Raw genomic sequence first — 57,671 nt, 5'->3', positions numbered from 1 at the left:
CATGTGCGCAATGTGCCCGATGATGTGCTGCCCCTGGTGAAGGCCAATGGCGGGGTGATCATGGTCACCTATGTGCCCGGCTTCATCAACGCGGCGCACCAGGCCTGGGAAGCGGCGCGCAGCGGTGAGCGGCAGCGGTTGCAGGCGCTTTATATTGCCGATCCGGCACGGCAGGGCGCGGCGATGGCGGAATGGAACGCAAAGAACCCACCGCCGCCGGTCGGCATCAACGATGTTGCCGATCATGTCGCGCATCTGGTGAAGGCCATGGGCATCGATCATGTCGGCATCGGCGGCGATCTGGACGGCATCGATTCGACCCCGACCGGCCTGGAGGGCGTGGAGACCTATCCGGCGCTGATCGCCGAACTGCTGCGGCGTGGGTATAGCGAGGCCGATTGCGAGAAGATCGCCGGCGGCAATCTGCTGCGCGCGATGGAGGCTGCGGAGAAAGTGGCGGCCGGCATGGCGGGTGAAGTGCCGCCGGATGTGAAGCCCTGAACGATGCCCCTCCCGTAGAGGGAAGGGGTTGGGGGCGGGGCCGTGCCGCAAAGCCAATTGCGTTCGTGCGGGCGGAGCCGCCGAGCCCGCTTGGGGTATCAAGGACGGAAGCAAGAAAGAGCGTGGCATAGCCACGCCGTCGAAGCTGTTCGGCGCGCAGGAGCGCGCGCCGCTGCGCAGCAAAATGGCCGCTGGTGTCACCACCAGCAGCCACGCTGTCGCGCCGTTCTGTCTGTCCGGTCCGTGGCGCTCGCCTGGCCGGGCCTGGGCAGGCTCGACAGGGGCAGCCACGGTGGTCACTCGACCGTCCCGGCGCTTTCGCAATGGGTGGCGGGGCGGCTCGGCGGAGCCGTCTCGTCACCCTTGCCGGACCGTCCCGCGCCGCCGCTGGTGCCATCGCCGAAGCGTTGGCCCTGATGGCGGGCGGTGAGGCCCAGACTGCGTGCCCGTCCCGCGCCTGGGGCGAACCTTGCGCGCATGGTTGGCGTTGCAGCCTGTTGGCTGTCTGCGGTCCCGGGGTTGTGATCCGTCGGGCGAACCCGCTGATCTTGGCCACCTGGCCCGGCTTTCAGCCCTGAACTGCCCGGCCTTTCCGGCGGCCTGCCCCCTGATCTGCATCAGGGCGAATTGCCACCGTTCCAGTCGGCCAGTTCGACCTGCCAACGGCTCGAAAATCCTGCCTCAACGGCTGGATCGCGCCTGATGATTGGCCATAACCGCTTCATCTCCTTTGGCGTTTCCGCCGCCGTCAATTCCCGGCTACAGATGAATGGTCTCACCAACCCCAGAGTCGTCAAAATGAAATATTTGCCCCAGCCCCTGTGGATAACGGGGATATCGGGGATAACTCAAGCCGCCGTCCAGCCGCCATCCATGCTGATGTTGGCCCCGGTGATCTGCGCGGCGGCATCGCTGCACAGGAACATCGCGGCCGCCGCCACCTGTTCCACGGTCACGAACTGCTTGGTTGGCTGCGCCGTCAGCAGCACATCATTGATCACCTGATCGCGCGTCAGCCCGCGCGCCGCCATCGTGTCGGGAATCTGGCGTTCGACCAGCGGCGTCCACACATAGCCCGGTGAGATGCAATTGGCGGTGACGCCGTGCGTCGCCAGTTCCAGTGCGATCGATTTGGTGAAGCCGGCCAGGCCATGCTTGGCGGCGACATAGGCCGATTTGAACGGCGAAGCGACCAGGCTGTGCGCCGATGCCGTGTTGATGATCCGCCCCCAGCCGCTCGCCTTCATGCCCGGCACCGCCAGCCGGCTGGTGTGAAAGGCGCTGCTGAGGTTGATGGCCAGGATGGCGTCCCATTTCTCCGCTGGGAAATCCTCCACCGGCGCGACAAACTGGATGCCGGCGTTGTTGACCAGGATGTCAATGCCGCCCAGCGCAGTGTGCGCCGCTGCCATCATGTCGGCGATGTCGGCCGGCTTCGACATGTCCGCCCCGTGATAATGGGCATCGCCGGCCGCCGCCCGTGCCGCCGCAATCTGCGCATCGTCGCCAAAGCCATTGATCATGATGCGTGCACCGGCCTTTGCCAGTGAAGTGGCGATGGCCAGGCCGATGCCGCTGGTCGCGCCGGTCACCAGCGCGCGCTTGCCGTTCAATTCATTCATCAGATCCGCTCCACCGCAATGGCCGTGGCTTCGCCGCCACCGATGCAAAGGGCCGCCACGCCGCGCGTGCCGCCCGTGCGTTCCAGCGCGCTGAGCAATGTGGCGATGATGCGCGCGCCTGACGCGCCGATCGGGTGGCCGAGCGCGCAGGCGCCGCCGTGAATGTTCAGCTTTTCATGGGGGATGTTCAGATCCTGCATGGCGATCATCGCCACGGCGGCAAAGGCCTCGTTCACTTCGAACAGATCGACATCGGCGACGCTCCAGCCCGCCTTGGCCAGCAGCTTGCGGATCGCCGGCACCGGCGCGGTGGTGAACTTGCCCGGCTCATGGGCGTGGGCGGCGTGGGCGACAATGCGCGCCTGCACGGCCATCCCTCGCGCGGCGGCGACACTGGCTCGCGTGATCACCAACGCGGCGGCGCCGTCGCTGATCGAGGAGGCATTGGCCGCGGTGATCGTGCCGTCCCTGGCAAAGGCGGGTTTCAGGGTGGGGATCTTGTCCGGCCGGGCCTTGCCGGGCTGCTCGTCGGTGTCGATGGTGCCGGCCTTGGTGGCCACGGCCACGATCTCGCCGACAAAGGCGCCGCTGGCGATGGCGGCCTGCGCCCGCGCCAGGCTGGCGAGCGCGAACTCATCCTGCGCTTCGCGGGTGAACTGATATTCGCGCGCGGATTCTTCGGCAAAGCTGCCCATCAACCGGCCCGGATCATAGGCATCTTCCAGCCCATCGAGGTACATGGAATCCTTGATCGCATCATGGCCGATGCGCGCGCCGCCGCGATGCTTGGTCAGCAGATAGGGCGCATTGGTCATGCTCTCCATGCCGCCCGCCACGATGATGTCGGCGCTGCCGGCGGCAATCGCATCATGCGCCATGATCGCCGCCTGCATGCCGCTGCCGCACATCTTGTTGACCGTGGTCGCCTCGATGCCGAGCGGCAATCCTGCCCCCAGCGCCGCCTGCCGCGCCGGCGCCTGGCCCAGCCCGGCGGGCAGCACACAACCCATGATGATCTGCGCGATGGTCTCGGGGTTTGCCCCCGACCGCTCCACCGCCGCCCGCACCGCCGCTGCGCCAAGCTCGGTGGCCTTCATGCCGGAAAGCGCGCCCTGAAAGCCGCCCATCGGCGTGCGGGCAAAAGCGGAAATGACGATAGGATCGTTGGGGGAATCAGCGGACATGATGACGACTCCGGCTGGCTTGCTGCACTGCACATAGGCTGCGCCCACCAGCGCGGGAAGCGGAAACAGCGGCCAGCGACCGCACAACAGGCTTGAGGCCGCGCGCAGGGACGCGTTAAGCCATCGGTCTGACAGACGGAGCCTGACATGATCGAGCGGCGCGAATTCCTGGCCGGTACAGCACTGCTCGCGATGAGCGGTGCGGGGCCGGCCTTCGCCGCAGACGCACCAGACGCCGCACTGGCGGCCATGCTGCAGCGTCATGCCGAAGCCTATCTGACCCGCATGCCGGAGGAGGCGACCGGCGGCCGGCGCGCGGACAGCGCCTCGCCGGCCCTGCGGTCAAGGCTCGATGATCGTTCCCTGGCGGCGCGCGCCGGCGACCGCGCGGCGGTCAAACTGGCGCTCATCGAATTGTCGGGCATTGATCGCGCGGCGCTCTCGCCCGCAGCCGCGCTCGATCTTGATGTGGCGCGCTTTGTTTATACCGCGCTCGATGATCTGCTCGGCCGCTATGGCTTCGTCGATCTCAATCTGCGGCCCAGCCCCTATGTCGTGCAGCAGATGGGCGGCGCCTGGTACTGGCTGCCGGGCGCGCTTGGCGAGCGGCAACCGCTGGCGGCGCCGGCCGATGTCGACATCTGGCTGGCGCGGCTGGATGGCTTTGCCACGGCGCTCGATCAGGAAACCGATTGGATTCGCCACGATGCCGCGGCCGGCGTGGCGCCGCCGGGCTTCGTCATCGATCGCACCGTGCCGCAGTTGCAGGCGCTGCGCGGTGAACCCCTGGCGCAGAGCCGGCTGATCGCGCCGATGCTGGCGCGCATCGCCGCCAGGGGTTTTCCCGATGCATCGGCGCGCGCCGGGGCCATACTGCGCACCCGCATCGTGCCGGCGCTCGACCGCCAGATCGCCGCGCTGAACGCGCTGCGGTCGCAAGCGTCCGATATCGGCGGCGTGTGGCGGCTGCCCGATGGCGCGGCCTATTACGCTGCGGCCCTGCGCGCCAACACCACCACCGATGTGGCGCCTGGCGATCTGCACCGCGAAGGCCTGGCGCAATGCCGCGCGCTCGCCGCCGAAATCGACCGCCTGCTGATCTCGCAAGGCCTCAGCAAGGGCAGCGTCGGCGCCCGCCTCGCGGCGCTGGATGCCGATCCGCGCCTGCTGGCCACAGGGGACCAGGGCCGTGCCCGGCTGCTGGCGATGGCCGAGCGCCAGATCGCCGCCACCACCGCCAAGCTCGGCAAAGGGTTCCACACGGTCGATATCCACCCGGTCGAGGTCCGCCGCATGGAGCCCGGCGTGGAGCCGGGATCGCCCGGCGCGATGTATTACGGCCTGGGCGGCAACGGCAAAGGCCTGATCGCCGTCAACCTGCTGCATCCGGAAGAAAACGGCGCGTGGCGCATGCCGACCCTGATCCACCACGAAGGCGTGCCGGGGCACCATTATCAGGCCAGCATCATGCGCGGCACGCCGGCTCTGCCGCTGTTCCGGCAGCTCGTGCGTTTCTCCGCCTACAGCGAGGGCTGGGCCCTCTACGCCGAACAGGTCGCCGACGAACTCGGCGTGTATGCAGACAATCCCTTCGGCCGCATCGGATCGCTGCAATCGCAATTGTTCCGCGCCGCCCGCATCGTCGTCGATACCGGCCTGCACCACGAACGCTGGACGCCGCAGCAGGCCGCAAGCTGGATGGTCGAAAACGCCGGCGAACCGCCCCTGTCCACCGACCGCGAGATTGCGCGCTATTGCGTGATCCCCGGCCAGGCCTGCGCCTTCAAGGTGGGCGCCAACCGCATCATGGCCGCCCGCGAAGCCGCCCGCGCCCGGATGGGCGCCCGTTTCGACGTGCGCGATTTCCATGATCTGGTGCTGAAGGCCGGCCCGGTGCCGATGGGCGTGCTTGAAGCGATGGTGGCAGCCTGGGCGTCGACCTAGTTGTGTTTTCTTGGGCCACTGGCATGCTGCACCGATATTCTTGCCAGAGGACAACAACATGTCGCTGCTGCCGGTGATCCGCGCCTTTTGTGTCGCCCTGATGTTCGGCCTCACCGTCGCCAGCGCGGCACTGACCAGCGCGGCGCCGCGCGAGGAGGCCTACCAGTCCCTGCGCTGGCGGCTGGTCGGCCCGTTTCGCGCCGGGCGCACCGTGGGGGCGGTCGGGATTCCCACGCAGCCCAATGTCTTCTTCGTCGGTGTCAACAATGGCGGCGTGTGGAAAACCGATGATTATGGCCGCACCTGGCGGCCGATCTTCGATGCGGAATCCACTGGATCGGTGGGGGACATCGCGGTGTCGCCTTCGCATCCGGACGTGATCTATGTCGGCAGCGGCGAGGGGCTGCACCGCCCCGATCTCAGCACCGGCGATGGCATCTTCAAATCCGTGGATGGCGGCAAGAGCTGGGCGCACATCGGCCTGAAGGACGTCAGCCAGGTCGGCCGCATCATCGTGCATCCCACCGATCCGAACATCGTCCTGGTCGCCGGCATGGGCCGCCCCTATGGCCCCAACAGCGAGCGCGGCGTGTTCCGCAGCCGGGATGGCGGCAAGAGCTGGGAAAAGACGCTGTACATCAACGCCAACACCGGCGCGAACCGCATCGAGTTCGACCCCAACGACCCCAATATAATCTACGCCAATCTGTGGGAGCATCGCGAAGGCCCCTGGGAAAATGCGCGTTTTTCGGGGCCGAACAGCGGGATGTACAAATCGACCGACGGCGGCGCCACCTGGCGCAAGCTGACCGCCGGGCTGCCGGGCGCGGCGCAGGGCCTGGGCCTGACCGGCGTGGGCGTCGCGTCCAGCAATTCCAGCCGGGTCTATGCCGTGATCAACGCCGTGCAAGGCGGCGGCATCTACCGCTCCGACGACGGCGGTGAACATTGGGCGCTGGTCAGCACCGACAAGCGCCTGTGGGGCACCGACGGCAGCTATGCCGAGATCATCGTCCACCCCGAAGACGAGAATCGCGTCTTCCTCGCCAACACCGCCAGCTATCGATCGGACGATGGCGGCAAGACCTGGACCTCGCACAAGGGCGCGCCCGGCGGCGATGATTATCAGCGCATGTGGATCAACCCGAAACAGCCCGACATCATGATCTACACGGCGGACCAGGGCGCCACCATCACCGTCAACGGCGGCCGCAGCTGGAGCAGCTGGTACAACCAGCCCACCGCGCAGCTCTACCATGTCTCCACCGATCGCCAGTTTCCCTATTGGATCTATGGCGGCCAGCAGGAAAGCGGCGCCATCGGCATCGCCAGCCGCGGCAACGGTGGCCAGATCAGCTTCCGTGATTGGGTGGGGGTGGGCGCCGACGAATATGCCTATGTCGTCGCCGATCCGCTCAACCCCGATCTCATCTATGGCGGCCGCGTCGTGCGCTTCGACAAGCGCACCGGGCAGACCCGCAACATTGCGCCGGAAGCGCTGCGGTCCGGCAATTACCGCATCAAGCGCTCCATGCCGCTGATGTTCCACCCCGCCGATCCCAAGACGCTGCTCTATGCCACCAATAGGTTGTGGAAAACCGTGAACGGCGGCGAAAGCTGGTCGATCATCAGCCCGGACCTGTCGCGCGAACGGCCGGACGTGCCCGCAAGCATCGGCGATTTCCGCACACCTGCGCTGGCAAAAATGGATCGGCTGGGGGTGATCTATGCGCTGGCGCCGTCGCCGCGTGACGTGAAGCTGATCTGGGCCGGCACCGACGACGGCCTGATCCACATCACGCGCGATGGTGGCGGCAACTGGTCCAACGTGACGCCGCCCTCGCTGCGCGCCTGGGACAAGCTGTCCGCCCTCGATGCCGGGCATTTCGATGCCGGCACCGCCTATGCCGCGGTCAACGCCATCCGGCTCGACGACATGCGCCCGCACATCTGGCGCACCCATGATTTCGGCCGCAACTGGACGCGCATCACCGCCGGCCTGCCCGACGACGGCCCGGTGAACGTGGTGCGCGAAGATCCGAAACAGCCCGGCCTGCTGTTTGCCGGCACCGAACGCGCCGTGTATTTTTCGATCGACGATGGCGCGACCTGGCAGCCGCTGCGCCTGAACATGCCGGCCACCTCGATCCGCGATCTGGTGGTGCATGATGATGATCTGGTCATCGGCACGCACGGCCGCTCGATCTGGATCATGGACAATATCGCCATGCTGCGCGAGCTGGCCGCCGCGACAGGCTTGCATCTGTTCAAGCCGGCGCTGGCCACCCGCGTGCGCGCCAACATGTTCGGCGATACGCCGCTGCCGCCCGAAGAGCCGACCGGCCAGAACCCGCCCGATGGCACCACGCTGGATTATCTGCTGCCTGCCGCCGCCAAAACCGTCACCCTGGAAATCTTCGACAGCGCCGGCACGCTGGTCCGCCGCCATGCCAGCAACGACAAGCCGGAGATGCTGGACCCGACAAGCCTGCCGCACCCCACCTACTGGATCGCGCCGCCGCAGCGCCTGGGCACCACGCCCGGCCATCACCGCTTCGTCTGGGATCTGCGCCACGAACCGCCCACCGGCATCCGCCGCAGCTACGACATCGCCGCCACCTACCAGAACACGCGCAGCGATCCGGTCGGGCCGTTCGTGCTGCCCGGCCGCTACCGCGTGCGCCTCACCGCCGATGGCACAGTGCGGGAGGCCGACCTCGACGTCCGCCTCGATCCGCGCGTGCAGGTGGCGCCCGAAGACCTCGCCCTGCAATCCCGCCACAGCCTGCAACTGCTGCGCGCCACCCAAACCGCCCAGGCCCTGCGCGACCAGATCGACGCCCGCCTCGCCACCGCCGCCGCCACCAAACGCGCCGCCCTGCTCCGCCTGCGCGGCGACGGCGACGCCCCCAACCCCGACATCAAATATGGCAGCATCACCGCCCTGCCGGCCGATCAGGAAAGCATCACCAGCCTGCAAGAGAAGCTCGTCTTCATGCTGAAGCTGATCCAGCAAGCCGACGCCCGGCCCACCACCCAGGCGGTCACCGCGATTGGCGCCCTGCTCACCCGCCTGGACGAGCTGAAGGCGCGTTACGCAGCGATCAGCGCGTAATTCACCTCTCCCCTTGGGGGAGAGGTCGAGAGACGGCGCAGCCGGCCCGGGAGAGGGGCTTTGCACCGCCCGTTCCCAAACGCGACCCCTCTCCCGCCGCGCTTCGCGCGAGTCGACCTCTCCCCAGCGGGGAGAGGTGATCTACCCCGACCCTTCTTCTCCCCTCCCTTTCAAGGGAGGGGCCGGGGGTGGGTGCGCGCCGCCAGCGCCATCTCAGAACAATTTGCCCTGTTCCTTCGCCTCAACTGGCGCGGCCTTGAACATCGCCGGGTTCACATTGGGGATCACCGGCCGCTTGCCGGCAAAGAGTTCGGCCAGCGTTATGATCTGGATGCGCGGCACGGGCGTGCCGGTGCCAGGGTCATAGAATCCCGCCGCGGCGGCGCGGGCCTCCATCTGTTTCGTCGGCAGCGCGGCGGCCAGCAAGATGCCCAGCGCCGCCTTTTCGCGGCCAATGGTTTCCACCAGGCTGGCGACGTCGTTGACGTTCTTGTTCAGCCCACCCTTCACCGAAATGATCGCCTTTTCATGGGTGGCCTTGTCGCCATCAAAGCCATTGAAGAAGATCAGCCCATCGATGCCGCCATCCGGGCCTTTCTTGCCGCCCTTCCACGGCTGCCCGCCGATATGGGTGACCGCCCATTTCTGGAATTCATGCTTGTCCCGCAGCGCCAGTTGCATCGCGGAATCAAGGTCTTTCGGCCGCCCCTCCACCTCGAACGCGATGCCGGGAAAGGCATCCATCATGCGCTTCTCGATCAGCGCGATGGACAGGTGCGTGATGTCGATGCCGATCCAGCGCCGGCCCAATTTCTCCGCCGCATGCACCGCCGTGCCGCAGCCGCAGAAGGGATCGAGCACCACATCACCGGGATTGGACGAGGCGGCGATGATGCGTTCGAGCAGCGCGAGTGGTTTTTGTGTGGGGTAGCCGAGGCGTTCTGCGTCGGAGCCGTGTAGTGGCAACACGTCATCCCAATCATTTTGCAATGCGACGCCGGGCATTTCATCGAGATACCGCTTGTACTGCGGCACTCGCCCTGGGCCGGTCTGGATAATGCGACCGGCTTCGTAAAGTTCCTGCATTCGTTCCTTCGAGTAACGCCAGTACCGAGTGACTCCCAGAAATTCATAATGCGGGTTGCGCTTTTGCGGATTCGCGCCACCCGGAGCGGTAATGTCACCAAGCCGGTATTTTCTACCAGTGCCTTCCTCGGTATGACGATAGAAGGATTTGACATAGCTTTCATCGTAAGCCGTAAACTGCCAGTTCCACGTCCAAGATTCTGATTTTGTATAGAAAAAAATGATATCGCGGACGTTTCCGTATTGCTTCCGCCCTTGTGCGGCATCGTTATGCGCACTTTGCCGACGCCAACTGATTTCGGTTTTGAAACCGGTCGGCCCAAACACCCCATCCAGCAACAGCTTGAGATAATGGCTCGCCGTCGGGTCACAGTGCAGATAGAGGCTCCCGGTCGGCTTCAGCACACGGTGCAGTTCCACCAGCCGCGCCGCCATCATCGCCAGATAGGCCATCAACGCATTGTCATGCAGGAAACTGCGCATCGCGCTCAACAATTGCGCCACATCGGTGTTGTGGCCCTTGATCACCCGATCATAGGCGGCCTCGGCCGAAACGCCCCAGTTCCATGTGTCTTCAAACGCTTCGATCTGGCTGTCTGCCGTCTTGCCATCGGGCGATTTGAACAACTGGCTATAGGTGGCGTTGGAATTGAACGGCGGATCGAGATAGACCAGATCAGCACTGGCATCGGGAAAGGCTTTTTCGTTGGAAAGCCAATCAAGATTGTCGCCGTAATAAAGCCGGTTGGTCATGGCGGCCAAGTTGGCGGGGTTTGGGGGCAGGTGCAAGGGGCAGTGCCTCTTAACCCCAAAGAACGCTGTCATGCTGCCCCGGCCTTCGCCGGGGTGACGGGCCAGCATCCATCGTGGAGCACGCCCAGGCTGCGACGATGATGGGGTGCCGGCAGCGCAGTGGATGCTGGCCTTCGCCAGCATGACGGGGCTTTTTAAGGGGTGCTGTGTGACGGACGACAATGATGCCCTGACGCTGCGCAACGGGCGCATTTCGCTGCGGCTGATGTTTTCCCGCGCGCCTGCCCGCACCCGCAAGGTGTATTACTGGCTGCAGCCATTGCATGATGGCCAGCCGATGTTTCCGGATCACTGGTTCCGCCGGCTGGATCAAGAAATCGCTTATGGGCAACCGCCGGGCAGCATCTTTGCCAGCGATGACAACCCGTGGCTGACCTGGGCCATCCAGTCGGCCCTTGACAGGGGCAAGGTGGGGCGCTGGCAGTCGCTCGACGTATCAGCGCTGATCGTGCCCGGCGGACGCGATAGCTGCACGCTGTCGGATCAGTCCGAGCTGGCCGAAGACTGGTTTGATGTGATTTTTGCCTTTCACGCCGCAAGGGCCGGCGATGCCCGCTGGAACTGTCATGATGCCGGGCCGTGTTTGCGATTGAGCGTGCCTCGCGAAATGCTGGAGCGCTTCTGCCGCGCGCTGGGCAATGGCCTGATGGCCCGGCAGCCGCCCGATCCATATGAACTGCTGGACGACGACGCCGAGGAACTGCCCGAAAACTGACGGGTCAAGGGTCCGCGACCCTTGCCGCCGGAGGCTCCACTTCTTCTGTTCCCGGTCTGTCCTACAACCCCGCCAAGGGGTTATATCAAACCCATGCGCAGCAACACGCCCCCCGCCCCCAAAACCTCTTTGCGCCCGCAGCACAACGGTTGGTCGCCAGAGCGGCAGCAGCGGTTTCTCGATCATCTTGCGCTCCACGGCAATGTTTCGGCGGCGGCGCGGGCGGTGGGGATGACGAAGCAGTCGGCTTATTGGTTGCGGGGGCAGGCGCACAGCCAGGATTTCGCGCGGCGCTGGGATGCGGCGCTGGCTGATACGGGCCGCTGGATCGAGGATATGGCGCTGGATCGCTTGCGCGATGGTGAGACGGAGGTGATCGAGCGCGAGGGCGTGGTGGTGGCGGTGCGGCGGCGGCCGGCCGATGTGCGGCTGTTGCTGTTTCATCTCAAGCGGCTGGAGCGCGAAAAACAGAAAATGCAGGAAAAACAGCGCCGTATCCCGCCGGATTCGGCAAGTGTGGCAAAACTGCGGGCGGAGTTGCGGGCGCTTTGTGCGGACCCGGAGGATGAGGCTGCGGAGGCGGGTGAGGGGGCGGGCGCCGCGCCGACTTCGGCGAGCGGGTGAGGGTGGTCTTCTGTGGCGTCGGGCGGGCACACCCTCACCCGGCGCGCTGGCGCGCGTCTCGCCTCTCCCCTCAAGGGAGAGGGGGCTTCAAATCAATCTATGCCGCCCGCGACGCCACCGCCCCGCTGCCGGTGTGGATCACGTGTTCCACGCCGTCCACGATGCGGAACACCGTGCCTTGCGGCGCACGCGGGGCGACGGGGACGCCGTGCCAGGGGTCGCCGCCGGTGAGGTGTCCGCGCAGGACGCCGGCGGTGATGCCGTGGCTGATGGCGAGGATGGGCCGATCATGGGACAGGCTGGCGATCCAGTCGTTGAGGCGGTCGGCGATGGCGGGGAACCATTCGCCGTTTGGCGGGGGCTCGCAGAACAGGCCGCGCTCCATATCGACGATGGGGCGGCCGAGTTCGGCGACGATATCGTGGTACCAGCGGCCTTCCCAATCGCCGACGTCGATTTCGAGCAGGCGTTCGTCCTTTTGCCAGCGGAAGAAATCGAGGCCGAGATGCTCGCCGATGATGGCGGCGGTTTGCTGGGTGCGGCCCGACGGGGAGACGTAGAGGTCGAGATCGGGGGCGTGGCCGAGGGCTTCGCGCAGGGCCACGCCCATGGCTTCGGCCTGGGCGATGCCGGCGCGGGTGAGCGGGGTGTGCGCCATGTGGCCCTGCATGCGGGCGGCGGCGTTGAACACGGTTTCGGCGTGGCGGGCGAGAATCAGATCCATGGCCTTGGCATAGCCCCGAATTGCCGCAGAAGGCCACTACCACGCGCGCCCTGAATGGTTATAGTGATGATGAATTTTTCAATGTTGCAGGGATCAGGATGAAGGCCACTGTCGAACGGGCAACGCTGCTGAAGTGTCTGGGCCATATCCAGTCGGTGGTGGAACGCCGCAACACCATTCCCATCCTTTCGAACGTGCTGATCGAGGCGCGCAGCGATGGCTTGCGGTTGATGGCCACCGATCTTGATCTGCAGGTGGTGGAAACCATCCCGGCGGCGATCGATGTGAACGGCGCCACCACGGTTTCGGCGCACACCTTGTTCGATATCGCCCGCAAGCTCCCCGAGGGCGCGCAGGTGGAATTGGCGGTGTCGGGCGAGCGCATGAGCGTGGTGTCGGCGCGCAGCCGCTTCAGCCTTTCGACGTTGAAGCGCGACGATTTCCCGGTGATCGCCGAAACCGATCTGCCGGTGCACTTCACGCTGACCGCGGCCGATCTGAAGGAATTGATCGACGCGACGCGCTTTGCGATCTCCACCGAGGAAACGCGTTATTATCTCAACGGCATTTATCTGCATGCCACTGCTGGCTCGGCACCGCGGTTGCGCGGCGTGGCCACCGATGGCCACCGCCTGGCGCGGATCGAGCTTGATCTGCCGGCGGGTGCCGCCGACATGCCGGGCGTGATCGTGCCGCGCAAATGCGTGAACGAAGTGCGCAAATTGCTCGATGAACTGGCCGGCGATGCACCGGTGGAAATCAGCCTGTCGCCGGCGAAGATCCGTTTCAAATTCTCGGCCGATTCAACGCTGACCAGCAAGCTGATCGACGGCACCTTCCCGGATTACAGCCGGGTGATCCCCACGGCGAACGACAAGCTGCTGAAGATCGACGCGCGCAGCCTGGCCGAAGGCGTGGACCGCGTGGCGGCGATCGCCACCACCGAAAAGACCCGCGCGGTGAAATTGTCGCTGGGGCCGGACAAGGTGACCCTGTCGGTGACCAGTCCGGAAAATGGCACGGCCTCCGAAGAAGTCTCGGCCGATTATGGCGCCGATGCGCTGGAGGTCGGCTTCAACTATCGCTATCTGCTCGATATCTTGGCGCAGGTCGGCAGCGATCAGGTCGACATGCACCTGGCCGATGCGTCGGCGCCGACGCTGATCCGCGAGAATGACGATTCGCGGGCGCTGTATGTGCTGATGCCCATGAGGGTGTGAGGTTACCCGCCTGACGAGTTAGAGGGACACCCTCACCCGCTCGCCGAAGTCGGCGAGTCGCCTCTCCCCTCAAGGGAGAGGGGGCCCTCAATGCCCGCCCATGCGCTCCGCCAATATATGCTGCACGGTCGGCTGCATGCGCGCGTTGTAGCGGGCGAGCACCGGGTGATCGCCGCCGCTGCCGAACTGGGTGATCAGGTCACGCCCGGTCCAGTAATGCAGGGCAAAGCCGGGGGCTTCGGCGACGATCATGTCGCGGCCATCCGGGGTTTCCGGGTCGATCTCGCGGAAATCGATGGCGACTTGCGGCCCGCTCGATGGGCAGACGGCGAGCGTGGTGCCGTGCCAACTGGTGACCATGGCGCGGTGCAGGTGGCCGGTGACCATGCGGATGATGTGGGGGTGGCGCTCCACCACGGCGGCCAGCCGCCCGACCCAGGGCGCATCGATGTCTTCGGTCATCCAGCCATTGCCGGTTTCGATCGGTGGGTGGTGCAGCACCAGCACGGTCGGCCGCGTGTCTTGGGCCAGGGCGGTATCCAGCCAGGCGGCCTGATCGGCGGAAAAGGCGCCGCCATGATGGCCTTCCGACAACGTGTCCAGCACGACAAAGCGCAGGGCACCATGGACGAGCGCATATTGGACATGGCCGGTCGCCGTGATCGGCACATCGGGAAACACATTGCGGAAATTGCTGCGGTCGTCGTGATTGCCGAGCGCGAGCAGCACCGGAAAGGGCAGGCGATCGACCACGGTTTTCAGCGTCTGGTAAGAGGCGTCCGTGCCATGTTCGGTCAGATCGCCGGTGGCCAGCAGCAGATCAGGTTGCGGCGTGAGCGCGAGCAGCGAATCGATCACATCGTCAAAGCGCTTGCGGTTCAGCTCCGCCGGGTCGTCCGGCTGGAAGCCAAGGTGGATATCGGTGACCTGGGCAATCAACATCGCATGGCCCCCGTCCGCTGCGCCCGAATGGCGTCAGCTTGATCGCCGACAGATACGCATCTTGCGGCGAATGTGACGCACGCGTCATGAATGCGCAAGCCCGCCGCCGGCATCTGGCCCGCCTTCACCAGGAACGCGCCCTTGGACTGCGCAGGGCCGCAACGCGCGCTGCTGCGCCGCCATGCCCCGCTGGCAACGGCGTCGCGCCGGTATTGCCTTCATGGAAACCGTGGCAGGTGTCGCAACTGGCGCCGGCCTTGGCTGCGGCAGGCAGCAGGCTTTTTGGCGGCGCGCCATGGCATTCACGGCAGTTGGCAACGCCGGGGATCAGCACATCGGTGGAGGCCTTGGATTTCAATACGCCGGTGTGGCAGGCGATGCAGGCGGCCTGGCCGGTCTTGCCGTCATGGCTTTTGTGCTGGCCGTGCGGGAACTGACCCTTTGGCAGATAATGATCGTTGATCGATACCGGCGCGATGGCGAAGCGCTTGGTGATATCGGTGGCGCCGGTGTCGGAGACGACATGGCAATCTGTGCAGATGCCCTTTCCGGCTGTGCCAGCACCGTTGAAGACCGCCTCGACGGCCGAGGCCGCCCTGGCCCGGGCATCGCCGATGCCGCCCAGCCGCAATTGCGTGGCCTCCACCTCGGCCATGCGGCCGGGCAGGCGGCGTTCAAAGGCGATGCGCTGCACGCCTGCCCGCGGCGCGATGGCCTGTGACAGATAGAAATCGCGGATGATGCCGGCGACTTGCGCCGGCTTGCCGTGGGGCAATGTACGCAGCGTGTCGCCGTCGCGCGCAAAGGCCAGATCATGGCATGCGCCGCAATTGGCCTCCATTTCGATCGGTTTGAAGCGCAGCTGATCGGTGTCGGGCTTGTGGCAATAATTGCAGGGCAGCGCGCCATCCGCGCTGGTGGGCAGGCCCTGTTTCTGCGCCATGTTGGCCACGGCATTGCGCGTCGATTGGTGCAGGTCGTGCGGGTAGAGCAGGCCGGATTGTTCGCGCGCGCCGTTGAGCGCGGTGCGGGTGAACTGCGGCGTGCCCGGCGCTGGTGCGGAAACCAGCGTGGCCCGGAAATCCGGATGCTTCGGCCAATCCTGCACATCGGCCACCTGCGTGTCGCCCAGCCGGGTCTTCATGCCATCGTGGCAATCGGTGCAGAAGCTGGCCGCCACCGTCATCACCGTGGCTTCGCCTTCATGTTCCTTGTGGCAACTGGTGCAGCGCCCCTGCGGCAGGTTGAAGGCCTTGTGCGCGATCCCCAGGATGCCGCCTTCCGGCATCTGGCTGTCTGCCAGCCGCGCCGCCGAGGCATGACCCGGCAGGGCGGCGGGCGTGTGACAGGCCTGGCAACTGCTGTCGGTGACCGAAACAAAGGCCTTGTTGTGGCAGGCACCGCAATTGTTGGCCAGGCTGGCATGGGCGTTGGACAAGCTGCCGGTGGACCAGAGCTCGTCAGGCGCGGGGCCGCCGGCCGGCGTGGCGCGGGGCTGCGCCACTTGCAGGCCAAAGGCCGGCGCCGCGCGGTCGGGCTGCGCCGCTTCGGCCAGCATGTCGCGGGGCAGCGCGGTCGGGCCTTCGCGCAGAAAATGCACCAGCGGCAGCACCAGCATGATGGCCAGCACGGTCAGCGCCCCCAGCCAGGCCAGCCGTCGCCGGGTCGGCATCGCGCCCTGCAGCGAGAAGATCGAAACTTCCTGCGCCGCGTCTGCCGTGTCGATCGGCGGCACCACGCGTTCGGCCGTGATGGCAATGGCGCCGCCGTCGCCTGCCGACAGCGACAGGCGGAACGGGCCGATATCGATCACCGGCGCATCGGCAATCGCCACATCGGCACGGGTGACGAACTTGCCCGCCACTGCGACCGGTACACCGCCGGTGGTTTCCACGCTCACCCGGCCGGGGGCGATTTCCGCAAGCCGGGCGTGGCGCAGCATCACCGCGAGATCGGCGAGCTGGATATCGCAATCGGTGCCGCGCCCGACGCTGATTTCGGCTGCGGACAAGGTGCGCGTGCGGATGATGTCGCCACCGTCGGCGCGCTTGGCGACCTGGCGGATGATGAAGCTCATGATCGCCCCCCCATGCATCGCGCCCCCGTGCATTGCTCCCCGGTGCATTGCCAACGACGCATCGCCATTACCAATACAGGAACACGGACAGGATGTGCGCCAGCAGCGCCGCCAGCAGCGCGAGGGTGACCGGCACGTGGATATAGAGCCAGAATTCCAGTCGGGCTTTCAGGCGGATATGGCGGCGTGCCTGGCTCAAGGCGGCCTCCTTGCGCTCCAGCAGGAACTGGATCTGCTCCACGGCTTCATCGGCGCGGCCGGCGCGTCTGTCGGCCGTCACGCGTTCCGAAATGGCGGCGAGTGCCCGCGCGTTGCCGTCCTTGGCATAACTGCCGAACAGGCGCTGGGACAAGGAGCCGGCAATGCGGCATTGTTCGAGGCTCAACCGCACCAGCGCTGCGTCGTCCGGCCCCAGCGGCTGCGCGGCGGTATCGAGCTGACGATCCAGCGTGCGGATCGCCTCCAGCATCTGCAACTGGGTGAACTCGCCGCGATTGGCCGACAGTTTTTCGGGCAATGTGGCATAAAGGCTGATGCCCCACAGGCCGGACAGGATGACGATCATCATCAACATCCAAGCCAGCGTGTGGACATTCAAGCCGAGCTGAAACCCGGTGTGCAGCGTGCCGATGACGATCAGCGACAGGCCGAGATAGACATGGGCGCTGGTCCAGCCCTTCAGGCTGAACGGCTTGGATCCGATCACCCGCTTGCGCACGCCGAGCAGGCTGAGCCAGACGATCATGCCGGCACCGATGGTGCCCAACAGGTAGCCCAGCCAGGTGCCGCCATTGTGACGCGGGATCGGATCGGCAAGCAGATAGGCGCCCAGCGCGACCAGCGAAACGGTCGCGGCGATTTTCGCCCAGCGCGCGCGGCGGTGGGTGAGGAAGCCTTCATGCGCCACATCGCGCGGCCCGCGCGTCACGGCCTTGCCGGTCATGGCCTTGCGGGTGCCTTGGCGCGGGGGAGCGGCGTTGGGGGGAGCGGCGTTGGGCGCAGTGGCTTTGCTGGCCATCAGCTGCCGTCCCGTGCCATCAGCGCCACGCTGAGGAATTGTTCGGGCGACACCCGGATGGCGGCGCCGGTGGGGCAGGCGCGCACGCAGGCCGGGCCGCCATCCTGGCCCGAACACATGTCGCACTTCACCGCCTTCTTGGCCCTTTCGGCATAGGCCGGATCGGCCTTCTTCGACCATTTGTAGCTGGGCTCACCGGGTCCGGGGCCGCTGCCGAACAGGAACCAGCTGAGCAGCCAGGGTTTTTTCGGCGGCTCCTTTTCCATGCGGATCACGCCATAGGGGCAATTGCGCTGGCAATTGCCACAGCCGATGCAGGTGTCGTCGATATAGACTTCGCCGGTGGGGCCGCGGTGGATGGCATTGGGCGGGCAATCGGCCATGCAGTGCGGACGTTCGCAGTGGCGGCAACTGGTCGGCACGTGCAGATTGGCATAGGTGCGGCCGGCCTCGCGATCCAGGCGCGACAGGCCATCATGGGTGTCGGCACAGGCCTTTTCGCAATTGTCGCAGCCGACGCACAGTTTTTCATCGATCAGCAGCACGTCGGTCGCTTCACCAACACCCTGATCCACCAGGAAATTGGCGACGCCGGTGAACGTCTCGACGATGCCGGAGAAACTGTCCTTCTTGGACTCGATGAAGTTGTTCACCGCCACCCGGCTGGCCATCTCGCCACGGACCTTGTCGAGCAATTGCGGTTTGGCGGCAAGCAGGGCGCGGAAGGGTTCGCCCGACAGGCGGATGACATCGCTTTTCACGGCGGCGCGGACCGTGATGCCGCGCGGGCCGCCTTCGACGACTTCTGTTTCGCCGACGAACGAACCCGCCGGCACATAGGCGAGGAACACCGGCTTGCCGCCCAGCGTCTTTTCCACCACCATCGATCCCGACCGGATCAGGAAGATGGCGTCGTCGGTTTCGCCTTCCTTGATGATCTCCTGGCCGGCTCGCAGGGATTCCACCTTGGATGCCGCGATCACATCGACCAGATCGGCCGAAACCAGCCCGGATTTGAAGATCTGCAGCAGGCTGCGTTCGGTGGTGACGCGGGTGATCTCGCGGGCGGCCGATGGCACCTGGCTCATCAGCTTCAGCGCGGCGTTGCGGCTGATTTCCACCAATACGCAATCGCTGCCGGCCCGGATGGTGGCCCCGCGCTGACGCCCGGAGATCAGGCCGATCTCGCCGAAGATCGTGCCGGCGCCCACCGGCACGGTGATCGATGGGTCCGTGGGGTTGACCTCGACCAGCACATGGCCTTCGGCGACACCGAACAGCGATGATCCGGGTGCATTGCGTTCGAACACCACATCGCCGGCGCGGTAGGCCCGCACGCTTGAATCGAGCATGAACTCGCGCATCTGCAGGCTGCTCATGCCGTTCAGGATCGACACGCTGGTGCGCAGATGTTCCAGCCATTCGGCCACACTGCGCCGGCCCGGCATACCGGCCAGCTTGGCTTCCAATATCGGCTCGTCGGCCGGTTTCAGATCCAGATTGCCGTTGATGAATTCGACGACATCATGGCCCTGATTCATGCAGTGCTTGATCAGCGGATAGCCGGCGAGCGCGCCGACCACATGGATGCCCGGCGCCGTCGATTCAAAGGTGGCAGACAGTTTTGGAAAGGCCAGCCGGTCGTTGGAGGCGAATTCCACCCCGCAACTTTCCACAAAGCCGCGCGGCGGTGCCGATCCCATGCGGGCAATCATCCGATCGCAGCGGACCCGCACCTCGCCTTCGCGGGTGTCGAGCGTGACCCAATCCGGTTCGATCACCTTGGTGGTGGTTTCGGTCATGACGCTCATGCGCCCCGTATCGCGCGCTGCCATCAAGGCCTTGACGTTGGCATCCTTGGCATTGGCGAAATCGGCCGAGCGGTTGACCAGCGTCACCGTGTTGTTCTGCGCCGGATCCGCAGCCAGACCCAGCGCGTTTTCGATGCCGGCATCGCCGCCGCCGATCACGAAGATATGTTCATCGGTATAGGCGGTCGGATCGTCGAGCTGATACTGCACATGGGACAGATTGCCGCCGGCGCATGCCATCAGATTGGGGTTGCCCTGGGTGCCGATCGCCAGAATCACCGTGTCGGCCAGAACGTCCTCGCCATTGGTGAGTGTCAGCCGATAGGGCGGGGCGAGGCGCTGGATTTCCCTGGTTTCGCTGGTGCCGTCGCGCTTGCGGCTGACGATCTTCATGATCGAGCCGGGAATCGGATCACCGGTGCCGACAATGGCCTTCACTTCGGCATGATATTTCACATTCACCGCCGCCGCTGCGGTCTGCTCATTCCAGTTGCCGAGCACCACTTCGCGTTTGCCGGCATCGAAATCGAGCGGGGAGCGCAGGACCAGTTGCGACGGCGTTGCCATCACATGCTTGCCCTTCTGATATTTGTAGATCGTATCGGAAAGATGATCGGTCTTTTCGAGCAGGATATGGCTGAGGCCCAGCCGAGCCGCATGCGCCGCTGCCGACAAACCGGCCGGGCCGGAGCCCACGATGGCGATGCGATACGTCGTCACAATGGCCTTGCCCCCCGGATCAAGCCCTGTCTTCCTACGCTTGTTCTGGATAAATCCTAGCATCTTGACACGCATCGGCTAGAGCAAGAATCGCAGGCCATGCAATTAATGCACGTTCCTGTTCTGCCGCCCCATCGGAGACGCAGCGCCCATGCTTGCCGAAATCGGCCATTTCGCCCTGATCCTCGCCCTGCTGGTGGCCGCTGCGCAAGCGACCTTGCCCTTGTTGGGGGCGATCCGCGGCGATGCGGCGCTGATGGCGTTCGGGCGGTCTGCCGCCGGGTTGCAGGCCGGGCTGATCGCGCTGAGCTTTGGCTGCCTGATGACCCTGTTTGGCCAGGCCGATTTTTCGGTGGCGCTGGTGGCCAATCATAGCGCGCTGTCGCAGCCATTGCCCTATCGTTTGGCGGCCACCTGGGGCAACCACGAAGGATCGATGCTGCTCTGGGTGCTGGTGCTGTCCATCTATGGAGCGGGCATCGCCCGCTTCGGCGACAATCTGCGGGCCACCTTGCAGGCGCGCGTGCTGGCCGTGCAGGCGATGATTTCGGTGGCGTTCCTGGCGTTCGCGCTGTTCACCTCCAATCCCTTCGCGCGGCTCAGCCCGGCGCCGTTCGATGGCGCGGAACTGAACCCCTTGCTGCAGGATCCCGGCCTCGTCTTCCACCCGCCGCTGCTCTATCTGGGTTATGTCGGTTTCTCGGTCACGTTCAGCTTTGCCGTGGCCGCGCTGATGGAAGGCCGTGCCGATCCGGCCTGGGCGCGCTGGATGCGGCCCTGGGTGTTGGCGGCGTGGGTGCCGCTCACCTGCGGGATCGCGCTGGGCAGCTTCTGGGCCTATTATGAACTGGGCTGGGGCGGCTGGTGGTTCTGGGATCCGGTGGAGAATGCCAGCTTCATGCCGTGGCTGATCGGCACGGCCCTGTTGCATTCGGCGATCGTCACCGAAAAGCGCGGCAGTCTGGCCGGCTGGACGATCCTGCTCGCCATATTGGCCTTCTCGCTGTCCCTGGTGGGCACCTTCCTGGTGCGATCCGGCATTCTCACCTCGGTGCACGCCTTTGCGGTCGATCCGAAGCGCGGCGTGTTCATCCTGGCGATGATCATCGGCGCCACCGGCACGGCGCTGGCGATGTTTGCCGTGCGCGCGCCGATGCTGCGGTCGGGCGCACTGTTCGGCAGCGTCAGCCGCGAAGCCGGCCTCACGCTCAACAATCTGTTGTTGATGGCGCTGACGGCGGTGGTGTTTCTCGGCACATTCTACCCGGTGATCATGGAGGCCATCGCGCCCACCAACAAGATTTCGGTTGGCCCGCCCTATTACAATCTGGTGTTCGCGCCGCTCGCCATCCCGCTGCTGATGCTGGTCACGGTCGGGCCGGTGCTGGCGTGGAAACGGGATGAACTGGGCCGCGTCGGGCGCAAGCTGCTGGTGCCGGCGGCGGCCGTGCTGGCACTGCTGGCCGGCCTTACGCTTTGGCTGGGCGTGGCGCAGGCCGCATCGGCGCTGGGTCTGGCGCTGGGCGCCTGGTTGATCCTTGGGGCGGTGCTGGTGCTGGTGCGGCGCTGGTGGGGGGCTGGCGGCTTTTCGTGGCGGCTGGTGCGCACCACGCCGGCGGCGACCATCGGCCTGGTGCTGGCCCACGCCGGCCTGGGCGTCACCACGGCCGGCATAGCATCGATGGGGGCCTTTTCGGCCGAGAAGATCCTGGTGATGCGCCCCGGCGAGACGGCCAGCGCCGGCCCGCTCAAGGTGACGATGGTGGGTGCGCAGGAGGTTGATGGCGCCAATTATCGCGCGCTGCGGGCCCAGTTCAACGTGACGCAGAACGGCAACACCAACATCTTGTTCTCCGAGCGCCGGATGTACACCGTCTCCGGCAACCAGACCACCGAAGCCGGCATCAACGCTTCGATCGCCGGCAACCAGTATATTGCGATCGGCGACGTGCAGTCCGACGCGCGCGGGCAGGGATTGGTCGTGCGTATTTACTGGCATCCGCTGGTGGGCTGGATCTGGTTCGGCGGTCTGCTGATGGCGATGGGCGGCGCGGCATCGCTGGCCGATCGCCGCTTCCGCATCGGCGCGCCGCAGGTGCGTGCACCCCTTGCGTCCGGCCTGGTTCCGGCGGAATAAGCTGCGCCCATGATACGCCTGATCTTCATCCTGCCGATCATCGCCTTTGCCGGCCTGGCTGCGTTTCTGGGCTTCGGCCTGACGCAAGACCCCAAGGCCCTGCCCAGCCAGTTGATCGACCGGCCGCTTCCGGAATTCGCGCTGCCCGGCATTGCGGCCGAAGCGGGCGGGGGAGCGGGCTTTGCCAGCGCCAGCTTCAAGGGCGAACCGCGCCTGCTCAACATCTGGGCCAGTTGGTGCGCCGCCTGCCCGCAGGAGCATCCGGTGCTGGAACGCATTTCGGCCGAAGGTTTCCCGGTTTACGGCATCGCCTGGAAGGACAAGCCGGAAGACAGCCGCAACTGGCTGGCACGCTATGGCAATCCCTATGCCAGCGTCGCCGCCGATGAACAGGGCCGCACCGCCATCGATCTGGGCGTTACCGGCGTGCCGGAGACCTTCATCGTGGATAAAAAGGGCCGTGTGCGCTTCAAGCAGATCGGCCCGATCAGCCCGGAGGTGTGGGAAGGCCAGATCAAGCCACTGATGCAGCAATTGCGGGCCGAGGCATGAGCGGGGTTGTTGGTCGTGCGCTGAACCTCTCCCCTCCCCTTCAGGGGAGGGGCCGGGAGTGGGGACGTGCCGTGAATCGCCTCCTGGCCAGCTTGCGCCTCGACCCCACAGCCCCACCCCCAACCCCTCCCCTGAAGGGGAGGGGAGCCGGATTGCGCTCCGCGGCAGTTTTCGCTCTGCTCCTCGCCACCCCCGCCGCGGCCGTCCTCCCCGATGAAATGTTGCCCGATGCGGCGCAGGAACAGCGGGCGCGGGCGCTGAGCAAGGATTTGCGCTGTGTCGTCTGCCAGAACCAGTCGATCGACGACAGCGATGCGCCGCTGGCCCGCGATCTGCGCCTGCTGGTGCGCGAGCAGATCGCTGCCGGCAAAAGCGACGCGGCGGTGCGCGAATATGTCGTGGAACGTTACGGCAATTTCGTCCTGCTGAAACCGCCGGTGGAAGGCGACACGCTGCTGCTGTGGGCGGGGCCGTTCGCCGTGCTGCTGCTGGGCGGTGCCGGCCTGATCCTGTGGCAGCGCCGCCGTCCTGCCGCTGCAGCCGATACAGCTTTGACCGCGGCCGAACAGGCCGAGCTTGACCGGTTGTCCGGCCCATCTGACTGAGACCCTCATGACACTCTGGATCATCCTCACCGTGCTGGCGGCGCTGTCTGCCGCCTGGCTCACCATTCCGCTGGTGCGCCGCCATGAAGCGCGGGTGGATGCCCGTGCCGCCACCATCGCCGTGCTGAAGGATCAGCTCGCCGATGTGGACGTGCAACTGGCGTCTGGCAGCATCCAGCCTGCCGAGGCCGAGGGCCTGCGCAACGAAGTGCGCCGGCGCTTGCTGGCGGCCGGCCACATCCCGGCCGATCTGGATCGCACGCTTGGCCAGAAATCGCTGTCCGTCGTGGCGCTGGGCCTGGCCGGTATGGTCGCCGTGGCGGCGGCCGCACTCTATGCCAGCATGGGTCAGCCGGAACTGGCCAGTGGCGCCGCGCCGGCCCCGGCAGCGCCCGCCGCGGCTGCGGCCGGGCAGGCCGCTGCGCCGCAAGCTGCGCCGTCTGCCGAAGTGGCGCAGTTGATTTCCGGCCTTGAAGCCAAGATGCAATCGACACCGAATGATCCCGAAGGCTGGCGCATGCTGGGCTGGAGCTATTTCCAGACCGGGCGCTACGCCGATGCCGCCAAGGCCTATGGTCGCGCCATCGCGCTGAAGCCCGATGGCGTCGGCTTTCAATCCGCCTATGGTGAAGCGCTGGTGCAGGATGCCGGTGGCCAGGTGACGCCGGCAGCCGCAGCCGCTTTTGAAAAGGCCGCGCAACAGGATGGCGCCGATGCCCGCGCCCGCTATTTTCTGGGCGTGCGCAAGGCTGAACAAGGCGATCGTCCGGGCGCCATCAATGATTGGCTGACGTTGCTGGCCGATTCGCCGGCCGACGCGCCGTGGTTGCCGCAATTGCGTGCCGTGATCCAGCAGACCGCGCAGGCCGCCGGCATCGATATCGCCGCGCGCCTGGCCGCCACCAAGCCCGCCGGCAAGGCCGCCGTGCCCGGTGTGCCGGATTCAACCGTTGCGGCGGCGGCGGCCAGTGCGGCCCCCCCGCCCGCAGGCCCTTCTGGCGTGATGCCCAGCCCCAGCCGCGATCAGGTGCAGGCCGTACAGCAAATGGCCCCGGCCGATCAGCAGGCGATGATCCGCGGCATGGTCGAACGGCTCGCCGACCGGTTGAAGACCAACCCCAGGGACGAAGCCGGCTGGCTGCGTCTGATGCGCGCCCGTCAGGTGCTTGGCGATCTGGCGGCGGCCCGCGCGGCGCGGGATCAGGCGCTGGCGTCGTTCAATGGCGATGCGGCGGCGCAGGGGCGGATCAGGGCGGCCGGGGCCGAAATGGGGCTTTAAGCCAGCAACTGCGCCAGCAACGGGTTGGGAAAGCGCCGGCGCTGGGTGATGGCGTGGAATTCCTCGGTCAGGCCGGGGATGGTGAAAATCTCCACCAGGGTGCCGGCGGCGAGTTCGTCCTTCACCACGATCGGCGGCACCAGGGTGAGCGCTTGCGAGGAGCGGGCGAGCAGGCGCAGCATGGCCATGTCGTCCACTTCAGCCAGGATGATCGGCTGGATTCCGGCGGCATCGAGCAATTGATCGAAACCGGTGCGAATATCGAGGCCCCTGGCCGGCAGCAGCACCGGCAGCTTGGCGAGATCGTGCGGGAACCGCAGTGGGCGGCGCAGGTAGCCGGGCGGGCCGACCAGGCCCACCGGCTGCTGCGCGATGCGGCGGCTGATGATGTCGGGCGCCACCAGCCCACGCGGCGGCTGGTTGGCGAGCACGACATCCAGTTCATGCGCTTCCAACTGCGCCAGCAGGTCGCGCAAGGTGCCGGATGCCATCACCAGCTCGACATCGCGGCGGCCGATCAGCGGCGCGATGAACTCGGCCTGGAAATTGCGCGACAGCGTGGGCAGCGCCCCGATGCGCAGCACCTGCTGATCGAGCCGCACCCGCCCGGCCAGCGTCGAGACCAGCGCATCGCCGGCGGCAAACACCGTATCGGCATAATCCAGCGCAATCTTGCCGGCCTCGGTCAGCGCCAGGCGGCGGTGGCTGCGTTCGAACAGCGCGTGGCCCAGCGCTTCCTCCAGGCTTTTCAGCTGCACCGACAGCGCTGATTGCGACAGGTGCAATTGCCCGGCGGCGCGCGTCAGGCTGCCGGCGTGTGCCACGGCATGGAAATAGCGCAAATGGTTGTAGTTCAAGGCCGCCACCGCAAATACATTCATTAAAACGAACAATAATCGACATTATATATATTTTACGCAGATGCTTCCACCCCCTATCTGGCGTGTCGTTCCCTGTTTCGCGATGGAGCGACGTCATGACGATCACCCCCCTGTTATGGCTGGTGCTGGCCGGGCCGGCGGCACTGCTCGCCCTGGCGGCGCTGCCGGCCGGCGCTGCCAGGCCACTTGCCACCCGGGTTCGCGCCGCTGCGCTGCTCGGCCTGGCCAGCGCTGTCCTGATGGCTTGCGTGGTGGCCGTCGCCGGCCCGCTGGCAACGCCCGCGCTGCCCTTCATCCTGTTCGATGGCCTGACCGCGGTGATGTTCCTGTTGGTCAGCTTCGTCGGCTGCATCGTCGTGCAGTTTGCCCGCACCTACATGGCTGGCGATCCCGGCCATGTCCGCTTTACCCGGCTGTTGTCGTTCACGCTGGCCAGCGTGCTGCTGCTGATCCTGTCCGGCAATCTGCTGCTGTTCCTTGCGGCCTGGGTGGCGACCTCGCTGGGGCTGAACCAGCTGCTGCTGTTTTATGGCGACCGCCCGGCGGCGATCCTGGCCGCGCGCAAGAAGTTCATTGCCAGTCGCCTGAGCGATCTGGCGCTCGTCATCGCCTTCGGCCTGTTGTGGCAGGCCTTCGGCACGCTCGACATTGCCGGGCTTCATGCGGCGCTGGCGGGCGTGGCCGCCAGCGGTGCCACTGCGCCGGCGCTGACGGGTGCCGCGGTGCTGATCGCGCTCGCGGCCTTGCTCAAATCGGCGCAATTCCCGCTGCACGGCTGGATCACCGAAGTGATGGAAACCCCGACGCCGGTCTCCGCGCTGCTGCACGCCGGCATCATCAACGCCGGTGGTTTCCTGCTGCTGCGCTTCTCGCCCTTGCTGCAACTGGCGACGCCGTCGCTCGATCTGCTGATCATCGTCGGCGGCTTCACCGCCCTGTTTGCCAGCGTGGTGATGCTCACCCAGAATGCCATAAAGGTGGCGCTGGCCTGGTCGACGATCGCCCAGATGGGTTTCATGTTGCTGCAATGCGGCCTTGGCGCCTGGCCGGCCGCGCTGCTGCATATCGTGGTGCACTCGCTCTACAAGGCGCACGCCTTTCTTTCGTCGGGCAGTGTCATCGATATCGCCCGCGCCAGCTGGTCGCGCAGCCCCGGCGGTGCACCGCATCCGCGGCGACTGGCGTTGGCCGTGGCCGGCGTGCTGGCGACGGTGGCGGGGGTGGGCACCTTGTCCGGCCTGCAGCTCAGCCGCGAACCGGGAGTGTTCGCGCTGGGTGCCATCCTGTTGATGGGCTTGGTGCATCTGCTGGCGCAGGGCATCGATGAACGGCCGACCGGCTATGTCGTGGTCCGCACGGCGGCGGCGACACTGGCGGTGGCCGGGCTGTGGTTTGCGGTGCAGGCCGGCATGGCGGCGCTGATGGCCGGCACCTTGCCCCCCATGGTGGTGCGCGCCGATCCGCTGGCCTGGCTGGCCATCATCCTGGTGGTGGCGGGCTTTGCCGCGATCACCATCGGCCAATCCAGCGTGCTGGCGGCGCGGGGCGGCCATGCGCCGGATTGGGCGCGCGCGCTCCATGCCCACGCGCTGAACGGGCTTTATGTCAACACGCTGGCCAACCGGCTGGTGCTGAAATTCTGGCCGACCAGCTTGCGGGCACGCCGTTGAACTTTCTGATCCGAAAGGATATTTCTCATGATTACCACCAGCTTGCCCCGCCCCGATGCCGCCACGGTGTCGGATGTGCCTGAAGAGGCCATCGCGGCCGCCATCGCCGCCGCCTGCCAGCGCATCGCGCCGCTGTGGCCGCTCAAGCATTTCGTCGCGGTCAATCCGTGGCTGGGCTTTTCGGGGCAGAGCTTTGCCGCCACTGCCGCCACGCTGCGCCGGGTGTGCAAGGCCGACATGCTGATGCCGCGTGCATTCTATGCGCAGGCGCTGGCCGACGGCGTGATGGATGACGGCCATATTGCCGCGGCGATCGCCCAGGCGCCGGCCAATGCGCCCGTCCCTGTCGACGTCGTGGGCGCCAGGGCTGCACTGGCGCGTGGCCCGGCAGCGCGGGGCGGCCCGGCGGTTGTCGCGACCATTGCCGAAGTGCTCGATCGTCTGTCGGCCGGTGATCGGCAGGCCAGCCGCACCGCCTTCATGGTCGATGAAATATCGCGCTGGTGTGCCGCCTATTTCGACGAGGGCCAGGCGAGCTGGCAGATGCCGCATCGCCACATGGGGCCGTGGGCGGCGTGGCGGGAAAGCATGCGCCACGATCGCAATCCGCAAGCCATGGGGTTGACCGGCTTTCGTGCCCTGATCGCCAGCCTGCCGGCCGATCCGAACGCCGCCATCCGCCATATCGTCACCGAGATCGGCATTCCGGCGCGGGCGTTGACGGATTATCTGCACCGCGCGCTGTTCGATATCGGCGGCTGGGCGGCCTATGTGCGCTATCTGGTGTGGGACAATGGCCTGTATGGCCGCGCCGACAATCGGCTGGTGCAGTTGCTCGCCATCCGCATGGCGTGGGGCTATGCGCTGTTCCGCCAGCGCAGCGATGCAGCCTTCAAGAGCGCCTGGGCCGAAGAAATGCGCCAGGCGGCACAATTGCCCGACGATGCGGGCCTGTCCGTCGATCCCGATCTGGCCATCGATCTGCTGTTTCAGCAAGCCTATGAAATCGCGTGGCAACAACGATTGCTGGCCAAGCTGCACAACCAGGCCGCGGCCAGGATCCCGGCTGTCCGGCCGGTGCTTCAGGCGGCGTTCTGCATCGACGTGCGCTCCGAAGTCTATCGCCGCGCGCTCGAAAAGGTCGTGCCTGGCGTGGACACCATCGGCTTTGCCGGCTTCTTCGGCTATCCGATCGAATATGTGCCGATCGGCCGCGACACCGGCGGGGCGCACTGCCCGGTGCTGCTCACCCCGGCGTTCACCATCAGCGAACATGTGCACGGCGCGTCGCCTGACGAGGAGATCGAAGCGCTGGGCCTGCGCCTGCTGCGTCGCCGCGCCGCCAAGGCCTGGAAAGGCTTCAAGCAATCCGCCGTGTCCAGCTTTGCCTATGTCGAGGCGCTGGGGCTGGCCTTTGCGCCGAAACTGGTCGGCAATGCGCTGGGGCTGACCCGCACCGTGTCTGATCCTGGTACGGACGGGTTGGACGCCTCGGTGATCGGTCGGCTTGGGCCGCGCCTCGAAGCGCGCCTGATCGGCGGGCGGATGACCGGGCTCAACAACGATCAGCAACTGGCGCAGGCCGAAGCCGTGCTGCGCGGCATGGGCCTGACCCGCAATTTTGCGCCGTTCGTGCTGCTGGCTGGCCATGGCAGCACAACTGCGAACAACCCGCACGCCTCCGGCCTCGATTGCGGCGCCTGCGGCGGCCATACCGGCGAAGCGAGCGCCCGCATCGCCGCCGCCATCCTGAACGAACCGGCGGTGCGGCTGGGCCTGCGCAGCCGCGGCATCGATATCCCGGATGACACCTGGTTTCTGGGCGCGCTGCACGACACCACCACCGATATCGTCACCATCTTCGATCGCGCCGGGCTGCCGCCGGCGCTGCGCGCTGATCTGCCGGCGATCGATGGCTGGCTGGACCGGGCGTCGGCGCTGGCGCGGCGGGAACGCGCGCGCTTGCTGGATATCGAACAACCCGGTGGCGACATCGATGCGCAAATGCTCGAACGCAGCCGCGATTGGGCGCAGGTGCGCCCCGAATGGGGGCTGGCCGGCAACGCCGCCTTCATCGCGGCGCCGCGGGCCCGCACCGCCAGCATCGATCTGGGCGGGCGCAGCTTCCTGCACAGCTATGATTGGCACGGGGATGACGGCTTTGGCGTGCTGAAACTGATCATGACCGCGCCGATGGTCGTCGCCAGTTGGATCAACCTGCAATATTACGGGTCGGTCGTGAACAATCAGCTTTGGGGCGCCGGCAACAAGGTGCTGCACAATGTGGTCGGCATGCTGGGCGTGCTGGAAGGCAATGGCGGCGATCTGAAAACCGGGCTGGCCTGGCAATCCGTGCATGATGGCACGCGCCTGCTGCACGAACCCTTGCGCCTGAACGTGATCATCGCGGCACCGCTGGCCGCGATGACCGACATCATCATGGCCAACCAAATGGTCCGCGAACTCGTGGACAATCACTGGCTGCATCTGTGGGCGATGGACGATGAAGGGCGCGTGTCGCACCGTTATGCCGGGGATGGCGAATGGACGCTGCTGTAAGGGCGGGGTGATGTTGCCGGCGGCGGCTTGGCAAGCGTTGAAGGGTGCCGCATGAAGGCAGGATGAGTGTTCTCCCCCCATCACCCGAAGACGCGGGCCACTGGTTCCGCCGCACCCTGGCGGTGATGGCCGGCATCGCTCTGGCGCTGGCGGCGTGGCAGTTGCAGCAACTGGTGCTGATCCTGTTTGCCGCCGCCTTGATCGGCTTGATGCTCAACGATTTCACGGTGCTTCTGCAACGCTGGCTGCGGCTGCCGTTTGCCGTGGCGCTGGCGGCGGCAATCCTGATCCCGCTGATCGTGCTGTTGGTGGTGTTCGGTCTGTTCGGCAGCCTGATGGTGGAACAATTCATCATCCTGGCCGAACGCTTTCCGCTGGCGCTCAGGAATGTGCAGGATTGGGCGCGCGCCACCCCGATCGGTCGCGAAGTCCTCGCCCAGATCGGCGGCCTGACCCCCAGCATGGCGCAGGTCGCCGGCATCGTGCAGAGCGCGCTGGCCAATGTCGGCTCGGCGATCACCGGCCTGGCCGTGGTGCTGGTGGCCGGGCTCTATCTGGCGGCGCAGCCGCGGCTTTATGTCGATGGGCTGATTGCCTTGTTGCCGCCGGCGGCCCAGCAACCCGCCAACGAAATCCTGGGGGTCGTGCGCGATGCGATCTCCGCCTGGCTCAAGGGCCAGGCGATCGGCATGGCGTTTGTGGCAGTGGGCACTTCGCTGGGGTTGTGGCTGGTCGGGCTGCCGTCGCCGCTGGCCATCGGCCTGGTGGCGGGCCTGTGCGAATTCGTGCCCTATCTGGGCGTGGTGCTGGTGTCGGTGCCGGCGGTCATCCTCGGCTTTGGCCAGGGCGTGGAAACCGGCATCTTCACCGTCGTCGCGCTGGTGGTGGTGCAGCAGTTGCAGGGCAATGTGGTAACGCCGCTCGCCCAGAGCAAATTTGGCGATCTGCCGCCGGTGCTGACCATCTTCAGCCTGATTGCCGCCGGTACCTTGCTCGGTCCGCTGGGCGTGGTGCTGGCCGTGCCGTTCACGGTGGTCGGCATGGCGCTGCTCAGACACAGATTGACGCAGCTTGGGCGAAAATCGCCGTTGACGGGCGGTTGACGACCGGCCGCGAAGCCAGGTGCTTGCGCCATCGGCCGGTGCGTGTATCAGCCCGGCAGACTGCATGGCCGACCATCCCGCCTTCCTGTTGATTGATCGCACTGCTGCCCTGTTCTGCGGGGTGGCGGCGGGCATTGCCATCGGGCTGGCTTTCGCGCCGCAGTTGAACACGCTCCTCTCCGATGCGCCACCCGGCTTGCCGGCGCCGGTCACCAGCCCGGCCGGCGCACCGCCGGCCGCCGACGGCCTGCCCGCAGATGTGGCCGCTGCCGCAAATGTGCCGGCGGGATTGGCGCGCGCCGTTGCGCAGGGCCGGCCGTTTCGCATTGGCGTGTTTGGTGACAGTTTCGGCGATGGCCTATGGGCGGCGCTGTACAATCAGTTGCCGCGCCGCGAGGCCTTTCATGTGCTGCAATTTTCGCAGCAGGGCACGGGCTTCACCCGTTATCGCCAGACCAATCTGGAACAGGCGCTGGCCGGCCAGTTGAGCGAAGGCCCGGTGGATGTGGCGGTGATCAGTTTCGGCGCCAATGATGTGCAGGGCATTTTCGTCGATGGCCGGGTCGCGCCGTTGCTGTCGCCGCTGTGGCAGGCCGAGATCGCGGCGCGCATCACCCGTTATGTCGGGATGCTGCGCGATCAGGGGGCTGATGTGGTGTGGATCGGCCTGCCGGTGATGCGCGATCCGGCCTTTGACGCCCAGGTGCAGGGCCTCAATGCCTTTCATGCCGGCGTGATGGCGCGGCTGAAGGTGCCGTTCATCGACACAAGGCAGGCGGCGGTCGGCCCCGATGGCCTCTATGTCTCCCATCTGCCCGACAAGCTCAGCGGCGCGCCGTGGCTGGTGCGTGCCGGCGACGGCATCCACATGAGCATGAAGGGCTATCGCCTGCTTACCGCCGCGCTGGCCGTCCGCGTGCGCGCGTGGGGGCAGGCGGCGCGTCGCGGCAAGGCCGTGCCGCCAGAACTGGTGCCGCCACCGGTCGCCTTGCCGCAAACGGATATGGCAAAGGTCGATCCCGCGCTGGCCGAACCAGCGATGGAAGCCGATCCCGCGCCGGCCCAGGCAATGCCGCTGCCGACCGATTTGCTGCCGGTCACGCCGCCCGCCACCGAATTTGTCCCCCCGCCAGCCACGCCACCGCCAGCCACGCCACCGCAAGTCACCCCGCCGCAGGCATGATGCTGGCGCTGCTTGCTCTTGCTGCCGCGCCCTGCCTTGCCAGCCTGTGTGGCGGCGCGTTGCTGGCCGGCGTGCCCCTCAGCCTGGCGGCGATGCCGGCGGACCGCCCGGTGCATATCGTGCAGATCGGCGATTCCCACACCGCCGGTGACAGCATCACCGGCGCGTTGCGCGACGCGTTGCAGGCGCGGCTGGGCAATGGCGGGCGGGGGTTGATGCCCGCCGGCCGCCCGCATCCCGGCGTGCGCACCCGCGGCGTGACCGTCAGCATGGTTGGCAAGTGGCAGTCGCGCGGCCTGTTCGGCAGCGGAGCCGCCGAAACCTGGCCGCCGCGCGGCATCACCGGCTATACGCTGTTCAGCCGTTCCACAGGCGCCGCACTGGCATTGACCGCCGATGCCAGCCAGTCATTCAGCGCCTTTGGCGTGTGCGTGGCCGCCAGCACCGAAGGGCCGCAACTGGCCATCACGGTGGGAGGCCGCACTGAGACAGTGGATTTCACCAGCGACAGCGACACCCCGCGCTGCCAGCGCTTCCCCGCCGATCGCCAAGCCAGCACCGCCAGGCTGGAATTGCTGGCGGGTGAAGCGATCATCACCGGCTGGTGGCTGGAACGCCCAAGCGGCCTGATCCTGTCCAATCTTGGTGTGCCGGGATCGCAACTGCAATTTCTCGGCCGCGCCGATACTGCCACCATGGCGGCGCAGTTCCAGGCGCTGCCGCCCGATCTGGTGGTGCTGGCCTTCGGCACCAACGAAGGCTTCGCGCCCAATGCCGACGCGGCGCGGCTGGAAAGCAGTTTGCGCGAGCAGGTGGCACGGCTGCGCGCCCTTGTCGGCCCGGTGCCGATCCTGTTGCTCGGCCCGCCCGATGCGGCCAGCCGCACCACGGCATTGATCGGCAATGCAGCGGGCCGCGTGGTCGATTGCAATCCGGCCATCGAATCCAGCCCGGAACGGCTGCCGGTCACGGGTTTCGACATTCCGATCTGGAATGATGGCGACGGCGTGCTGGCCTCTGATCCGGTGGCCTTCGCTGGCCCCAATCTGCGCGCGGTGCGGCGCGGGCTGCCGCTGTTCACCCCGCCGGGCCTTGATGTCGTCGGTGCGGTGCAGCGCCGCGTTGCGGCGGATCTGGGCCTGGCCTTCTGGGATTGGCGAGCGCGGCAGGGCGGCGCCTGTGCGGCGGTGCGCTGGACGCAGCAGCGCTTGATGGGCCCGGATTTCATCCATTATTCGCCGGCCGGCGGCGCCGAAGTGGCGCGCATGTTGCTCGATGATCTCGATGCGGCACAGGCCGTCGGAAAGGCAAGCCTTGGGGCAAACACCGGGGCACAGCTCGGGGCGCGCCGCTGATGCTGTTCCCGACGCTGGATTTCGCGATCTTCTTTGTGCCCGTGCTGGTGCTGGTGTGGACGGTCGGGCAGGCCAGCAACGAATGGCGCAAGATCATCCTGCTCATCGCCAGCTGGGTGTTTTACGGCGTGTGGGATTGGCGCTTCGTCGCACTGCTGATCGCGTCGGCGGCGATCAACTGGGGGATTGCCGCGCGCATCCATGCCAGGCTGGAACGCGATGCATCGGCACAGCCCTGGCTGGCGATCGGGGTCGCTGCCAATCTCTTCATCTTGGGCAGTTTCAAATATTACGGCTTCTTCCTCACCGAACTGGCCGGCGTGCTGGCGCGGCTGGGCTGGGATCGCGATCTGCCGGTCATCGAGGTGATCCTGCCGGTGGGCATCAGCTTCTTCACCTTCCAGGGCATGAGCTATCTGATCGACATCGCGCGCCGCCAAACCAAGCCGGCCAGCTTTCTCGACATCACCTTGCTGATGAGCTTTTTCCCCCACCTTGTTGCCGGTCCGATCGTGCGCGCCAGCCATCTGGTGCCGCAGTTCCAGTCGGTGCCGCGCCTCACGCGCGGCATGGTGGCGACCGCGCTGATCCTGATCACCTGGGGATTGTTCAAGAAGACCGTGGTGGCCAGCGAATTGTCGGTGGCGCTGGTCGACAAGGCGTTCTTCGATCCTGCGGCGCAAACCGGTTTTGATCTGCTGGCGGGCGCCTATGGCTATGCCGTGCAGATCTATTGCGATTTTTCGGCCTATTCCGACATGGCGATCGGGCTGGCGGCGTTGCTTGGCTATCGGTTTCCGCGCAATTTCGATCAACCTTACCGGGCGACGTCGCTGCAGGATTTCTGGCGGCGCTGGCATATCTCGCTCTCAAGCTGGCTGCGCGATTATCTCTACATCAGCCTGGGTGGCAGCCGTGGCAGCCTGTGGTTCATCTGCCGCAACTTGGGTGTAACCATGCTGCTCGGCGGCCTGTGGCATGGCGCGAAATGGACCTTCCTGATCTGGGGCGCGCTGCACGGCGGCGTGCTGGCCATGGAACGCATCTGGCGCGAATGGCGCCCGCCGGGCTGGCCGACGCTGCCGACGCCGCTGGCCGTGTTGCTGATCTTCCATGTCGTGGTGGCAGGCTGGATCTTCTTCCGGGCTGAAACGCTGGCCGGCGCGCTGGGCTATTTCGAACAATTGTGGGCGTTCCGGCCGGGCGTGGCGCTGGCCAGTCCGTTGCTGGTCGGGCTGATCGGGCTCGGGCTCGCCATCCATTTCACCCCGCCCACGTTGCTGCCGGTGCTGGCGCGGCGGGTGGCGGCGTGGCCAGCGCCGGTTCTGGGGCTGGCGGTGGGCCTGGCCATCCTGCTGATCGATGCCATGCGCTTTGAAGGCGTCGCGGCCTTCATCTATTATCAATTCTGAAAGGGCGCGCGCGTGGCCGACCAGTTTGACTCGCCTGTGGATGTTGCAGCAGACGCGCAGGGCGTGCCCGGCCTCACCCAAATGGTGACGGCAGTCGGCTTGGCGCTGTTCACCGTGGCCATGCTCAATGCCCATGCATTGGCGGCGTGGGCGGATGGGCTTGAACCGGGCGCACGCACGGCCGCCATCGCCACGGTTGCCCATGGTCTTGCCGACCGCACCGCGGAACGCGGATTCGATGCGCCGCGCCGCGCGCTCAAATCAAGCTGGGACCAGGCAAAGGCCCTGCGCTGGCGCGGGCAGACCGCAGCAGACGCCGATCAGCGATAGAAATCATGATCTTCCAGGCGCGTCAGCTTGGTGCGGCCGCGGAAGAAACGATCGGGCTTGGCCCAGTTGGCATGGAAATACAGCGCGCCCTTGGAATAATCGCGCGTGCTGCCGGATAGCACTGTTCGTGCCACGTCAACGGCTGCGGCCCAGGCGGCGGTGTTGCGATTGGGGTGGTAGCGGCTCAGCCGGAAAAACTGGCCGGGCTGGTTGGCGACATCGCACACATCATCGCCGAACCCGCGCTTGACGCGGTTGACCATGACATGGGCGACCGCGATCTGGCCCTCGCGCGGCTGGTTTCCGGCCTCGTGATGCACCACCTTGGCAATGCAATTGATCTGGCGGGGATCAAGCCGGGGGCGTGCGTCCGGTTCAGGGGCCTGGTCTGCCGCATCCTGCGCGGCGGCCTCCGATTGCGGGGCGGCGGCGGCAGTGGCGATGGGCGGGGCGATATCCGCCTCCTGGCCGGGGCTGGGCTGGGCGGCAACATGGTTGAGCGCCAGCCCTGACGTCATCACGATGGCCGCACTGGCGGCCAGCATCTGCAAACGCGGTGTAAAGGTCACATCTCAAACCGAGACTGCGCCCCTGCGGCAATTGGCAGCGAAAACACGAGCCACCAACGCGACAGGCACGACATGCAGATCAGGCCAAAAGCGAGCCATTCACCTGCCATTCAAAACAGAGCGACGATGTAGCGAGACCGTCACAGCTTCGTCAACCCAATGGCGACGAAGCGGCGGTATCTGTCGGCCAGTGGAGCGCGATCAGCCGTCCAGCAGAGCCTTCAGTCGGTCGTTCACCACGGCCGGCGCGGCCTTGCCGGCCATGGCACGCATCACCTGGCCGACGAAGAATCCGAACAATTTGTCCTTGCCGCTGCGATATTCGGCCAGCTTGTCGGGATTGGCATCGAATATGGCCTGGATGGCGGCATCGATCGCGCCGGTGTCCGAAACCTGCTTCAACCCGCGCGTCTCGACGATGTGGCCGGCGCTGTCGCCGGTTTCGAGCATGGCTTCGAACACTTGTTTCACCAACGGGCCCGACAGCGTGCCGTCGGCGGCCAGCGCCAGCAATTCGGCGAGCGCTTCAGGCGACACCGGGCTGTCGCCAACGCCCACGCCCAGCTTCTTCAGCGCCGCGAACAGATCGCCGGAAACGAAATTGGCCACGCGCCCGGCCACGTCGGCCAGGGGCTTGTTCAGCCGGCCGGCGGTCGTCGCCAGTGCGGTTTCGAACCAGGCCGCGGTTTCCTGTTCGGCGGTCAACACGCCGGCCAGATAGGGTGACAGGCCAAGATCGGCCTGATAGCGGGCACGCTTGGCGACCGGCAGCTCGGGCAAGCTCGCGCGGCATTGCGCCACGAAGGCGTCGTCGATCACCAGCGGCAGCAGATCGGGATCGGGGAAATAGCGGTAATCATGCGCGTCTTCCTTGCCGCGCATCGAACGTGTGGTGCCGGTGCCGGGGTCGAACAGCCGGGTTTCCTGGATGATCTTGCCGCCGCTTTCGATCACATCGACCTGCCGGCGCGCCTCATGCTCCACGGCGGCCATGATGAAACGCACGCTGTTCACATTCTTGGTTTCGGTGCGCGTGCCGAATTCGGCGCCGGCCTTGCGCACCGAAACGTTCACATCGGCGCGCATCGAGCCTTCGTCCATATTGCCGTCGCAACTGCCGACATAGCGCAGCAACTGGCGCAGCGCCGCCACATAGGCGCCGGCTTCGGCCGGCGACCGGATATCGGGCTTGGAAACAATCTCCATCAGCGCGCAGCCGCAGCGGTTGAGATCGACGTAGCTCATCGTCGGGTGCAGATCGTGCACCGACTTGCCGGCATCCTGTTCCAGATGGATGCGCTCGATGCCGATGCGTTTGGTGATGCCATCATCAAGCGTGATGTCGAGATGCCCTTCGCCGACGATCGGGTGATAGAGCTGGCTGATCTGGTAACCCTGCGGCAGATCGGGGTAGAAATAATTCTTGCGATCGAAGCGCGACCAATTGTTGATCTGCGCATCAATGGCCAGCCCGGTGCGCACGGCCTGGCGCACGCATTCGCCGTTGATCACCGGCAACATGCCCGGCATCGCGGCATCCACCAGGCTGACCTGCGCATTGGGCTCGGCGCCGAAGGTCGTGCTGGCGCCGGAAAACAGCTTGCTATTGGCCGTCACCTGCGCGTGCACTTCCAGGCCGCAGACGATCTCCCAATCGCCGGTCTCGCCCTTGATGCGGTACACAGCGGAATCTTTGGCATCCGTATCAGTCATGAAAGGTCTAGTGCGAGGACATGGCGCGCTTTGCAAGTCCTTGATGTCTTCAGGTGACGCTGCGGCGCATCCAGAACGAGCCAGGCTGGTTGGGCAGCGTTTCGCGCAACACCGGGCATGCGTTTGCCAGCATGTCGGGATGATCGTTCGCGAGCCAGTTCAGTGCGCACACAATGTCATAGTTCGGGTTGCCGGACAGAAAAGCCTCCAGCACATATTGCTCGTTCCAGATGCGACGCTCATTCATCAGCCATTGGTGGGGATAGTCGCGCGGTGTGAAAATATCGTGGATCTGGACCAGTACGCCTGGTTTCAGACGCGGATAAATTTCATTGATTTCGAAAATAACGTCACCCTGCGGTCGCAGCACATGCGACGAGTCGACGAAAAATATATCGCCATTCTCAAGTTGATCGAAAAATGCTGGATCGATCTGTTCTATGCGATCTCGAATGACCTCTACGCCAATTTGTTCCAGCCATGGCGATTCGAAAGGCTCGATGCAGATATGTTGGCAAGAATAGCTCTCGTCTTCTGCACGATTGCGCGAAATGGCCAAAGCCGCAACCAGCGTGGAGCGTCCTGATCCGACCTCAATGATCCTTCGCGGTTTGTCTCGCCTTATGACACCGTACAAGATTTCAGCATCGCCACTTTCGAAAAAACCGTTGCGGTAGCCGTAACTGGTTGGAGATGATTGATCCATCGGAATGGCGCGAAGTTCATCGCCGAAATTGAGCCCGTCGAGAAAACTGCGGTGAAGTTCAACATCAAGCTTGATTCCCGGCAACGAACGCGGGCTGTCGAGCGCGAAAAGCAGATCGCGTGGATTGACCGCCGGTGAATAATAATGATGGCGAATGATTGAAATCTGGGCGTCATCGGCGCTGGCCGAAGCGCGCGGCAACTGGCCACGACTGATCGCAAACCGGCGAAGTGCTGGCCCACAGATAGTCAACAATCCTGAAAGAAAAAAATCAGTGGCTGTAATGGCTGTACGCCGAAGGGCGGATTCGGACCTTGCAGAGCGCTTGACAGAAGATGATTCCATCATGAACATATCCATCCATTTTACACTGACTGTATTGTCCATACTGTAAAAATGAAACCAACTTTTTTAGTTTGCAGAAAAATCGTAAATAATGTATAAATCACCAAGAAATTTACATTCTTGATGAAATTACATTTATCAAGAAATCTGCAACAGAATCCGTAATGATCATCCATTATCTTCATTACTAAGGAAAAAATTCTGGCATGTAAATCGTTACCGGACGGAAATCATCAGTGCCGGACCGGTCCACACCGCCAAGCCCAAGCACGCGCCCTTGAGCAGCGGCCGCAACGCCGCAGCAGTCCGCGAACAGTCGCCGAATCGCCAGATTCGCCCTAGATGGCCCCGGCTTCCAAGGGGCGCGTGGCTATGGCCGCGCCGTGAAGTTTGCCGCCCGCTCGATGGCCAGGCCGGCATCGAGCACACCAGCTTCGTCCAGCGGCCGTCCGATGATCTGCAAGCCCAGTGGCAGGCCGGAGGCGGACAGCCCGGCCGGCACGCTCATCGCTGGCAGTCCGGCCAGGCTGGCTGGCACGGTGAACACGTCGTTCAAATACATGGCGAGCGGATCGGCCTTGGCGCCGAACGCGAAGGCCGGGCTCGGCGCGGTGGGGGTCAGGATGACGTCACAGCGTTCGAACGCCGTTTCAAAATCCCGCGCGATCAGCGCCCGCACCTTCTGCGCCTGGGTATAATAGGCGTCATAAAAACCAGCCGACAGCACATAGGTGCCGATCATGATGCGGCGCTGCACTTCCTTGCCGAAACCCGCGGCGCGGGTGGCGGCATACATGTCCTGCACATTGCCGCCGGGCGGCTGCACGCGCTGGCCATAGCGCACGCCATCATAGCGGGCGAGGTTGGACGAAGCTTCCGCCGGCGCCACGATATAGTAAGTGGGCAGGGCATATCTGGTGTGCGGCAGCGAGACCGAAACGATCTCGGCGCCGGCGTCCTTCAGCCAGGCAATGCCGGCATCCCACAGCGCGGCGATTTCCGGGTCCATGCCGTCCAGGCGGTACTCGGCCGGAATACCGACGCGCTTGCCGGCCATGCTGCCAGTGAGCCCAGCGGCAAAATCCGGCACTGCCGCATCGAGGCTGGTCGAATCGAGCGGATCGAAGCCGCACATCGACGTGAGCAGATGCGCGCAATCGGCCACGTTGCGTGCCATCGGCCCGGCCTGATCGAGGCTGGAGGCAAAGGCGATGGTGCCCCAGCGTGAGGCGCGGCCATAAGTGGGCTTGATGCCGGCGATGCCGACAAACGCCGCCGGCTGGCGGATGGAGCCGCCGGTATCGGTGCCGGTCGCGCCGGCGCACAGCCGCGCCGCCACCGCAGCCGCCGAGCCGCCCGATGAGCCGCCCGGCACCAGATCGGCATCGCTGCCAGACGCCTTCCACGGGCTGATCACCCGGCCGAAGGCGCTGGTTTCGTTGGATGAGCCCATGGCGAACTCATCCATGTTGAGCTTGCCGAGGAACACCGCGCCATCGCGCAACAGATTGGCCGACACGCGGCTTTCATAACGCGGCACAAAGCCCTGCAGGATCTTCGATCCCGCCGTCGTTTGCACGCCATCGGTGCAGAACAGATCCTTGATGCCCAGCGGAATGCCGGCCAGTGGCCCGGTGCGCGTGCCATCATCCACCGCGCGCGCCTGCGCCAGCGCCAGTTCCGGCGTTTCGGTAATGAAGGCGTTCAGGTGCCGGTTGGCGGCCATTGCATCCAGATGCGCCTGGGCCAGCTCCACGGCGCTGAACGATCTTGCGTCCAGCCCGGCCTTCATTTCGGTCAGGGAGAGGTCAGTCAGGCTCATTCGATCACCTTGGGCACCGCGAAGAAGCCGCTGGTGGCATCCGGCGCGTTGGCCAGCACCTTGTCCTGGATATCGCCATCGCTCACCACATCGGCGCGCCAGCGCAGGGTGCCGGGCATGACGCTGGCCATCGGCGCGACACCGGTGGTGTCCACCTCGCCCAGTTGCTCGATCCAGCCCAATATGCCGTTCAACTCGCCGGTCAGGCCCGGCACGTCCTCTTCGGCAACGGCAATGCGCGCCAGACGCGCAATTTTCCGCACAGTTTCATCGGTCACAGACATGGCTTGCCGCTAGCAGGCGGCGCGCGCGCCAACAAGGGGGCGAAGCGTCCCGATAGGCCCCGATCAGACCAGCGCAGCCCGCGCCAGCCCGGCCACGTGCGCCAGCATCGCCGGTGAAGCCCCGCCGTCGCGGGCCTGGCCGATCGGCGCAGCGATGCGCGCGACCTTGGCGGCCTCGCGCGCCAGCCAGTCGCTGGTCGCCGCCACCGGATCGTTGCCGGCCGGCACGATGCGGGCCAGCAGATCAAGCCGCAGCTGTTCGAAATCGCGCACCAGCGTGGCGGTGAGCAGCCGTTCCCAGGGATCGACCGGCGCCAGCGCTGCCGCTGCACCGCGCGCCCAATCCAGCCCGGTGGCCTCCCCCAACATCGTGTAGGCCTGCGCCGTCGCCGCCACGTCAAGATCGCGGCTGGCAGCCAGCAGGGCCGTGCCGATGGCGCCGTCCAGCGCCAGGATGCGCACCACGGCGGCGGCGAGATCGACCGGTGCCCCCGCCGCAGCCAGGCGCGCCGTGACCCGATCGAGCTGCCCGCGCACTTCCAGGCGCAGCAGTTGATCCAAGGCGCTGCCCAGGGCAGCAACGCCCGGCGCCAGATCAGCCACCAGCACAGACGCGTCGCGCCCGCTGCCCAACCGCAGCAGATCGGCCATCTGCGCCCGCAGCGCGCCTTGCGCCTCGCGGTGCAGGGTGGTCGCGGCGGCAGCGGACACATCGGCGGTATCGATCGCGGCCCACAAGGGGCCCATGCCAAACAGCTCACGCGCGGCCACAAAGGCGCGCGCCACATCGGCCAGGCTGGCACCCAGTTCTTCGGCCAGTTCGAACGGTGCGGCGAGGCCGGCGCGATTGATCAGTTCATTGGCCAATTTCGTCGCCACCAGCTCGCGGCGCAGGCGATGGTGCAGAATCGCATCGCGGTGTGCCAGCATCGCCGCCGGGAAGGCCGCAATCAGATCAGCCTCCAGCAGCGGATCATCCACCACAGTGCTGGCCACCAGCGCCTCATAGGCGGCCATCTTGGCATAGGCCATCACCACGGCCAGTTCGGGCCGGGTCAGCGCCTCGCCGGCCGCGCCGCGGGTGGCCAGCCCATCGTCGCTCGCGAGGCCTTCGACGCTGCGATTCAGCCCGGCTTCGCGTTCCAGCGTCTGGATCAGCCGGCGCAGCGCCGGCATGGCGGCGCTGCCTCCGGCCTGTGCCAGGCTGAGCGCCTGGGTCTGCAGACGATTGTCGCGCAGCACCAGCGCCGCGACATCATCGGTCATCGCCTTCAGCAAAAGGTCGCGATCCGCCTGGGTGAGGCGACCGGCCGCCACTTCGCCGTTCAGGGCGATCTTGATGTTGACCTCGTGATCCGAACAATCGACCCCGGCGCTGTTGTCGATGAAATCGGTGTTGATGCTGCCGCCCGCCCGCGCATATTCGATGCGCGCCGCTTGGGTCAGGCCCAGATTGGCGCCTTCGCCGATCACCCGCGCGCCCAATTGGCGCGCATCGATGCGCAGCGCATCATTGGCGCGGTCGCCGGCATCGGCGTGGCTTTCGGTGCTGGCCTTCACATAGGTGCCGATGCCACCGAACCACAGCAGATCGACCTGCATCTTCAGGATGGCGCTGATCAGGTCGGCGGGGCTCAATGTGGCGGCGTCCACGCCCAGCATCGCCTGCATCTGCGGCGACAGCGGGATGGCCTTCAGGCTGCGCGGGAACACGCCGCCGCCGGGCGAAATCAACGCCTTGTCATAATCGTCCCAGCTCGATCGCGGCAGCGCGAACATGCGCTGGCGCTCGGCAAAGGCCGCGGCAATGGCGGGTGCCGGATCGATGAAGATGTGGCGATGATCGAAGGCCGCGACCAGCGCGACGGCCGGCGACAGCAATAGCCCATTGCCGAACACATCGCCCGACATGTCACCCACGCCGGCCACCCGCACCGTTTCGGTCTGCACATCGATGCCCAGCTCGCGGAAATGCCGCTGCACCGAAATCCACGCGCCCTTGGCGGTGATCGCCATCGCCTTGTGGTCATAACCATTGCCGCCGCCGCTGGCGAAGGCATCGACTAGCCAGAAACCATGCGCCTGGGCAATGGCATTGGCGGTATCGGAAAAGGTCGCGGTGCCCTTGTCGGCCGCCACCACCAGATAGGGATCGGGCAAATCGTGGCATACCACGCCGTCTGGTGGCAGCACCGCGCCATCCACCGCCAGATTGTCGGTGATCGACAGCAGGGCGCGGATGAACACGCGATAGGCTTCGGTGCCTTCGGCAAACCAGGCGTCGCGATTCGAGGCCGGCGGCAACAGCTTGGGATAGAATCCGCCCTTGGCACCGGTGGGCACGATCACCGTGTTCTTCACCTTCTGCGCCTTCACCAGGCCCAGCACTTCGGTGCGGAAATCATCGCGCCGATCCGACCAGCGCAAGCCACCGCGCGCGATCGGGCCACCGCGCAGATGGATACCCTCCACCCGCGGCGAGAACACCCAGATTTCGCGATAGGGCACCGGTGCCGGCAAGCCCGGCATGGCCGCCGAATCGATCTTGAAGGCCATGGCTTCCGGGCCGCCGGGCACGAAGAAATTGGTGCGCAATGTCGCCAGCATGGCGGCACGGTACAGGCGAATGATGCGATCATCATCGATGCTGGCCACATCGGAAAGGCCAGCATCGATGCGCGCCAGCACGGCCTGTGCGGTCTGGCGGTCGGTCACATCCAGTCCAAAGCGCGCCGTGAAAAACGCCACCAGATCGCGGGTGATCGCCGGATAGCGGCGCAAGGCCTCCACCACCGTCATCACGCCATAGGTGACGCCGGTCTGCCGCAGGTAGCGGAACCAGGCGCGCAGCAGGGAGGCATCGCGCGCTTCCAGCCCGCAGGCCAGAATCAGCGTGTTGAAACCATCATTCTCGCGTGAACCGGTCAGCACATCGGCCAGCGCCGGTGCCACCCGGGCCTGCAGGCCCGCCGGATCGGCCAACAGCGCCGCGTCGGGCACTTCGGCGAGGAAATCATGCACCCAGCCCAATTGCCCGCCGGCCAGATCGAACGGATATTCCTCGATCACCTTCAAGCCGAAATTCTCCAGCACCGGCACGGCTTCGGAAAGCGGGATGATGCGGCCCAACCGATAGATTTTCAGCCGCACCTGCGCCGATGCCGCGTCGGCGGGGATGACTGGCATGATGCGCACGGCGCGGGCGCGATCATCGGCCAGATCGGCCAGCGCCAATATGTCGGCCGCGGCTTCGGCCGGCTGATGCTGGGCGCGATAGCTGGTGGAAAAGGCGCGGCCATGGCTGATGGTCAGGCGCGCCGCGCGCGGGCCATCCACGCGCTCTGCCAGCGCGGCTTCCAGATCCTCTTCCCAGCCGCGCACAAGTTGGCGCAGGCGCCGATCGAGCCCGGCGGCCACATCGGGCGTGAAGCTGGCGGTATCAGCCACATCAACCACGAAATGCACACGGGCCAGGCCCTCCTCGCGCAACTCGACCTCGTAACGGGTAATGCGGCCCTGCAGTTCCTGCGCCAGCATCTGCCCCGCCGCCTCGCGCAGCCGCACCGAATAACCATCGCGCGGTACATAAACCAGCACCGACACAAACCGCCCGAACGGATCGGCGCGGGCAAACAATTTGGGACGCGGCCGATCAAGCAGGCTGAGCAGGCCCAGCGCCATCGCCTGCAACTGTTCGGGGCTGGCCTCGAACAGCTCCATGCGCGGGAAGCTTTCCAGCACATGCACCAGCGCCTTGGCGGTGTGGCCGGTCTCGCCGAACCCCAGCGCATCGATGATCTCGCCCACCTTGCGGCGCAGCAGCGGCACCTGGCGGGGCGACGTGCCGAGCGCGGCTGAGGTGTAGAGGCCCAGGAATCGGGTTTCCGATACCACCCGGCCCTGCCGATCAAAACCCTTCACGGCGATCAGATCGCCGTTGACCCGGCGATGCACGCTCACCACCGCGCCGGCGCGGGTGATCAGCAGCGGTTCCGGGCTGGCCAGCAAGGCCTTCAACTCGCGCGGTGTATCATTCGCGCCGCGCACCCCGGACCACAGGGGATAATCCGGATCGGCAAGCAGCCCCAGGCCGACATCGCTGGCCGGCTGCATCGCCGGATCATCAAGATCGCCGTCAAGCCGATAGCGCCGCGCGCCCAGCAGGGTGAAATTGTCCGCCGCCAGCCATTCCAGAAACGCCATGGCTTCGGCGGTACGGTGCGGCGCCAGCGGCGGCGGATTGTCCGACAAGGTGCGGATGCAGGCTTTCAGCAGGGCCAGCATCGCCGGCCAATCGGCCACGGCTGCGCGCACATCGGCGAGCACCTGGCCCAGGCTGTCGATCAACGCGGTGCGCGCGTCGCCGTCCACCCGCTCGATCTCCATGTAGATCATCGATTCGCGGGCCGTGCCCGGCGCTGGCGCGGTGCCGGCGGGCACCATCGCAGCCAGCAACCGGCCGTCGCCATCGCGGCGCACATCGACAATCGGATGCAGCAGACGGTGGATGTCGATGCCCGCCGCGGTAATGGCGGCCGCGGTCGAATCGACCAGGAAGGGGCGGTCTTCGCCGATGATCGCCAGCCGCAGCCGGCGACCACTGGCGTCATCAGGCGGGTCGAGGTGGATCACCGCCGCATGCGCCAGCCGCTGCGCTGCGGCCTGGCCCATGAACGTTGCGACACCGGTACGGCCGGCATCATCCAGATCCTCGATCTCGCCGGGCAAAGCCTGGGCAAAGAAACATTCTGCCAAGGCCGCCAATGCCGCCGTTGGGGCGGCACCAGCAACGGCTGCACCGTCAAAACTATCAGACACCAAGCTCGCTCCCGCGATGTTCGTCGTGCGGCTTATGCGCCTTGCCTGCAGGAATGAAAAGTGTGCTGATGATATCATTTCCATAGATGCGTGATTTTGATCACATCCGGCATGGGCTCCCGGCGCGCGAACGGCTCGCCAGCCGGCGGCAGGCGGCCGATGTCGGCAAAGGCGCCGGCCAGTTCAGCGCGCAGGCGTTTGGCGGCACTTTTTGACAGGATCTCGCGCCAGCTCAGCACGATCTGCACCATGGCGGCCGGATCGCCAGCCGCCGGCAGCGGCAATGCCAAACCGCGCACCAGCAACTGCGCGCCCATCGGATCGTTCACGCTGGCTTCGAACGGGATCGGCATGGGCTGCAACGTCACCAGTTCGCACGCGGCCACCAGTTCCTCGCCCAGCCCGGGATCGCGCAGCAGTGGCAGGCCGGCCATCAGGCCAAAACGCGCCGACACCGGGCCGCCGACGCTGTCGATGATGGCCCGCCCCGCGGGATCGCGCACCACCAGGCTGTGATCGAAAAACGCCTGCAGGGCCGTGGCGATGTCATGCTCGGGCGCGTTCTGCCAGGCGGCCAGCGCCCGATTGGTCAACCGGCGTTCCACCACCACACTGCGCGGGACCTGATCGACGCGCAGCGGCCCGGTGCGAGGGCGGCTGATTGCCTCCAGCGGCGGCGCGGTGCGGTTGCCAGGCAGGGAATGGCTCATGCTCCTGATAACGACGTTCGGGGCCGAACATTGCGCTCCCTCTTGCCAGCACTCCCGCCCCCTGATAATCGCCTCCTCCTTCCCCGGAGCCGCTTTAGCTCAGCCGGTAGAGCACATCATTCGTAATGATGGGGTCAGGTGTTCGAGTCACCTAAGCGGCACCATTAATTTTCAATTAATAAATTGCTTTCGTTCTGAGAGCGATGGCCGGGATGATCATGCAGGCGATACGTCAAATTTGGCCGGCCTCTCGGCAAAAGCCGATTATTCGGTTCATCCGGCGCGAGCGTGACGGTTCATTGGTTGTTGGTGCCAGCCGTGTCGCCGATGCCGCGGCCGGTGGTGAATCGTTTGCTCTGGATCATGAGAGCAATTTCTTCAGTCCTTCACGAAACATTCCGTCGCACGTATGATCTACAAGAAGGCGAAGGAGGGTCCGTGATCCGCGATCAGCGAAGCCGGTCAGTGAAGAATTTCGCGATCACATCATAAGCCTCGCGCGCTTCGGGCACGCGGACATCGTAGAAGAAGGCGTGGCGGCCGCCTTCCCATACGTGCAAACGGGCATCGACATCATTGGCAACAAGCTTGCTGTGCAGATTGACGGCGCTGCTCAGCGCAAAATCGCGGGTGCCGACGACGATCAAGGTCGGCGGGAAGCGGCGCAGCGTGGCAGGATCGGAAGCGGGGAATGCGGCGGAATCATCTGGGCGCGCGCCCTGCATGTAGCCGCGGGGTGGTCCGCCGGCCGGGCCGTCGGGTGCTTCGCCGTCGCCCAGCACCATGCCGATGATGCGGCTGTCGCCGCCCATGCCCGGATCGCCGCCGGCGCAAAACACGCCGGCGGCCGCTGGCGCCGGCAGGTCGTGGGTCTGGAACCAGGCCAAGGATTGCGCTGTGAGCAAACCGCCGGCCGAGCATCCGAACAGGCCGATGCCTTTGGCTGGAATCTCCTTGAGAAGGGCGCGATACACGGCAGCGACGTCTTCGCTGGCAGCCGGAAAGCGTGCGGCCGGGGCGAGGCGATAATCGATGCTGACCACCTTCAAGCCGGTGAGTGCGGCGATGGGGATGCTTTCAAGCCCACCGCATTCGGTGAAACACCCCACAAAACCGCCACCGTGGACGTTAATCAGCAGCTGCCGGCGGCGAGATGGGGCAACACCGCCGTTCGGTTCATAAATCAGGACAGGGACGCCGGCGATGCGATCCTGGCGGACGGTGACCGGAAAGGCCACCTTGGTGCGCTCCAGCCGCGGGCCGAACAGCGCGGCGTTGAAGGCGTCGAGCGGCGCGCCCTTCAGCGCGCGTTCGGTGAGGATATGTTCGACGCGTGACTGGTTGCCTTCCGGGCTCATCAAATCGCTGGAGGGCACATCCAGTGCGGGAACGCTGGTCTGGCCGTCCTGGCCGAGCGGCACCGGACCGGCAGCGGCGGGCGCGGCAAATGCCAGGGCAGCGATCAGCAGAGGGACGACGGGGCGCATGGCTATTTCTCCGGGCCGCTGGGGGAGCGACCGAACAGGCGTTCGATAAAGATCACGATGAGGGGCACCACCAGCGCGACATAGATGTTGTCGATGCCCCCAGGGTTGTCGAGCAGGTACCAGCCCGTTGTCATCGCGGCCGAGGCGCCCAGCGCCAGGGTGGCGCCGCGCGCAGTGGCATAATGCGGCAGGGTGAGGCCGATGACCGCGACGATGGCGATGGAGAGACGCAGTGCGCGGGTGAAGAAGGAGAGCTTGAGGATTTCGGGCACGAACAGCGCGAACAGAAGTGGGAGGAAAGCGATGACAATGGCCACGATGCGGGTGGCCCGAAATTGCTGATCGGCGTCCGGCGCGCGCCAGGGCACATAGAAGTCGCGGATGACAAGTGAGGCAATCGCCAGGGCCACTGTGCTGACCGAGACGAACACCGATGCCACCAGCGAGACGGTCACGGCGGTTGCCATCCACAGTGGCATGCGGCCGAGGAACATCGGCAGCGCATAAAGACTTTCAAGATCCGGTTGGACAAGCTTGGCGGCAACGCCGATGGCCGCGAGCATGAAACCGATCGGGAAGCAGAACAGCGAGGCGTACAGCGCCGCCTTGCGGGCCTCGCGGGCATTGGCCGTCGACGATATGGCCTGGATGATATACTGGGTCGAGAAGATGGCGCCGATGGTCGCGATCGTCCAGGCGACAATGGTGGCGATGCCGATCTTGCCATCCCACGAGAAATAGTCCGGCGGCAAGCTGGCCTGCAGTTCCGGCACCCCGCCCGCCGCGGTGACGGCGACCGCGGCCAGTATGGCAATTCCGGCCAGTTTCAGCGCGCTGTGCAGCAGCGTGACATAGGCAATGCCCTTCATGCCGCCAAAGACATGGTAGAAGGTGCTGACCAGCGCGATGATGACCATCGACCAGCTCAGCTTCATGCCCAGAATCTGGCTGATCGCCGCAGCGCCGCTGACATAGTTGCCGACATTCACCAGCAGCAGCGCATAGATCATGATGATGGAGACCATGGTCATGGTGCCGCGCCCATAGCGCTGGGAGATTGCTGCCGAGATCGTGTATTCGCCGGTGCCGTAGATCCGGCCGGCAAAGAACAGGCCGAACAGCAGGAAGCCGAGGGAGGCGCCGATCACCGACCACGCTGCCGCCATGCCCGACTGGAAGGCCTCCTGCGCGGTGCCGATCGTCGATTTTGCGCCGATGAACTCGGACATCAGCAGCACGCCGACCACGAGCGCCGGCATTGCGCGGCTGCCGACCATGTAATCGGCGTTGGTTCGGCTGCGCAGGCGATAGGTCAACCAGCCGGTGAAGGCGATATAGGCAGCGATCGCGATGAAGATGATCGCGGTTTCGGCCGGTGTGAAGGGAGAGTTGGCCATGACCGGGCCTATTGCGCCAGATCGCGCATGACGCGGATGAGATCGGATTTGCCTTCAAAGCCGATGCCGGGAAGCGCGGGCATGACGATATGGCCGGCCTCGACGCGGACGCCGTCAGGGAAGCCACCATAGGGCTGGAAGAGATCGGGGTAGCTTTCATTGCCGCCAAGGCCGAGGCCCGCCGCAATGTTCAGCGACATCTGATGGCCGCCATGCGGAATGCAGCGCGACGGCGACCAGCCGGCCTCGCGCAGCACGTCAAGCGTGCGCAGATATTCCACCAACCCATAGGACAGCGCGCAATCGAACTGCAGCCAGTCGCGATCAGGCCGCATGCCGCCATAGCGCAGCAGGTTGGCGGCATCCTGATGGCTGAACAGATTTTCACCGGTTGCCATGGCGCCGGGGTAGAACTCGGCCAGCGCCGCCTGCAGGCGATAGTCGAGCGGGTCGCCGGCTTCCTCGTACCAGAACAGCGGATACTCCCGGAGGGCGCGGGCATATTGGATCGCCGTGAGCGTATCGAAGCGGCCGTTGGCATCGACGGCGAGCTGCGCGTCGCTGCCGATTTCGGCGAGCACGGATTCGATGCGGCGGCGATCGATGGCGAGGCTCTCGCCGCCGATCTTCATCTTCACGACGGTGTAGCCGCGATCGATGTAACTGCGCATTTCGGCGCGGAGCGCGGCGTCGTCCTTGCCGGGGTAATAATAACCGCCGGCCGCATAGACAAAGACGCGCGGATCGGGCGTGCGATCGGCGCGTTCCGCCAGCAGGTGGAACAGCGGCTTGTCGGCAATCTTGGCGACGGCATCCCACACCGCCATGTCAATGGTGCCGACAGCGACGGAGCGTTCACCATGGCCGCCGGGCTTTTCATTGGTCATCATCGCCGCCCAGATGCGGTGCGGGCACAGATTATCGCCGCTCTCATCGAGCAGCGCAGCCGGTTCGGCCTCGCGAATGCGGCCGGCGAAACGCTCGCGGATCAGGCCGCCCTGACCATAGCGGCCATTGGAGTTGAAGCCATAGCCGACAACCCGGCGGCCATTGCGTTCGACGTTGGTGACAACCGCGACGAGGCTGGCGGTCATCTTCGAAAAATCGATGTAGGCGTTGCGGATAGGCGAGGCGATCGGCTTGGTGACTTCGACGATATCGAGGATGCGGATGGTCACGACAGGTTCCTGATGGCAGCGGCGGTCACAACGAGGCGCCGCCGCAGATGATGAGCTGCTGGCCAGTGATGGCACCGGCTTCGGGGCCAAGGAGAAAGGCCGTGGCGGCAGCAACCTCCGCCGGTTCCACATAGCGGCCGATAGGCGGCAGAAGCGGCGGCACGCCCTGGCGGTCCGGATCGGCGAGCATCGGCGTTGCCGTGGCGGCGGGCGCCACGATATTGGCGGTGATGCCGCGCGACGCCACTTCGGCAGCGAGCGAGCGCACATAACCGATCAGAGCCGCCTTGCTGGCTGCATAGAGGCCCTTGTTGGCCGCGCCGGCGCTGGTGCGGCTGCCGATGGCGACGATACGGCCCCCGGCGGGCATGGCCGGCACCATTTTAGCCGCCAGCAGGGCCAGCGCCCGCACATGCACGGCCCACATCAGGTCGCCGTCGGCGTGGGCGGCTTGATCATGAGCACCGGTGCGCATCAGCCCTGCGGCATGAACCAGGGCGTCGGTGCCAGCCAACGCAAGGCCGGCTTGTGCCGCGCTTTCGGGATCTGCGAGGTTGGCCATGTGCCAGCCTGCCAACGGCGGCAGATCGGCGTTGTGCGGCCGAAGATCGATGCCCGTCACGGCCCAGCCGTCCGCCGCCAGGCGGCGGGCGATGGCCGCACCGATGCCGGATGCGGCACCGGTAACGGCGACTGTGCGTGCCGCGGCCATGTCGGTTTCAGGCGGCGAGGGCTGGCGAAATGCCGGCCGCCTTTACCGCAGCGGCGATGCGAGCCAGTTCTGCGACGCTGGGCTCCACGGTGGGCGGCCGCATGCGCCCGCTGGGCAGAATGCCGGCTTCGACCATCGCCGCTTTCATGCAGGCATGGGCTTCGCCGGTGGGTTCGCCGCTGCCGTAAACCGCATCCTTCAACGGATCGATCAGCTTTTGCACGCGCTGTGCCTCGGCCAGATTGCCCGCCTTCACGGCCTGCAGCAGATCCCAGATCAGGCCGGGGATTAGCGAGGCGAAGCCGACGAGGGCACCGTCGATCCCCTGCACCATCGAGGCCAGCAGATATTCATCGTGGCAGGTGAGCAGCGCCTTTTCCGGCGCCACCGCGCGGATGGCGGCGAGGTCGCTGGCATATTTGTTCATCTCGCGGGTGCCGATCTTGAACGCCTGTACCGCCTCCATCTGGGCCAGTTCGGCCAGCAGCGCCGAAGGGAAGGAGGCCTTGGTCCAGGCCGGATAGACATGGACGACCAGCGGCAGGCCCGATGCGCGGGCAATATTGTCGAAATAGTCGATGACGTGCGACGCGCGGAATCCGAAGCGCAGCCAGTGGTGCGGCGGCATCACGTCCAGCGCGCTGGCACCTGCATCGCGCGCCATCAATGCATGTTCGGCGGCCTCGGCCGTGCCTTCGCACACGATGGAGGAGATGACCGGCACCTTGCCGGCAACGGCTTCAACCGTCAGGCGGGTCACCTCGGCGCGTTCGCGCGTGGTGAGCGAAAAGACCTCACCGGTGTGGCCGTTGGTCATCAGTGCCTTTATGCCGGGCTGGCCGCACAACCAGCGCGCAAAATGCGCAAGTGCATCGGCATCGATGCTGAAGTCGTCCCGGAACGGAACGGCAGTGGCCGGGATCAGGCCTTTGAAATCGATAGCGCTGTGCACCGGCACGAAACTCCTGTTGGGGGCGTCAAGGGGATAGGGGATGGGCGGCCGTGGCACCGGCGGCACGAACAGCCAACGATAGCTGTTGCGCGGCCGCGCAGGTCGGGCCGGCGGCCGCGGCGATGAATTCGTCCAGCGTCTGGCCGAAGGTGGGCGCGGCCACGCTCATGGCGGCGATCGGCACGCCATCGACATCGGTGATCGGCGCCGCCAGCACGCGTAAGCCCGTGACGGTTTCCTGATCCGACACCGCAAAGCCGTCGCGCCGCACCTGATCGAGTGTGGCCAGCAGCGCATCAATGTCGGTGACGGTCTGTGCCGTCAGCGGCTTGGGCGGATTGGCTTCAAGAATGGCGCGTTCATCTGCGATTGGCAGGTGCGCAAGGATGGCGCGGCCCAGCGCCGACGAGAAGGCGGGCACCCGGTTGCCGACCCGCACATCGACGGCGAGGCGCTGGAGCCCGGCCTGGATGCGTTCGACATAGACGACCTCGTGATGATCGAGGACTCCGATGGACGCGGCTTCGATGCGTTCGTTCACCAAAGAGCGCAGCAACGGGCGGGCCAGCGCCCGAATGTCGGAGCGGGCGATGGCGTTGAAGCCAAGTTCCAGGCACTTGAAGGTAAGCCGGAAACGCCGGCTTTCGGGCACCTTTTCGACATAGCCGAGCGCGACCAGGGTCGTGAGCATCCGGAAGGCGGTGGCGTTGTCGCAACTGGCGGCGCGCGCGACGTCGGCCAGCACCAACTCGCTGGTGTCGGGCCCGAAGGCTTGCAGCACGGCAAAGGCCTTGGCCACAGACTTCACGATATTCTTGTCGTCGCTCATTTTCGAATTCCTCACGACACCCGCAGAGGATGCTTTGCTAAGCATCAGCTTGCCCGCAGGCAACACGGGCGGCGCGCAACGCCGGGAGAGAGCGGCAGGACGCATCATTTCCGATGCTGGCCAAAGAAATCCAGGATTTGCGGCAGTGCGATGTCGAAGCCGCTGGCATGGGTGCCGCCAGGAATTTCGAGATAGCCGGGACGAAGACCGTTGCTGCGCAGGAGCGCGACGGATTCAGCCACACGGTCTCGCATGCCCAGCTCGTCGCGATCACCCACGACCGCCAATATGGGCAGCTGTGCCAGCCCGGAGACATAGTCCTGCTCGACCCCGCCGAAGGCCGCTGGCGCGATCGCGGCCCACCGCTGTGGATGCCGGGCCCCGATCCACCATGTCCCGGCCCCGCCCATCGAATTGCCGGTGAGATAGGTGCGTGCCGGATCGACATTGTATTCGGCGGCCACCAGATCGGCGACGGCGAGCACATCGGCCTCACTGTGACGCCGGCGCGTCTCTTCGGGAGCGAAGGCGCGCATGCCGCGGACGCCGTATCCGCTGTTCAGCCGGTAGCCGAGCGGTGCGACCACGATGATGCCGCGCTGTTCGGCGAGTGCCTGCAATCGCGCACCAGCCCGGCCAAGCATGTTGGTCTCGTCAAGGTTGGCACCGTGCAAGGCCACGACCAGCGGCCATTTTCGATCCGCTCGCCATGCCTTGGGCACATAGAGCTGAAAAGGCAGCAACTCCCCGGTCGGCGCAAAGCGGTATGCGCGGTTCTGAAGGCCAGTGGCCTGGACAACAGGATCAGCCTCCTTTTCGAGTGCTTCGGCAATCGCTTCGGATCGCCTGAGCGCGGCGGGAAAATCATAAGAGATGACTTCGCGGCGGCCGGCGTTCAGCGCGGCGGCGAGTTCGAACGGGTAAAGTGCTGTCGCCCGCGCGCTGTCATGCCCGGACGTACGGTCGAGGCGCGCCGAAATCGCCTGCTGCCGCGCCGCAAGATTGTTGACGATGTGGAAGCCGCTGGCCAGTTGGTCGCTGCCACCATCTGGGGCTGTCACCCGCGCCTGCGCAATATAGAAGCCGTCGGGCAGGCCTTTGAGATCGACCTTGATCGATTGGATTTTGCCGGTGAGCTTGTCGCTCGCCAATCGGCGCACCGTCTCACCGGGCTGCGGCGTTGCGGATGCCGTTGGTGTCGCGCGCAGCAGATCGAGTTCATATCGCCCGCCGGGCACAGCTGGCGTCGCAAAGCCCGGGGCGAAGATCATCACCGCAGCGTTGCCGGTGGCAACGGGCTGCGCGGGCGACAGGGATGTTGCAGCAACCATCGCCTGGCCGGCTGTCCACGGCTTGCCGAGCAACAGCGACGCCGCCTGCATCAAGCCCCGGCGCGCCTCCGTGTCCGGCTTGCCCTGGGTGGCAGCCACCAGCCTGTCGACCTCGGCCACCAGCTCCGGCGCCACGCCGGGGGTGCGGCGCAGTCCGGCGACGGTCTGTTCCAGCACCTGCCGGGTCGGGCGGAACGCAAGCCGCCAGACGGCGCTAGCACGCGCTTTCTGGGCGGCATCGTTGCTTTCATAATCCGAAAGCACGGTCTGGGCGTCAGCCGGCTGGCAAAGCGGCGCCGCCGTCGCAACCAGCAAGGCCAAAGGAGCGAGTGCGCGGCGCATCACATTTCGAACCGCAGGCCGAACTTGTATGAGCGGCCGACATAATCATACGGGTTGCCGCCAAGATTGATGGCAGCAATCGCAAATTCGGGCGGATTGCGGTTGGTGAGGTTGGCCACGTTGCCAAAGAGCTGCACTTTCCTGCCCGCGATCTTCAGATCATAGGCCAGATTCAGGTTGAACATGGCCTGTGGCTCGAACCGGTTCTTGTTGATGCTGGTGGAAAGCGCCGGATTATATCCCGCCTCGCCGGGGCCGAAAAACAGGGGCGAGTAGGAGATGCTGGAGAAGGTGCGCATCTGCAGACCGATCGTGATCGGATCCAGATGATAGCTGAGGAATGCACTTGCGGTCTGCTTCGGCGCGGAATTCTGATAACCGGCAAAGTCGAGCGTGGTGCCACCCGGGCCGGCGAGGTCGGTGCTGCGATAATGGCGGAGCCAGGATATGAACATGGACGCATCGATCTCGCCGGGCAGGCCCACGCCAGCCAGGCGCGTGCGATAGCCGATCTCGGCATCGACGCCTTCAACATCGAGCAGCGATTGGTTGAACGGCTGCACGAAGATCTTCGCAATGCCAAATGGCGAGTTGTCGAAGGTGATGGCCGAACAATAGATCTGCTGCCCACCAAAGCAGCGCGCCAGCACATCCGTCGCGCCGACCGTGGCGATCACGTCCTTCACCTTGATGCGGTAGTAATCCAGCGAGAGCCGCAGGCCGGCCAGCGCATCGTGCCCTTCATAGGTGATGCCGGCCGTGAACGTGTCGGCCGTTTCCGGGCGCAGCGCCGCGTTGCCGGTCGTTTGCACCGGCAGGCGATCCGATTGGCCGTTGAAGGGATTGACGAAGGAGCCGGTCGCCGAAACCCCGCCCAGCAAGAACAGGTCCGAAAGCGATGGCGCACGAATGTCACGCGACCGCGTGGCGCGCAGGCGCAGGCCCTCCAAGGGCTCCAGCGTGCCGCCGACCTTCCACGTCGTGACCGACCCTGACTGCCGGTAATTGGTGCGTCTGATCGCGCCGTTCAGCGAAATCTGATCGAGTATCGGCAGTTCGATTTCGGCATAGGCTTCCTGCACGCGTTCCCTGCCGCTGTAGGACCGGTTGTTGCCGGCAGAATACAGCCCACGGATCTGCAGATCGTCTGCCACCTGATCCAGCCCGTCCCAGCGTGCTTCGGCACCGACGGCGATCTGCGCGTTGCCCCCCGGCAGGCGGAATAGCGGACCCGACAGATTGACCGCCGCCACGGTGCGATCCATCGTGATCTCCGTCGGTTGGAAGCCTGACACATAGTCGCGGACCGCATCGGTGACATTGCCGACCCCGAACGGATTCATCGGAACGCAGCCGGGCAACACATTTCCGGGCTGAACGGAATTTGTCAGGCGGTTGGGAGCGAAATTGGGATTGCTGGCGATCGGGCCGCAGACCACGTTGCCACTGCTGTCGCGCACCGCAAACAACGCAGCAGAGAGATTGGCTTCGCGCGTGCTGTAGACCTGGGCGTCGACTGTGGAGCGGCCGTGGGTGAACGAGGCATCCCACCTGAACTTGTCGAAAATGCTGCCCTTGACCCCGATGACCCCCTGGGCGCTCTGGTAGGTGTTGTCGGCCGACGTTCCCAGCCAATCTGTATTGACCCGGCCCATGTTGAAGCTGGCGATGTTGTTGGCCGTCATCTGCGCCCGGATCCCGGCTGGCAGGAACGGATTGTCTGCCCGGATGGTGATTGCAGCCGCCTGATGATGTTGCGAGAAGGTGACCACACGGCTGCGCGCATAGTTCACGTCGGCAAACAGCGTCATGGTTTCGGAAACGTCGAAGCTGATGCGCGCCATCGACGCCAGTTGCTCCAGCGGCTGCTTGAGGTTCCATTGCGCCATCGGCGTCGCGATCGGGTTGCTGTTGGAATTGATCATCAGGTTGCCGAACACCGGCCCGCGCACGAGCGGGCTGGTCGTGCCATCGGGATTGAATGTCAACTGGTTGAGCACGGTCGATGCTGCCCCGGTGAGGGTGGTGGCGCTGTTGATCACGCCGCCCGGGGTCTGGTTCGCGAACTGCACGCCATTGGCCCAGCCGAACGCAGCCGTTCCGGCAGGGCGCGACGCGCCGAAGGAGATCGGGTTGCCGCTGTTGCCGGGCTGCACGGCGCTCCAGGGACGGCTGTAGATGTTTCCGACGCCCCAGTTCTTGTTGTAGTCCACACCGACCACCAGACGCAGCCGATCGCCGGCACCGTTGATCCCGAACGCGATGTTGGCGCCGACTTCCTCGTTGTCACCATGTTCTGAAATGCCGCCGTAAATGGAACCCCTGACCCCTTCCAGGCGGTCGGCAAGGATGAAGTTGACGACACCTGCAACCGCGTCGGAGCCATAGGCAGCCGAAGCGCCGCCGGTGACGACTTCCATGCGTTTCACAAGGCCCAGCGGAATGATGGCCGTGCTGGTCGTGGCAGACGGGTTGGTCGGCACCATGCGGCGGCCGTCAACCAGCGTGAGGGTCCGCGCCCCGCCCAGACCGCGAAGATTGGCGATGCTCTGGCCGGTCGTGGTGCTGCCGGCATTGCGCTGTACCTGGTTCGGGCCGGAGTTGTTGCGGAACGCCGGAAGCTGCGAGATGACGTCGTCGAGGGCGGCAGGCGCAAGCTGAAGCATCTTGGTTGAATCCAGGACGGTCACGGGCGTTGGCGCTGCGACACCCGACGCAACGATGCGGCTCCCGGTCACCACCAGTTCCTGAACGCTCGCCTCTTCCGCGGCATCTGCAGTCGTGGCCGGCTGGGCCTCTTGAGCCATTGCCGGAAGATTGCCCAGCGTGAGCGCGATCAGTCCCGTACCCAAAAGCCAATTGTGCCTCATCGTCCAACCCTTCCCCACGCCTAATGTTCGGAATGCGAACTTTTGTTTGTATCATAAGGCTATGGCGATTGAGGGGTGCTGTCAAGCGCCTGGTCCGTCCTCAAGATCGACAGCGGGGCGCAGCCGGACTGGTGGCGAAAGCCGGATGTTATCCGTTTGGGTGTAGGGCTGAATGTTTCAGCGCCATCGCGCTTCTGTTGCCGAGCGGCTCCACGCCGTCCCATTCCAGTAAGGAAATGCCGGGGTGGGTTGGCAAAAGGCCGATACTCAGCTTCCCGTGTTCTTGGCTGGTACCCGCATTTCAGCAGCCTGGCCGTTGCTTGCCATGCGCCAATTCAAAATCTTCTGGTCAGGCTTGCTTGGGAATTTCTAGAGCGGTTTTCGATCAGGTTGCATCATACCCGCAGGCGGCGAAGTAATTGGC

General features: G+C 65.6%; 42 protein-coding genes and 1 tRNA gene (1 of these 43 running past the window's edge). 19 read left to right on the top strand and 24 right to left on the bottom strand.

All coding sequences use genetic code 11. The features are described from left to right. On the top strand, positions 1-501 hold the 3' portion of the coding sequence (locus tag ABWP22_RS00215) for a dipeptidase (RefSeq protein ID WP_353197911.1). It extends 741 nt beyond the left edge of the window; the window shows 501 of its 1,242 coding nt (coding positions 742-1,242); the start codon falls outside the window, past its left edge; the stop codon is at positions 499-501. Between the two features lie 848 nt (positions 502-1,349). On the opposite strand, the gene ABWP22_RS00210 is transcribed toward ABWP22_RS00215, so the two are convergent. Both ABWP22_RS00210 and ABWP22_RS00205 read right to left on the bottom strand, forming a co-directional pair. After that, complete coding sequence (locus ABWP22_RS00210) at positions 1,350-2,123, bottom strand: 3-hydroxybutyrate dehydrogenase (RefSeq protein ID WP_353197910.1); 774 nt, start codon at positions 2,121-2,123, stop codon at positions 1,350-1,352. Continuing rightward, positions 2,123-3,307: an acetyl-CoA C-acyltransferase gene (locus tag ABWP22_RS00205; protein ID WP_353197909.1), complete on the bottom strand. Its 1,185-nt coding sequence runs from the start codon at positions 3,305-3,307 to the stop codon at positions 2,123-2,125. Before ABWP22_RS00205 ends, ABWP22_RS00210 begins: the two co-directional genes overlap by 1 nt. Before the next feature lie 147 nt (positions 3,308-3,454). Here ABWP22_RS00205 and ABWP22_RS00200 point away from each other — a divergent pair, with 147 nt between their 5' ends. Together ABWP22_RS00200 and ABWP22_RS00195 are read left to right on the top strand one after the other, a co-directional pair. Then, positions 3,455-5,251 (top strand): DUF885 domain-containing protein, encoded by a 1,797-nt coding sequence (locus ABWP22_RS00200; RefSeq protein ID WP_353197908.1) that lies wholly within the window; start codon positions 3,455-3,457, stop codon positions 5,249-5,251. Positions 5,252-5,309: 58 nt separating this feature from the next. After that, positions 5,310-8,366, top strand: coding sequence for a VPS10 domain-containing protein (locus tag ABWP22_RS00195; protein ID WP_353197907.1), 3,057 nt, complete (start codon positions 5,310-5,312; stop codon positions 8,364-8,366). Between the two features lie 213 nt (positions 8,367-8,579). Here ABWP22_RS00195 and ABWP22_RS00190 read toward each other — a convergent pair whose 3' ends face one another. Further along, entirely contained in the window at positions 8,580-10,205 is a 1,626-nt protein-coding gene (locus ABWP22_RS00190; RefSeq protein WP_353197906.1) for a site-specific DNA-methyltransferase, read from the bottom strand. 208 nt (positions 10,206-10,413) lie between these two features. Between ABWP22_RS00190 and ABWP22_RS00185 the strand changes: the two genes are divergently transcribed. Together ABWP22_RS00185 and ABWP22_RS00180 are read left to right on the top strand one after the other, a co-directional pair. Next, positions 10,414-10,980 (top strand): hypothetical protein, encoded by a 567-nt coding sequence (locus tag ABWP22_RS00185; RefSeq protein WP_353197905.1) that lies wholly within the window; start codon positions 10,414-10,416, stop codon positions 10,978-10,980. A gap of 129 nt (positions 10,981-11,109) precedes the next feature. Continuing rightward, positions 11,110-11,604 carry a hypothetical protein gene (locus ABWP22_RS00180; RefSeq protein WP_353197904.1) on the top strand — a complete coding sequence of 165 codons (495 nt, stop codon included), beginning with the start codon at positions 11,110-11,112 and terminating at the stop codon, positions 11,602-11,604. 97 nt (positions 11,605-11,701) lie between these two features. Here ABWP22_RS00180 and ABWP22_RS00175 read toward each other — a convergent pair whose 3' ends face one another. Next, entirely contained in the window at positions 11,702-12,328 is a 627-nt protein-coding gene (locus ABWP22_RS00175) for a histidine phosphatase family protein (protein WP_353197903.1), read from the bottom strand. A 98-nt stretch (positions 12,329-12,426) separates the two neighbouring features. Here ABWP22_RS00175 and dnaN point away from each other — a divergent pair, with 98 nt between their 5' ends. Continuing rightward, a complete protein-coding gene (gene dnaN / locus ABWP22_RS00170; protein WP_353197902.1) occupies positions 12,427-13,548 on the top strand; it encodes a DNA polymerase III subunit beta in 1,122 nt (373 codons plus the stop codon). Positions 13,549-13,635: 87 nt separating this feature from the next. On the opposite strand, the gene ABWP22_RS00165 is transcribed toward dnaN, so the two are convergent. The 4 genes from ABWP22_RS00165 to ABWP22_RS00150 all read right to left on the bottom strand — a co-directional run bounded on the left by ABWP22_RS00165 (position 13,636) and on the right by ABWP22_RS00150 (position 20,119). Beyond that, the gene (locus ABWP22_RS00165; protein ID WP_353197901.1) at positions 13,636-14,490 is read right to left on the bottom strand and encodes a phosphodiesterase; all 855 of its coding nucleotides are present in this window, start codon (positions 14,488-14,490) and stop codon (positions 13,636-13,638) included. Between the two features lie 124 nt (positions 14,491-14,614). Next, positions 14,615-16,567: a cytochrome c3 family protein gene (locus tag ABWP22_RS00160; RefSeq protein WP_353197900.1), complete on the bottom strand. Its 1,953-nt coding sequence runs from the start codon at positions 16,565-16,567 to the stop codon at positions 14,615-14,617. A gap of 67 nt (positions 16,568-16,634) precedes the next feature. After that, positions 16,635-17,510 carry a hypothetical protein gene (locus tag ABWP22_RS00155; RefSeq protein WP_353198402.1) on the bottom strand — a complete coding sequence of 292 codons (876 nt, stop codon included), beginning with the start codon at positions 17,508-17,510 and terminating at the stop codon, positions 16,635-16,637. A 74-nt stretch (positions 17,511-17,584) separates the two neighbouring features. Then, the gene (locus tag ABWP22_RS00150) at positions 17,585-20,119 is read right to left on the bottom strand and encodes a cyclic nucleotide-binding domain-containing protein (RefSeq protein WP_353198401.1); all 2,535 of its coding nucleotides are present in this window, start codon (positions 20,117-20,119) and stop codon (positions 17,585-17,587) included. 148 nt (positions 20,120-20,267) lie between these two features. Here ABWP22_RS00150 and ABWP22_RS00145 point away from each other — a divergent pair, with 148 nt between their 5' ends. The 4 genes from ABWP22_RS00145 (at position 20,268) to ccmI (ending at position 24,689) form a co-directional block, all read left to right on the top strand. Continuing rightward, on the top strand, positions 20,268-22,253 hold the full coding sequence (locus ABWP22_RS00145; protein ID WP_353197899.1) for a heme lyase CcmF/NrfE family subunit: 1,986 nt from the start codon (positions 20,268-20,270) through the stop codon (positions 22,251-22,253). 9 nt (positions 22,254-22,262) lie between these two features. Continuing rightward, a complete protein-coding gene (locus tag ABWP22_RS00140) occupies positions 22,263-22,805 on the top strand; it encodes a DsbE family thiol:disulfide interchange protein (protein ID WP_353197898.1) in 543 nt (180 codons plus the stop codon). Between the two features lie 152 nt (positions 22,806-22,957). After that, the gene (locus ABWP22_RS00135; protein ID WP_353197897.1) at positions 22,958-23,410 is read left to right on the top strand and encodes a cytochrome c-type biogenesis protein; all 453 of its coding nucleotides are present in this window, start codon (positions 22,958-22,960) and stop codon (positions 23,408-23,410) included. A 7-nt stretch (positions 23,411-23,417) separates the two neighbouring features. Continuing rightward, positions 23,418-24,689, top strand: coding sequence for a c-type cytochrome biogenesis protein CcmI (gene ccmI / locus ABWP22_RS00130; protein WP_353197896.1), 1,272 nt, complete (start codon positions 23,418-23,420; stop codon positions 24,687-24,689). On the opposite strand, the gene ABWP22_RS00125 is transcribed toward ccmI, so the two are convergent. Beyond that, positions 24,686-25,570, bottom strand: coding sequence for a LysR family transcriptional regulator (locus tag ABWP22_RS00125; RefSeq protein WP_353197895.1), 885 nt, complete (start codon positions 25,568-25,570; stop codon positions 24,686-24,688). The two genes, ccmI and ABWP22_RS00125, sit on opposite strands and share 4 nt — an antisense overlap. 95 nt (positions 25,571-25,665) lie before the next feature. Between ABWP22_RS00125 and ABWP22_RS00120 the strand changes: the two genes are divergently transcribed. From ABWP22_RS00120 to ABWP22_RS00090, 7 genes are all read left to right on the top strand, one after another. Next, positions 25,666-27,240: an NADH-quinone oxidoreductase subunit L gene (locus tag ABWP22_RS00120; protein WP_353197894.1), complete on the top strand. Its 1,575-nt coding sequence runs from the start codon at positions 25,666-25,668 to the stop codon at positions 27,238-27,240. Between the two features lie 27 nt (positions 27,241-27,267). Next, positions 27,268-29,799 carry a YbcC family protein gene (locus ABWP22_RS00115; protein ID WP_353197893.1) on the top strand — a complete coding sequence of 844 codons (2,532 nt, stop codon included), beginning with the start codon at positions 27,268-27,270 and terminating at the stop codon, positions 29,797-29,799. Between the two features lie 62 nt (positions 29,800-29,861). Next, positions 29,862-30,902 carry an AI-2E family transporter gene (locus ABWP22_RS00110; protein ID WP_353197892.1) on the top strand — a complete coding sequence of 347 codons (1,041 nt, stop codon included), beginning with the start codon at positions 29,862-29,864 and terminating at the stop codon, positions 30,900-30,902. 64 nt (positions 30,903-30,966) lie between these two features. Further along, positions 30,967-32,085, top strand: coding sequence for an SGNH/GDSL hydrolase family protein (locus ABWP22_RS00105; RefSeq protein WP_353197891.1), 1,119 nt, complete (start codon positions 30,967-30,969; stop codon positions 32,083-32,085). Next, on the top strand, positions 32,082-33,440 hold the full coding sequence (locus ABWP22_RS00100) for a GDSL-type esterase/lipase family protein (protein ID WP_353197890.1): 1,359 nt from the start codon (positions 32,082-32,084) through the stop codon (positions 33,438-33,440). The genes ABWP22_RS00105 and ABWP22_RS00100 overlap by 4 nt, the downstream gene beginning before the upstream one ends. Further along, the gene (locus tag ABWP22_RS00095; RefSeq protein WP_353197889.1) at positions 33,440-34,852 is read left to right on the top strand and encodes an MBOAT family O-acyltransferase; all 1,413 of its coding nucleotides are present in this window, start codon (positions 33,440-33,442) and stop codon (positions 34,850-34,852) included. Before ABWP22_RS00100 ends, ABWP22_RS00095 begins: the two co-directional genes overlap by 1 nt. Positions 34,853-34,864: 12 nt before the next feature. Beyond that, complete coding sequence (locus tag ABWP22_RS00090; protein WP_353197888.1) at positions 34,865-35,182, top strand: hypothetical protein; 318 nt, start codon at positions 34,865-34,867, stop codon at positions 35,180-35,182. Here the strand turns inward: ABWP22_RS00090 and ABWP22_RS00085 are convergent. From ABWP22_RS00085 to ABWP22_RS00055, 7 genes are all read right to left on the bottom strand, one after another. After that, a complete protein-coding gene (locus ABWP22_RS00085; protein WP_353197887.1) occupies positions 35,173-35,727 on the bottom strand; it encodes a cell wall hydrolase in 555 nt (184 codons plus the stop codon). The two genes, ABWP22_RS00090 and ABWP22_RS00085, sit on opposite strands and share 10 nt — an antisense overlap. 225 nt (positions 35,728-35,952) lie before the next feature. Further along, a complete protein-coding gene (gene gatB / locus ABWP22_RS00080; RefSeq protein ID WP_353197886.1) occupies positions 35,953-37,464 on the bottom strand; it encodes an Asp-tRNA(Asn)/Glu-tRNA(Gln) amidotransferase subunit GatB in 1,512 nt (503 codons plus the stop codon). Between the two features lie 49 nt (positions 37,465-37,513). Further along, on the bottom strand, positions 37,514-38,557 hold the full coding sequence (locus ABWP22_RS00075; RefSeq protein WP_353197885.1) for a class I SAM-dependent methyltransferase: 1,044 nt from the start codon (positions 38,555-38,557) through the stop codon (positions 37,514-37,516). A 328-nt stretch (positions 38,558-38,885) separates the two neighbouring features. Further along, positions 38,886-40,337: an Asp-tRNA(Asn)/Glu-tRNA(Gln) amidotransferase subunit GatA gene (gene gatA / locus ABWP22_RS00070; protein ID WP_353197884.1), complete on the bottom strand. Its 1,452-nt coding sequence runs from the start codon at positions 40,335-40,337 to the stop codon at positions 38,886-38,888. After that, positions 40,334-40,621, bottom strand: coding sequence for an Asp-tRNA(Asn)/Glu-tRNA(Gln) amidotransferase subunit GatC (gene gatC, locus ABWP22_RS00065; RefSeq protein WP_353197883.1), 288 nt, complete (start codon positions 40,619-40,621; stop codon positions 40,334-40,336). The genes gatA and gatC overlap by 4 nt, the downstream gene beginning before the upstream one ends. Before the next feature lie 63 nt (positions 40,622-40,684). Continuing rightward, complete coding sequence (locus ABWP22_RS00060) at positions 40,685-45,439, bottom strand: NAD-glutamate dehydrogenase (protein ID WP_353197882.1); 4,755 nt, start codon at positions 45,437-45,439, stop codon at positions 40,685-40,687. A gap of 74 nt (positions 45,440-45,513) precedes the next feature. Then, positions 45,514-46,149: a GNAT family protein gene (locus tag ABWP22_RS00055; protein WP_353197881.1), complete on the bottom strand. Its 636-nt coding sequence runs from the start codon at positions 46,147-46,149 to the stop codon at positions 45,514-45,516. 88 nt (positions 46,150-46,237) lie between these two features. Between ABWP22_RS00055 and ABWP22_RS00050 the strand changes: the two genes are divergently transcribed. Together ABWP22_RS00050 and ABWP22_RS00045 are read left to right on the top strand one after the other, a co-directional pair. Continuing rightward, positions 46,238-46,313, top strand: a tRNA-Thr gene (locus ABWP22_RS00050). A 39-nt stretch (positions 46,314-46,352) separates the two neighbouring features. After that, positions 46,353-46,562: a hypothetical protein gene (locus ABWP22_RS00045; protein ID WP_353197880.1), complete on the top strand. Its 210-nt coding sequence runs from the start codon at positions 46,353-46,355 to the stop codon at positions 46,560-46,562. 36 nt (positions 46,563-46,598) lie between these two features. Here ABWP22_RS00045 and ABWP22_RS00040 read toward each other — a convergent pair whose 3' ends face one another. The 8 genes from ABWP22_RS00040 to ABWP22_RS00005 form a co-directional block, all read right to left on the bottom strand. Beyond that, positions 46,599-47,636, bottom strand: coding sequence for an alpha/beta hydrolase (locus ABWP22_RS00040; protein ID WP_353197879.1), 1,038 nt, complete (start codon positions 47,634-47,636; stop codon positions 46,599-46,601). A gap of 2 nt (positions 47,637-47,638) precedes the next feature. After that, on the bottom strand, positions 47,639-49,033 hold the full coding sequence (locus ABWP22_RS00035; protein ID WP_353197878.1) for a sodium:solute symporter family protein: 1,395 nt from the start codon (positions 49,031-49,033) through the stop codon (positions 47,639-47,641). Positions 49,034-49,041: 8 nt separating this feature from the next. Beyond that, positions 49,042-50,211, bottom strand: a complete 1,170-nt coding sequence (locus ABWP22_RS00030) for a mandelate racemase/muconate lactonizing enzyme family protein (RefSeq protein WP_353197877.1) — start codon at positions 50,209-50,211, stop codon at positions 49,042-49,044. Positions 50,212-50,236: 25 nt separating this feature from the next. Further along, positions 50,237-50,923, bottom strand: a complete 687-nt coding sequence (locus ABWP22_RS00025; protein WP_353197876.1) for an SDR family NAD(P)-dependent oxidoreductase — start codon at positions 50,921-50,923, stop codon at positions 50,237-50,239. Between the two features lie 7 nt (positions 50,924-50,930). Then, positions 50,931-51,875, bottom strand: a complete 945-nt coding sequence (locus tag ABWP22_RS00020) for a dihydrodipicolinate synthase family protein (protein ID WP_353197875.1) — start codon at positions 51,873-51,875, stop codon at positions 50,931-50,933. 25 nt (positions 51,876-51,900) lie between these two features. After that, a complete protein-coding gene (locus ABWP22_RS00015; protein WP_353197874.1) occupies positions 51,901-52,704 on the bottom strand; it encodes an IclR family transcriptional regulator in 804 nt (267 codons plus the stop codon). 104 nt (positions 52,705-52,808) lie between these two features. Further along, positions 52,809-54,377, bottom strand: coding sequence for a carboxylesterase family protein (locus ABWP22_RS00010; protein WP_353197873.1), 1,569 nt, complete (start codon positions 54,375-54,377; stop codon positions 52,809-52,811). Next, the gene (locus ABWP22_RS00005) at positions 54,377-57,184 is read right to left on the bottom strand and encodes a TonB-dependent receptor domain-containing protein (RefSeq protein WP_353198400.1); all 2,808 of its coding nucleotides are present in this window, start codon (positions 57,182-57,184) and stop codon (positions 54,377-54,379) included. Before ABWP22_RS00005 ends, ABWP22_RS00010 begins: the two co-directional genes overlap by 1 nt. Positions 57,185-57,671 lie beyond the last annotated feature (487 nt).

The organism is Sandarakinorhabdus sp., assembly GCF_040398665.1.
GTDB lineage: Bacteria > Pseudomonadota > Alphaproteobacteria > Sphingomonadales > Sphingomonadaceae > Sandarakinorhabdus.
Note: the sequence above shows the minus strand (reverse complement) of the source record. Positions and strands in the feature narration are given on the sequence as shown.

Bases quoted from the DNA above. Each gene is read 5' to 3' on its own strand.
- ABWP22_RS00095 (WP_353197889.1), top strand. From the start codon at position 33,440: ATGCTGTTCCCGACGCTGGATTTCGCGATCTTCTTTGTGCCCGTGCTG.
- ABWP22_RS00175 (WP_353197903.1), bottom strand. From the start codon at position 12,328: ATGGATCTGATTCTCGCCCGCCACGCCGAAACCGTGTTCAACGCCGCC.
- ABWP22_RS00120 (WP_353197894.1), top strand. From the start codon at position 25,666: ATGACGATCACCCCCCTGTTATGGCTGGTGCTGGCCGGGCCGGCGGCA.
- ABWP22_RS00165 (WP_353197901.1), bottom strand. From the start codon at position 14,490: ATGTTGATTGCCCAGGTCACCGATATCCACCTTGGCTTCCAGCCGGAC.
- ABWP22_RS00005 (WP_353198400.1), bottom strand. From the start codon at position 57,184: ATGGCTCAAGAGGCCCAGCCGGCCACGACTGCAGATGCCGCGGAAGAG.
- gatA (WP_353197884.1), bottom strand. From the start codon at position 40,337: ATGAGCCTGACTGACCTCTCCCTGACCGAAATGAAGGCCGGGCTGGAC.
- ABWP22_RS00145 (WP_353197899.1), top strand. From the start codon at position 20,268: ATGCTTGCCGAAATCGGCCATTTCGCCCTGATCCTCGCCCTGCTGGTG.
- ABWP22_RS00110 (WP_353197892.1), top strand. From the start codon at position 29,862: ATGAGTGTTCTCCCCCCATCACCCGAAGACGCGGGCCACTGGTTCCGC.
- ABWP22_RS00155 (WP_353198402.1), bottom strand. From the start codon at position 17,510: ATGACCGGCAAGGCCGTGACGCGCGGGCCGCGCGATGTGGCGCATGAA.
- ABWP22_RS00015 (WP_353197874.1), bottom strand. From the start codon at position 52,704: ATGAGCGACGACAAGAATATCGTGAAGTCTGTGGCCAAGGCCTTTGCC.
- ABWP22_RS00085 (WP_353197887.1), bottom strand. From the start codon at position 35,727: ATGCTGGCCGCCAGTGCGGCCATCGTGATGACGTCAGGGCTGGCGCTC.
- ABWP22_RS00040 (WP_353197879.1), bottom strand. From the start codon at position 47,636: ATGCGCCCCGTCGTCCCTCTGCTGATCGCTGCCCTGGCATTTGCCGCG.
- ABWP22_RS00025 (WP_353197876.1), bottom strand. From the start codon at position 50,923: ATGGCCGCGGCACGCACAGTCGCCGTTACCGGTGCCGCATCCGGCATC.
- ABWP22_RS00205 (WP_353197909.1), bottom strand. From the start codon at position 3,307: ATGTCCGCTGATTCCCCCAACGATCCTATCGTCATTTCCGCTTTTGCC.
- ABWP22_RS00010 (WP_353197873.1), bottom strand. From the start codon at position 54,377: ATGCGCCGCGCACTCGCTCCTTTGGCCTTGCTGGTTGCGACGGCGGCG.
- ABWP22_RS00140 (WP_353197898.1), top strand. From the start codon at position 22,263: ATGATACGCCTGATCTTCATCCTGCCGATCATCGCCTTTGCCGGCCTG.
- ABWP22_RS00190 (WP_353197906.1), bottom strand. From the start codon at position 10,205: ATGACCAACCGGCTTTATTACGGCGACAATCTTGATTGGCTTTCCAAC.
- ABWP22_RS00035 (WP_353197878.1), bottom strand. From the start codon at position 49,033: ATGGCCAACTCTCCCTTCACACCGGCCGAAACCGCGATCATCTTCATC.
- ABWP22_RS00115 (WP_353197893.1), top strand. From the start codon at position 27,268: ATGATTACCACCAGCTTGCCCCGCCCCGATGCCGCCACGGTGTCGGAT.
- gatB (WP_353197886.1), bottom strand. From the start codon at position 37,464: ATGACTGATACGGATGCCAAAGATTCCGCTGTGTACCGCATCAAGGGC.
- ABWP22_RS00045 (WP_353197880.1), top strand. From the start codon at position 46,353: ATGGCCGGGATGATCATGCAGGCGATACGTCAAATTTGGCCGGCCTCT.
- ABWP22_RS00195 (WP_353197907.1), top strand. From the start codon at position 5,310: ATGTCGCTGCTGCCGGTGATCCGCGCCTTTTGTGTCGCCCTGATGTTC.
- ABWP22_RS00200 (WP_353197908.1), top strand. From the start codon at position 3,455: ATGATCGAGCGGCGCGAATTCCTGGCCGGTACAGCACTGCTCGCGATG.
- ABWP22_RS00105 (WP_353197891.1), top strand. From the start codon at position 30,967: ATGGCCGACCATCCCGCCTTCCTGTTGATTGATCGCACTGCTGCCCTG.
- ABWP22_RS00100 (WP_353197890.1), top strand. From the start codon at position 32,082: ATGATGCTGGCGCTGCTTGCTCTTGCTGCCGCGCCCTGCCTTGCCAGC.
- ABWP22_RS00210 (WP_353197910.1), bottom strand. From the start codon at position 2,123: ATGAATGAATTGAACGGCAAGCGCGCGCTGGTGACCGGCGCGACCAGC.
- ABWP22_RS00055 (WP_353197881.1), bottom strand. From the start codon at position 46,149: ATGAGCCATTCCCTGCCTGGCAACCGCACCGCGCCGCCGCTGGAGGCA.
- ABWP22_RS00125 (WP_353197895.1), bottom strand. From the start codon at position 25,570: ATGAATGTATTTGCGGTGGCGGCCTTGAACTACAACCATTTGCGCTAT.
- ABWP22_RS00160 (WP_353197900.1), bottom strand. From the start codon at position 16,567: ATGAGCTTCATCATCCGCCAGGTCGCCAAGCGCGCCGACGGTGGCGAC.
- ABWP22_RS00075 (WP_353197885.1), bottom strand. From the start codon at position 38,557: ATGGACAATACAGTCAGTGTAAAATGGATGGATATGTTCATGATGGAA.
- gatC (WP_353197883.1), bottom strand. From the start codon at position 40,621: ATGTCTGTGACCGATGAAACTGTGCGGAAAATTGCGCGTCTGGCGCGC.
- ccmI (WP_353197896.1), top strand. From the start codon at position 23,418: ATGACACTCTGGATCATCCTCACCGTGCTGGCGGCGCTGTCTGCCGCC.
- dnaN (WP_353197902.1), top strand. From the start codon at position 12,427: ATGAAGGCCACTGTCGAACGGGCAACGCTGCTGAAGTGTCTGGGCCAT.